The organism is Elusimicrobiota bacterium (assembly GCA_028718185.1).
GTDB lineage: Bacteria > Elusimicrobiota > UBA8919 > UBA8919 > UBA8919 > JAQUMH01.
The window spans coordinates 57,672-115,342 of sequence record JAQUMH010000008.1 but is presented as its reverse complement, the minus strand read 5'-3'; the positions used below and the strand labels follow the sequence as shown (position 1 = coordinate 115,342).

At 34.9% G+C, this 57,671-nt stretch carries 47 protein-coding genes (2 of these 47 cut by a window edge); 6 read left to right on the top strand and 41 right to left on the bottom strand.

Annotated elements, in window-relative coordinates:
* The 15 genes from PHE88_10075 to PHE88_10005 form a co-directional block, all read right to left on the bottom strand.
* Positions 1–463, bottom strand: the 5' portion of a protein-coding gene (locus tag PHE88_10075) for a LemA family protein (GenBank protein ID MDD5688163.1). Its footprint begins 113 nt before the window's first position; 463 of the gene's 576 nt are visible here — the first part of the coding sequence; it begins with the start codon at positions 461–463; the stop codon falls past the left edge of the window.
* 148 nt (positions 464–611) lie between these two features.
* Positions 612–1,922: a T9SS type A sorting domain-containing protein gene (locus tag PHE88_10070; protein MDD5688162.1), complete on the bottom strand. Its 1,311-nt coding sequence runs from the start codon at positions 1,920–1,922 to the stop codon at positions 612–614.
* A 99-nt stretch (positions 1,923–2,021) separates the two neighbouring features.
* Complete coding sequence (locus tag PHE88_10065; GenBank protein ID MDD5688161.1) at positions 2,022–3,044, bottom strand: GIDE domain-containing protein; 1,023 nt, start codon at positions 3,042–3,044, stop codon at positions 2,022–2,024.
* Positions 3,013–3,855: a fumarate hydratase gene (locus tag PHE88_10060; protein ID MDD5688160.1), complete on the bottom strand. Its 843-nt coding sequence runs from the start codon at positions 3,853–3,855 to the stop codon at positions 3,013–3,015. The genes PHE88_10065 and PHE88_10060 overlap by 32 nt, the downstream gene beginning before the upstream one ends.
* On the bottom strand, positions 3,848–5,353 hold the full coding sequence (locus tag PHE88_10055) for an FAD-binding oxidoreductase (GenBank protein MDD5688159.1): 1,506 nt from the start codon (positions 5,351–5,353) through the stop codon (positions 3,848–3,850). Before PHE88_10055 ends, PHE88_10060 begins: the two co-directional genes overlap by 8 nt.
* A gap of 188 nt (positions 5,354–5,541) precedes the next feature.
* Entirely contained in the window at positions 5,542–6,942 is a 1,401-nt protein-coding gene (locus tag PHE88_10050) for a lactate racemase domain-containing protein (GenBank protein ID MDD5688158.1), read from the bottom strand.
* 224 nt (positions 6,943–7,166) lie between these two features.
* The gene (locus PHE88_10045; protein MDD5688157.1) at positions 7,167–8,516 is read right to left on the bottom strand and encodes an NADP-dependent malic enzyme; all 1,350 of its coding nucleotides are present in this window, start codon (positions 8,514–8,516) and stop codon (positions 7,167–7,169) included.
* Between the two features lie 81 nt (positions 8,517–8,597).
* The gene (locus PHE88_10040; GenBank protein ID MDD5688156.1) at positions 8,598–8,951 is read right to left on the bottom strand and encodes an aspartate 1-decarboxylase; all 354 of its coding nucleotides are present in this window, start codon (positions 8,949–8,951) and stop codon (positions 8,598–8,600) included.
* A 165-nt stretch (positions 8,952–9,116) separates the two neighbouring features.
* Complete coding sequence (locus PHE88_10035; protein MDD5688155.1) at positions 9,117–11,024, bottom strand: beta-N-acetylhexosaminidase; 1,908 nt, start codon at positions 11,022–11,024, stop codon at positions 9,117–9,119.
* A gap of 141 nt (positions 11,025–11,165) precedes the next feature.
* Positions 11,166–11,471 carry a hypothetical protein gene (locus tag PHE88_10030; GenBank protein ID MDD5688154.1) on the bottom strand — a complete coding sequence of 102 codons (306 nt, stop codon included), beginning with the start codon at positions 11,469–11,471 and terminating at the stop codon, positions 11,166–11,168.
* The gene (locus PHE88_10025; protein ID MDD5688153.1) at positions 11,464–11,859 is read right to left on the bottom strand and encodes a response regulator; all 396 of its coding nucleotides are present in this window, start codon (positions 11,857–11,859) and stop codon (positions 11,464–11,466) included. Before PHE88_10025 ends, PHE88_10030 begins: the two co-directional genes overlap by 8 nt.
* Before the next feature lie 34 nt (positions 11,860–11,893).
* Entirely contained in the window at positions 11,894–12,265 is a 372-nt protein-coding gene (locus PHE88_10020) for a hypothetical protein (protein ID MDD5688152.1), read from the bottom strand.
* Between the two features lie 26 nt (positions 12,266–12,291).
* Positions 12,292–13,548: a hypothetical protein gene (locus PHE88_10015; protein MDD5688151.1), complete on the bottom strand. Its 1,257-nt coding sequence runs from the start codon at positions 13,546–13,548 to the stop codon at positions 12,292–12,294.
* Positions 13,511–15,679: a DUF2723 domain-containing protein gene (locus PHE88_10010; GenBank protein ID MDD5688150.1), complete on the bottom strand. Its 2,169-nt coding sequence runs from the start codon at positions 15,677–15,679 to the stop codon at positions 13,511–13,513. Before PHE88_10010 ends, PHE88_10015 begins: the two co-directional genes overlap by 38 nt.
* A 93-nt stretch (positions 15,680–15,772) precedes the next feature.
* Complete coding sequence (locus PHE88_10005; protein ID MDD5688149.1) at positions 15,773–15,988, bottom strand: hypothetical protein; 216 nt, start codon at positions 15,986–15,988, stop codon at positions 15,773–15,775.
* Positions 15,989–16,501: 513 nt separating this feature from the next.
* On the opposite strand from PHE88_10005, the gene PHE88_10000 reads away from it, so the two are divergent.
* Positions 16,502–17,551, top strand: a complete 1,050-nt coding sequence (locus PHE88_10000) for an IS110 family transposase (GenBank protein ID MDD5688148.1) — start codon at positions 16,502–16,504, stop codon at positions 17,549–17,551.
* Between the two features lie 603 nt (positions 17,552–18,154).
* On the opposite strand, the gene PHE88_09995 is transcribed toward PHE88_10000, so the two are convergent.
* Genes PHE88_09995 through PHE88_09985 form a run of 3 tightly spaced genes read right to left on the bottom strand, consistent with a single transcriptional unit; the run spans position 18,155 to position 19,124 of the window.
* Positions 18,155–18,511: a hypothetical protein gene (locus PHE88_09995; protein MDD5688147.1), complete on the bottom strand. Its 357-nt coding sequence runs from the start codon at positions 18,509–18,511 to the stop codon at positions 18,155–18,157.
* 8 nt (positions 18,512–18,519) lie between these two features.
* Positions 18,520–18,831: a hypothetical protein gene (locus tag PHE88_09990; GenBank protein MDD5688146.1), complete on the bottom strand. Its 312-nt coding sequence runs from the start codon at positions 18,829–18,831 to the stop codon at positions 18,520–18,522.
* Between the two features lie 14 nt (positions 18,832–18,845).
* A complete protein-coding gene (locus tag PHE88_09985) occupies positions 18,846–19,124 on the bottom strand; it encodes a hypothetical protein (protein MDD5688145.1) in 279 nt (92 codons plus the stop codon).
* Positions 19,125–19,373: 249 nt separating this feature from the next.
* Between PHE88_09985 and PHE88_09980 the strand changes: the two genes are divergently transcribed.
* Positions 19,374–19,721: a helix-turn-helix transcriptional regulator gene (locus tag PHE88_09980; GenBank protein MDD5688144.1), complete on the top strand. Its 348-nt coding sequence runs from the start codon at positions 19,374–19,376 to the stop codon at positions 19,719–19,721.
* A gap of 174 nt (positions 19,722–19,895) precedes the next feature.
* On the opposite strand, the gene PHE88_09975 is transcribed toward PHE88_09980, so the two are convergent.
* From PHE88_09975 to PHE88_09965, 3 genes are all read right to left on the bottom strand, one after another.
* Positions 19,896–21,026 (bottom strand): ATP-binding protein, encoded by a 1,131-nt coding sequence (locus PHE88_09975; GenBank protein MDD5688143.1) that lies wholly within the window; start codon positions 21,024–21,026, stop codon positions 19,896–19,898.
* Between the two features lie 186 nt (positions 21,027–21,212).
* The gene (locus PHE88_09970) at positions 21,213–22,079 is read right to left on the bottom strand and encodes a HEAT repeat domain-containing protein (GenBank protein ID MDD5688142.1); all 867 of its coding nucleotides are present in this window, start codon (positions 22,077–22,079) and stop codon (positions 21,213–21,215) included.
* A gap of 145 nt (positions 22,080–22,224) precedes the next feature.
* Positions 22,225–23,835, bottom strand: a complete 1,611-nt coding sequence (locus PHE88_09965) for a tetratricopeptide repeat protein (GenBank protein MDD5688141.1) — start codon at positions 23,833–23,835, stop codon at positions 22,225–22,227.
* Positions 23,836–24,158: 323 nt separating this feature from the next.
* Here PHE88_09965 and PHE88_09960 point away from each other — a divergent pair, with 323 nt between their 5' ends.
* From PHE88_09960 to pbpC, 3 genes are all read left to right on the top strand, one after another.
* Complete coding sequence (locus tag PHE88_09960) at positions 24,159–25,271, top strand: SpoIID/LytB domain-containing protein (protein ID MDD5688140.1); 1,113 nt, start codon at positions 24,159–24,161, stop codon at positions 25,269–25,271.
* Positions 25,255–31,632: an MG2 domain-containing protein gene (locus PHE88_09955; protein ID MDD5688139.1), complete on the top strand. Its 6,378-nt coding sequence runs from the start codon at positions 25,255–25,257 to the stop codon at positions 31,630–31,632. Before PHE88_09960 ends, PHE88_09955 begins: the two co-directional genes overlap by 17 nt.
* Positions 31,633–31,710: 78 nt before the next feature.
* Positions 31,711–34,047, top strand: coding sequence for a penicillin-binding protein 1C (gene pbpC / locus PHE88_09950; protein MDD5688138.1), 2,337 nt, complete (start codon positions 31,711–31,713; stop codon positions 34,045–34,047).
* Between the two features lie 5 nt (positions 34,048–34,052).
* Here pbpC and PHE88_09945 read toward each other — a convergent pair whose 3' ends face one another.
* From PHE88_09945 to PHE88_09935, 3 genes are read right to left on the bottom strand one after another with little or no spacing between them, the layout of a single operon-like run.
* Positions 34,053–34,631: a PH domain-containing protein gene (locus PHE88_09945; protein MDD5688137.1), complete on the bottom strand. Its 579-nt coding sequence runs from the start codon at positions 34,629–34,631 to the stop codon at positions 34,053–34,055.
* A gap of 11 nt (positions 34,632–34,642) precedes the next feature.
* Positions 34,643–37,912, bottom strand: coding sequence for a hypothetical protein (locus tag PHE88_09940; GenBank protein MDD5688136.1), 3,270 nt, complete (start codon positions 37,910–37,912; stop codon positions 34,643–34,645).
* The gene (locus tag PHE88_09935; GenBank protein MDD5688135.1) at positions 37,890–39,524 is read right to left on the bottom strand and encodes a hypothetical protein; all 1,635 of its coding nucleotides are present in this window, start codon (positions 39,522–39,524) and stop codon (positions 37,890–37,892) included. Before PHE88_09935 ends, PHE88_09940 begins: the two co-directional genes overlap by 23 nt.
* Positions 39,525–39,713: 189 nt before the next feature.
* On the opposite strand from PHE88_09935, the gene PHE88_09930 reads away from it, so the two are divergent.
* Positions 39,714–40,898, top strand: coding sequence for a hypothetical protein (locus PHE88_09930; protein ID MDD5688134.1), 1,185 nt, complete (start codon positions 39,714–39,716; stop codon positions 40,896–40,898).
* Between the two features lie 50 nt (positions 40,899–40,948).
* Here PHE88_09930 and PHE88_09925 read toward each other — a convergent pair whose 3' ends face one another.
* From PHE88_09925 to gyrA, 17 genes are all read right to left on the bottom strand, one after another.
* A complete protein-coding gene (locus PHE88_09925; GenBank protein ID MDD5688133.1) occupies positions 40,949–41,584 on the bottom strand; it encodes an SGNH/GDSL hydrolase family protein in 636 nt (211 codons plus the stop codon).
* 206 nt (positions 41,585–41,790) lie between these two features.
* A complete protein-coding gene (locus PHE88_09920; GenBank protein MDD5688132.1) occupies positions 41,791–42,474 on the bottom strand; it encodes a CHAP domain-containing protein in 684 nt (227 codons plus the stop codon).
* A 186-nt stretch (positions 42,475–42,660) separates the two neighbouring features.
* Positions 42,661–45,588 (bottom strand): intein-containing RctB family protein, encoded by a 2,928-nt coding sequence (locus PHE88_09915; GenBank protein MDD5688131.1) that lies wholly within the window; start codon positions 45,586–45,588, stop codon positions 42,661–42,663.
* 76 nt (positions 45,589–45,664) lie between these two features.
* Positions 45,665–46,366, bottom strand: coding sequence for a hypothetical protein (locus PHE88_09910; GenBank protein ID MDD5688130.1), 702 nt, complete (start codon positions 46,364–46,366; stop codon positions 45,665–45,667).
* A 245-nt stretch (positions 46,367–46,611) separates the two neighbouring features.
* Complete coding sequence (locus PHE88_09905; protein MDD5688129.1) at positions 46,612–47,523, bottom strand: rhomboid family intramembrane serine protease; 912 nt, start codon at positions 47,521–47,523, stop codon at positions 46,612–46,614.
* A gap of 158 nt (positions 47,524–47,681) precedes the next feature.
* Positions 47,682–48,167: a hypothetical protein gene (locus tag PHE88_09900; GenBank protein MDD5688128.1), complete on the bottom strand. Its 486-nt coding sequence runs from the start codon at positions 48,165–48,167 to the stop codon at positions 47,682–47,684.
* A gap of 44 nt (positions 48,168–48,211) precedes the next feature.
* Positions 48,212–48,700 (bottom strand): hypothetical protein, encoded by a 489-nt coding sequence (locus PHE88_09895; GenBank protein ID MDD5688127.1) that lies wholly within the window; start codon positions 48,698–48,700, stop codon positions 48,212–48,214.
* Between the two features lie 125 nt (positions 48,701–48,825).
* Positions 48,826–49,629, bottom strand: a complete 804-nt coding sequence (locus tag PHE88_09890) for an outer membrane beta-barrel protein (protein MDD5688126.1) — start codon at positions 49,627–49,629, stop codon at positions 48,826–48,828.
* A 112-nt stretch (positions 49,630–49,741) separates the two neighbouring features.
* Positions 49,742–50,506 carry an alpha/beta fold hydrolase gene (locus PHE88_09885; protein MDD5688125.1) on the bottom strand — a complete coding sequence of 255 codons (765 nt, stop codon included), beginning with the start codon at positions 50,504–50,506 and terminating at the stop codon, positions 49,742–49,744.
* A 26-nt stretch (positions 50,507–50,532) separates the two neighbouring features.
* A complete protein-coding gene (locus PHE88_09880) occupies positions 50,533–51,261 on the bottom strand; it encodes a hypothetical protein (protein ID MDD5688124.1) in 729 nt (242 codons plus the stop codon).
* A 109-nt stretch (positions 51,262–51,370) separates the two neighbouring features.
* On the bottom strand, positions 51,371–52,066 hold the full coding sequence (locus PHE88_09875) for a class I SAM-dependent methyltransferase (protein ID MDD5688123.1): 696 nt from the start codon (positions 52,064–52,066) through the stop codon (positions 51,371–51,373).
* A gap of 79 nt (positions 52,067–52,145) precedes the next feature.
* Positions 52,146–52,493, bottom strand: coding sequence for a hypothetical protein (locus PHE88_09870; GenBank protein MDD5688122.1), 348 nt, complete (start codon positions 52,491–52,493; stop codon positions 52,146–52,148).
* A 146-nt stretch (positions 52,494–52,639) separates the two neighbouring features.
* Entirely contained in the window at positions 52,640–53,248 is a 609-nt protein-coding gene (locus tag PHE88_09865) for a hypothetical protein (GenBank protein ID MDD5688121.1), read from the bottom strand.
* 141 nt (positions 53,249–53,389) lie between these two features.
* Entirely contained in the window at positions 53,390–54,382 is a 993-nt protein-coding gene (locus PHE88_09860; GenBank protein MDD5688120.1) for a Fic family protein, read from the bottom strand.
* A 455-nt stretch (positions 54,383–54,837) separates the two neighbouring features.
* On the bottom strand, positions 54,838–56,001 hold the full coding sequence (locus PHE88_09855) for an MFS transporter (protein ID MDD5688119.1): 1,164 nt from the start codon (positions 55,999–56,001) through the stop codon (positions 54,838–54,840).
* Between the two features lie 166 nt (positions 56,002–56,167).
* Entirely contained in the window at positions 56,168–56,617 is a 450-nt protein-coding gene (locus PHE88_09850) for an archease (GenBank protein ID MDD5688118.1), read from the bottom strand.
* A protein-coding gene (gene gyrA, locus PHE88_09845) for a DNA gyrase subunit A (GenBank protein MDD5688117.1) crosses the window boundary here: on the bottom strand, positions 56,571–57,671 show its end. Its footprint extends 1,365 nt past the window's final position; only the last 1,101 of its 2,466 coding nucleotides appear in the window; the start codon falls outside the window, past its right edge — the gene reads right to left on this strand; its stop codon occupies positions 56,571–56,573. Before gyrA ends, PHE88_09850 begins: the two co-directional genes overlap by 47 nt.

Genomic DNA, 57,671 nt, shown 5'->3' with positions numbered 1-57,671 from the left:
GCTTAATCCGCACATTAAAAATAGCCACGGAATCGTTGAAAAACTCACGCCTGTCGGCAATCTGACCTTCCAAATAACTGACCCTGCTTTGCAACTGTTTGAAATTTTCATTTGCTTTAAGTTCGGGATAGTTTTCTGAAACTGCAAAAAGCGTTTTCAGTGCGCCTGATAAATCAGAACCCGCTTGAGCCATTTGCGACGGGTTTTTTGCTTCTAAAAATTTTGTTCTTGCAGATATTATTTTTTCTAACGTGCCTTTTTCATACTGCATATACCCTTCGCAGACTTTTACCAATTTCGGTATTTCGTCATACCGCTGTTTTTCAAGAATTTCAATATTCGCCCAGGACTTATCAATATTTATCCTGATTTGTACAAGCTGGTTGTAAATACCGATAAAATAACTGATAAGCCAAACAACCGCCATAATAAGTAAAATCAAAATTAGAATTATAATACCCATAATACATACCTCCTTAATGTCTGCTGAAAAACTTAGTATTACTTCTGCGAATAAAAATCTATATAATTATAAAAGTGTAAGTTTTTTTCGATAATTTTATATAAATTTCGTGCACTTTTAATAATATTTATGCAGCTTTTTTCTATTCTCATTTTTCTACTGCAATTTTTACTTTTTTTACTCCTGTTGTATCTTTTATATACCCTATATATATTCCACTCGCTACTATTTTACCGTTACCATTCTTGCCATCCCATACTACACTTCCATCTCCATCACTCCCTTCTATCTCCCTTATCAATTCTCCACTTATCGTATATATTTTTACCTTCGCATTTGTTGTTAAACCTACTATTGTTAATCCTTGAACATTTTTTCGCGGATTGTACGGGTTCGGATAGACTATTATGGCCTGCACTGAAAGATTTTGTACTTCAGATGTTATAAGTCCGAAATTACCTTTATCTATACCGTCTATAGTGAAAAATCCCATAGTTCCGGGATACCCGTATGTATCCGAAGTGTCCTCATCAACTAAATCCATCATTGTTATCCATACAACTTTTCTTATCTTGAGATTTGCCCTCACGAATTCGTTTACCTTATCAACAAATTCTGCTTGTTGTTGTCTTGAACCACCCCACTTTGTATTGGTTGACCAACCTGTTTCTGTTACAAAAACATTCTTATAAGTAATATCAGAGACATTCCAATAATTTGCAGGAATATCTTGCGGAGATTTATACGTGTTCTTAGGATAGAGATTAAGAAAATCCATGGGGTAGCTTGTCATAGTGAAATATGGAACAATCTCTTTAAAGTCATCGAAGAGAAATTCCTGGTGTTTTGCTCTCATCGGTTCATATGCAAATGATGGAAATACCTTTGTGTTTGGTGAAACATTTTTCACTTCTTGGTAAGTAATCAGGATATCTCTGACAAACTGCTGATATTTTTCTTTTGGATTGTCATCGTAAACATAGTTTATCTCCTGACCCAGACACATATAATCAGGCTTATATTTTTTTGCTACTTCTACAGCTTCGTGTCTATATTCAACCGCATCCGGTATTTTGCCGAAGGTATTAATCTGTATAAAAGTTTCCATATCATATTTTTTTGCGAGAGGGACTTTAATATCACACAGCATAAACATGTCGTCCAAAGACATCTCACCGTGAGTAACTTCCAAATGTGCAATTTTTCCGACACGACTTCCCACTCTAAAAGCATCGTCCCAATCACTTATATTCGGATTTGTAAGACCATGTGACGGATAAACCCCAATACCCCATTCAATATTAGGTCTTGTAGTATTCGTCGTCGTCTTTTGTGTAATTTGCATTGTCTCTTTCTGTTTAGATTGCAATGCTTCCAGTGTTTTTTCAATACACTTGAGAAAAAATAAAATAAATATTGCGAAAATTAATAAATGCGTAGTTTTCTGCTTTATTACCATAACTCCATTCCTCTTAATTATAATCTTTGATACTTATTATTAACTGCTCTTGTCCGCTCTCCCCTCATCTTTAATCTTATACCCTGAGAGGAGATATATTTAACCTTTATAAATTTTATCCCACGGAATTACCAAATCTCTCGGCAAAATATGAGATCGGGCAAGCAAAGACGTTAAAATAATAATTATCAAAAGTGTACCACCTAATCCGAATAATATACTTTTTAAAAAAAGTTTTTGTGTCAGTTCTTTCTCGCTGCGGTCTGAAATAAAAAATGTGTTTTCAACATCGCCTTTCGCAACAACAACATCATCTTCTAATACTACCGGATTTTTAAGTTCTTCTTCTACCAGTTCCTGTTCTACGCTTTCTCTTGCTTTATCCCACTCTTCCGCATCTATATTACCGTCTTTATTAGTATCAAATCCTTTAAGTTTTTCCTTGTTTTCCTTTAATTGACGAAGCCGCTCGGTTAATTTTTCCCTCCGGTCGCCAACAGCATCTTTGAATTTTCTGACAGTCCCTAAAATATACAATTTATCACCCGGTTCTATATACCATTCGGTATAACGCAATTCTACAGGGGTTGAAGTTAATGTGCCTTGTGTTTCTACATACCTGTAATCAACCGGTAAAACTGCTTCCGCGTCCATCGGGTCAACAAGAATTTGTCCTGTTTCATCTTCTATATAAAAATAAATTGTTGACGTCTTTTCTTTAATAAGCTCCCACATCCACGTCCTTCTATTCTTTTTATTAACACTTTTTCTTTCAATTGTAAACCTGTAAAATACACACACAGCATTTGTGAGAGGACTTTTCAAATCAAATTTTTGTCTTGCTACACCAGATAGTTCAGAAAAACCCATGGGAACTGACCTGATTTTTGAAGTCGGAATACCTTCAATAAATTCTTTTCTACGCTGATACTTTAAACCATCAGCTAAAATAATAAAACCAATTAACAGCAGGGATATTTCATGTGTGTAACCAAATACGTTTTTTGCTGCACCAAAAGAAGCTTTGCTGATAAAATAGTATATAAGAGCCGCAAAAAACGCAATAATTGGAATCAGCCATATGGGCTTTTTATAAAATCCTGGTTTTATGTCGATTTGCATGACATTGAATGTTTATTGCTACAGGCAAAGATGTAATGTGCGACGGCGCGACTTCAATCAACACGGCAAGAGCGGTTGTTTTACCTCCTAAAGCCATCGGACCTATATTAGTTTTGTTCAAAGAATCGCATATTTCTTTTTCCAGTTTTTTATACCTTTCTTTAGGATTTGAAGAATTCAAATCTCTTAAAAGCGCTTTTTTAGCAAGCAACCCCACGGTATCAAATGTTCCACCTATACCGATACCGACAACTACAGGCGGGCAAGCGTTAGCATCTGCATTTTTCACAGTTTGTACTACAAAACTTTTTATATCTTCGGCAGTTGCGGACGGTAAAAACATTTTTATAACGGACATATTTTCTGCACCGCCGCCTTTGGGAAGAACTGATATTTTCAATTTATTACCTGGAACAATTTCCGTATGAATAATCGCAGGTGTATTATCGCCTGTATTTTTCCGTTCAAGCGGGTCCGAAACAATAGACTTCCTTAAATAGCCTTCTTTATACGCCTGCCGGACACCTTTATTTACTGCATCTGTCAAACTGCCGCCGGAAATATGTACATCCTGCCCGATTTCCAAAAAAACAACTGCTGTTCCTGTGTCCTGACAAATAGGAATTCTTTCACGGCGAGCAATTTTTTCATTTTCTAACAATTGATTTAAAATCTTCCTTGCCCTTTGATTATTTTCTTTTTTACCGGCAGTTTTTATTTTCAGTAATACATCTTCCGGCAAATAAAAATTCGCCTCAATAAAAAGATTCTTTACTGTTTCTATTATTTTACCGGCTGAAATATTACGCATTAAGGTACTCCTCAGAAAACATAACGCCTCTATTCAAAATACACTTGCAGTCAAATACTTTTTTAATATTTGCCATCTGCTTTACTCCGTCTTTACCATACATTATCTCTAAAAACTGGCGCTTGATTTTACCGATACCATGCTCGGCTGAAACGGTACCACCCAGTGCAACCGCTTTCTTAGCAAAATCGAGCTGAAGTTCTTTTGCAGCAACAAATTCTTTGTCGTCTTTTGGTAATATATTCATATGTAAATGGTTTTCGCCTATATGACCGAATATTGTGTATTGTAATTTTAGCGGTTTCAATTTTGATTTGTAATATGCAATCATATTTAAAAGCTTATCTCCGGGAACAGCGATATCCGCAGAAATTTTATGGATTGCAGGATATGTTTGTTTTCTTTTGGCAATTGTTTCGTTTATTGTCTCGGGAATCGAGTATCTTATCTGCCTGATTTTTTCAATATCTTTCTTTTCAAAACCGCCCCAGGTATCGTCCAATGTAGAATTATTCTTTTTAAGCAGTGCTTCTATTGTTGAGGAAATATCGGCAAGATTATCATTATTAAACTCCACTTCAAAAAAAACGGCATAATTTTTATCTTTGGGTAAATCGCTTATTTTCGGTCTTAACAGGTCAAACGCCCCGCTATCAAAATACTCAAAAACAATCGCGGATGTGAGTTTTTGCTTGCACTCAAAGAAAAAGTTTACCGCGTTCGGCTCGCTCTTAAAAAATGCAAGTAATGTCATTACATTTTCATGTCTTTTTGTCAATACAAGCTCTATTTCAGTAACAACACCAAGCGTTCCTTCACTGCCGATAAAAATATCAATCAAATCCATGTTTTCTTTAGCGTAATAACCTGCAGCATTTTTAACGGAAGGCATTTTATATTTAGGAACCGTTATTTTCAATACATTATTTTCAGAAACTGCTATTTTCATATTAAAACCGTCGGTGAATATTTTGCCGCGTTCAATATCTAATATATTTCCGTCCGCTAAAACGATTCTCAAAGAGTGAACCCAATTTCTGGTGGGACCATACTTAAAACTTCTTTCACCTGACGCATTTGTTGAAATCGTCCCGCCGATTCCTGCTGTCTGCTCGGTTACGTCTACGGGATACATGTACTTTTCGTTATCAAAACTTTCTGTTTCTAAATATTTGTTAAGTTCACTGAGTTTGACCCCGCTTTGCACCCGAATACAATATTCTTTGCCTATTTTTTTAACTCCGAGTATTTTGTTGAGTTTTTCAACCGACATTAAAGCGCCTTTTAACGGCACGGCGCCGCCAACAATACCGGTTTTGCCGCCGGAAATTGTAACAGGAATATTTTTTGACGAAGCGAATTTTAGAAAATCGCAAACATCTTTTTCATTTTCAGGAAAAGCAAGATATTCAATATCGCCGAACGAAAGTTTTGACTCGTCCTGTAAATATGTTAAGTACCCCGATAGAATATTTTCTTTGCCTTCAATTATTCTCATATAATGATATTGTAAACTGTTTCACAACCAACAACCTGTCATTGCGAGAGCCAATTTATTGGCTCGTGGCAATCCCGTCTTCGATGAATGACATTCTATGAGATCGCTTCCATGTCTACATTACACCTACATACCCCTCAACTCTTTCTTCTCCCCACAGGGGAGAAGATGAAAGATGAGGGGGATTATTATAATACTTTTATCAAATAATTCGGGTTATCTGTAACTATTATTGTTTTATCCTGTAGATATTTTTCCAGCCAGGACCTTAATCGCTCTTCAACGGGTTGTTTTTTGTCACCCCAAAACATAAACGGTAAAATATTATAATCTGTTTCAGGTATACCATCCTGAATTATATGAATGTTGCCCCAGCCGACGTAATAAAGTATCTGGAAAATATCAACCGGTTTCTGTTTCCCTATTCTATAATCACTTTTCACTTTATCTACAACAATCGCACTCGCTTTCCTGATTCCAATGTCCCTGTCTTTATACTTATTAAGTTCAGCCATACCTATTTTCATGAGATTCTTAAATTCTTCGTTACCCCAGCCATCGTTGCACGGTGCGACATTCAAAATAATCCCGCCATTTTTCACGGCATGATAAGCGCAATGCGTCGCTTTCCCCATCTGATATAAATTAATGCCCCAGTGGCCAGCACCGGATATAACAATATCAGCCCGTTCTTTAATGTTTACAGTCCATACACTTTTAAGCATCTTGGCTGCTGCCAGGTGACTCTCAAAAGTTTCACCACCTTTAAGATATACAAGGTCACCCTCAGGGTCAACAATAGAAGTTGTAGAATAAACTTCTCGCCCGTGTTTCCTTAACGACTCTATAACCACTTTCACTATTTTTTTCTTTGTTTCAAATACCGGGTTGTTGTTAATATTACCTAAATCCACGTTATGAGCGAACCCAAACTCGCCGAACATTTTTAAGTGCTCGTAAGTGATTGTCTCCATATCGCTGACCCCCGGGCAAAACGCCTTAGGTCCTCCAGATACACCCGTAAAATAATGATTATCTATATCTGTAAGTAAAATTGTTATATCGGAATTGAAAACTGCACTATCAATCCTTATTACTTGATTATCCACTTTCCCGACTTCAACATTATTTTCACGGCATTTGTGTACTACATAATTTACCTTCGGGAACATTTCTTCGCCTAATATCTTTTTTATTTCTTCTATTGAAGAAGGCCTGTGAGTACCGGTCGCTATTACTACTTTAATTTTTTCAGACGAGATTTTATGAACAGAAGTAAGTCTGTCAATTAAAATAGGCAGGAGTAATCTCGTGTGAATGTTAGGTCTTTCGTGGTCATCAACAATTATTGCAATATCGCCGTTTTTATAATTATCTTTTATAAGTTTACTTAACGATTTTTGGTCGCCGATAGGGTTTTCGAGTGCATCAACCAGTGCACCTTTTACATCTTTAATCACAGCCATCTTTTTCGGTAAAATCAAAGGGATAAATTTACCGCTCGTAACTGTTTCATGCGGAATAAAACCTGAAAGTAACTTGTCGCCATATGATAATGTGATATCTTTTTCATACTTGGTATTTGCCATAATTAGTTCTCCATTTTTAATAAGTTCTATCAAAAACTATATTATATTATTAAAAAATCTGGTTTTGAACGATTTAGATGTTTTTAGCTTAAAAAATCGTTAAGTCCACCATTGATTCAGTGGCGGATAGATTTTTCAAGCGTTAAAAAAACATCGTTTAGTGAAAAACCATATTTTTCATATAATTTTTTATATTACCTTGTAGCAGCGCTAACACTCTGCAGCTACTTTTTTGGCGGAGGCGGAATAAATCCTTTCTTCATCAACATCTGGGTTGATTCGCGCGCATTTTTAATCGCCTTTTCTGCTTTCTTGTATAATTCTTCACTGGAAATTTTAATTTGTGCCACGCCCTGTTCAATCGCTTTCATGCCTACTGCAACCGCCTCACGCGGAAAAATTTCCCAGTTATCCATTGTCGGTAAAATATGCTCTTCATCAAGTCCTTTATCCTGCTGAACTTTTGCAAGTTCATATGCCGCGGCGAGACACATCTCGTCAGTTATTGTTTTTGCTCTCACATCCAGCGTACCGCGAAATATTCCCGGAAAACCCAAAGAATTATTTACCTGGTTCGGGAAATCGCTCCGCCCTGTTGCAACAACTCTTGCACCTGCTTCTTTTGCGTCCCAGGGCCATATTTCCGGGATTGGGTTAGCACAAACAAAAACAATCGCGTCTTTCGCCATAGATTTTATCCATTCTTTTTTTATAACATCAGGACCCGGGGTTGAAAGCGCAATTAAGACATCGGCGCCTTTCATTGCATCTGCTTTATCGCCGATAATATTTTCTGAATTTGTTTTTTTGCATATCTCCCACTTTTCTTTGTGAGTTTTCTCTAATTCTGTTCTTCCCTTATGCAAAGTGCCTTTTGTATCGCACATTACTATATTCCCCGGTTCAGCCCCTGCCGACATTATTAATCTCGCTATGTTTATATTGGAAGCACCTGCCCCGTTCATTGCGATTTTTACTTTATTAATTTTTTTATTTACTATTTTAAGCGCATTAATTAATCCGGCGACCGTTACCGCCGCTGTTCCCTGCTGGTCGTCGTGCCAAACAGGAATATTACATTCTTTACGTAAAACTTCTAATATTTTAAAGCATTTCGGCTGACTTATATCTTCAAGATTAAATCCGCCGAACGACGGCTGAAGTTTTTTACATATATTTATAAATTCATCTTCATCTTTTGTATCAAGACATATCGGGACAGCGTCCACGCCGCCGAGATACTTAAAAAGTAACGCCTTCCCTTCCATAACCGGCATAGCTGCCTCGGGTCCGATATCGCCCAGGCCGAGAACCCGCGTCCCGTCACTAATAATAGCTATTGTATTTCCTTTCCAAGTATAATCGTAAGCAAGTTCTTTGTTTTTATTTATCGCCAAACAGGGTTCAGCGACACCGGGAGAATACCAGATAGCAAAATCATTAAAATCGGAAACGGTACACTTGGGAAGAGTTTGCATTTTCCCCTGATAAAACGGATGCAATATCATTGCATCTTCGCCCGGTTTCTTCGCCTTTGCCAGTAATTCCTCTTTAGAAACTTTTTTCTGTGCCATATATTTTCCCCTTTATAATAACGGGGACGGTTCTGGTTTATCCTCTCTCCAAAAACCAGAACCGTCCCCGATTTCTCAGATTTATCTTTTTTGCGGTTTGTTTTTTTTATTTAGAAAAACAAGTTTGGGTTTGTATCTTTTTGCCTTTTCTTCTTCAACGTATTCGTATGAAATAATTATTAACTCATCACTAACTTCACCTAATCTTGCGGCGCCGCCGTTTAATTCAATACAGCCGGAATTTTTCTTGCCTTCAAGAACATACGTTTCAAATCTTGCGCCTGTTGTTTTGTTAACAACAACTACTATCTCATACGGGTAAATATCCGCAAGGTCCATAAGTTTTCTGTCAATCCTGATTGAACCGAGATAGTTAAGATTTTTACCGGTAATTTTCGCAAGCTGGATTTTTGACTTCGCCATTTTTCTAAACATTTTTTTACTCCTCTATTGTGTCTGTTGAAAAAATCTTCAACAGCCACTGATTACACAGATGGCAACATCGCTGTCATTGCGAGGGACGAAGTCTCGTGGCAATCTTATTAGATTGCTTCGTCATTTCATTCCTCGCAATGACATTTCTGTGTAATCGCAGTTTAACTAAAGTATCGCACTTGGTGTTGCTATGCGTTTATATGAATAAACACGTGTTAAATGTTTTGATGATGTCCCATGAAATTTAATCAGTTTAGTTTCAAACTCCGGAATATTATCTATATCTCCTTTAATATACTGTCTAAGTCGGGTTATAAGACTCTCTGTTCTTGCCATTAATCCGCCGTATCTTATTTCTATTACTTCCAAACCAAACGGTTTATAAGTTGCAAGCCACATTTCCCTATGAATTTGCCAGAGTTTTTTTATTTCGCTTAATAAAGGGATGACCTCTGTTTTAATCAACATTTCCAGTTTCTTTTTATCTCCGGACTTATATGCAGCAACAAGATGTTTTCGGCAGTCGCATTTAATAGAAAGTGTTTTTGCTATTTGCATAGGAAAATTTAACCTTTTTGATGCTTCATCACTACCGACTTTTTGTTTTAACCCGTTCAATAAATCTAAATAGTGCTTTTTGAATGAAAGACCATTTTGTTGCGGTTCGCATAATCCTATTAGCAAATCATCCCATAAAAGCCATTTTGACAAGTTGCTTGTTCCCGGTTCCTTAGTACCAAACGGGTAATCTACTCTGCAAGCTAATTCATATGATTCAATATCAGCCTTGCAGGAACCGTAGAAATTTGTTTCAAGTTTTTTCCTATCAACATTACCGGAATATGCCATTTCAGCAAAAAACTGGGCAGCCGGAAGTGTTGAATATATGTCATTTTCCATACCGTCATCACCCCAGGTGGTTAAAAAAGTCTGCCGGATATTCTTTTCCCTGCAAGCTTTAACACATTGTTCAATCGTTAAATATGCAAACGGTAAATTACTCCAGAAACAATTCCAGTTCCATGCTCCCGGCGTAACAACAGGCTCTTTATTAAGCTTGCGATGCATATTTATAAATTTTTTATAAAACTCTGCTTCCTTATGATGATAATCCCAATAAACTAACTCAATATTCTTCGGTATATTATCAATAACATCCTGAGGAATTTTAGCATTTAAATCATAATAATCATTATCCTTTGAGCCTATGCGGAAAAACATATCGCTCCAAATCATGGGCTTCAATCCCAGATGCTTGCATATATTACAAACTTTTGTCAGATGTTCGTTCATAATATCAAATTTACGACGATAGCCGTTACGTTCAAGGTATATGCCGGTCCCCAAACCATGTGCTTCGTCCATTCCTATGTGTATCCGTTTTGATCTGTAAGGTGCACAAGCAGCAGAAATCATCTTTTCTAAAAGTTTATATGTCTTTTGTTCGCCAACTAATAAAATTTCATCCGTATCAGTCACATCTCTGTATGAATTATCCCATTGTAATATCTGCCGCAAATGTGCCAGCGCCTGAATACACGGGAACATTTCTATGCCAAGATTATACGCATAATCATCTAATGCTCGTAACTCTTTTTGAGTATATTTTCCGCGCAAATAACCGAAAAACGGTTCATCGGGTACTTCATATGTATCTTCTGTATATACTAACACGACGTTTATCCCCATAAGAGCAAAACGTCTTAAAAACGCTTTTACATTATCAACTGTCATAACGCCGTTTCTGGATGATTCCAGCATAATGCCTGTCATTTCAAATTGAGACTTCTCGCTAAAATCAGATTTTGAAGGATATTTTATCTCCCCGAAAAGCCGTCCTAACGCCCTGAATGCATCTGTTTTGCGGCTATAATTTACAGTTATTGTTTTGACAGATTTGCAAACCTTTATTTTACTTACCTGTCCAAAATTTCTGTATTTTGTAAAACATATCTCTTTTGCATCGGAACATTTTTCAAAACTTACAGGATATTCGCTACAAAGTTGTTTAACGCCCTGCTTCAATTCGTCAGGTAATGTTTTATAATCAATAAAATATTTCATATTTTTCATAAATTTAAAATTTATACTAGCTCAATTATTCAGTAACTTTTTAGTAACAAAACCAAGCTTGAAAAGGTAATTGTAGTTGTCGTAGGCCCTCGGCGTGCTTTATATATGCTTGCCAAGGGCAAGCTACTACAACTTAAGAGATTACTCCAACATGTAATCTTCAAACGGAATTTTCCTTTTCCGTAAATCTTCTTTCCATTTTTCCAGTGCTACCGGCATTTTTTCTTTTGACATTATAACCCATTTGGAATTCGGCGGTGAAAATTGTTCTACAGCGGTCTGGTACCATGTATATGCCATCTTCCAGTCGTTTTCTTTAGCTGCTTTTTCCGCTTTCATATATGAATCTTTTGCACGGAACCACACATCAACATAAATCATAATGTACATCACAATAACTGTTAAAATTACGACAATTGCAGTATGCACCCATTTCTTTTTAAACACTTTCCCCTCCTAAAACCTTTCTTACACCCAACATAAAACCAACAGGATCTATAGGTTTGGTATAAAAACCTCGGACATTCGGCTGTTGCTGCAAAAAATCAGATGTTGTACCATCAACGAATTTGCCGGAAACGACTATTACAGGTATAGATTTTGCAATTTCATCTTGTTGAAGTTCCTTTAAAAGATGAAACCCGCCTTTTTTGGGCATCATTAAATCAATAATCATTAAATCCGGTTTTATTTCCGGAATTTTTTTCATTACCTCTTCATCGTTATAAGCAACAGAAGTGTGAATATCGTCCACCTCAAGAATATGTTTGAATAACTCCATAACACTAACATCATCATCAATAATAAATACTTTAAATATTTTTCTGGTTATCATTTTATTTTATATATAAGTCAGGTGCAGTAATTTGTTACCAATTAATCGGTGGAAATAAATTGTGATAAAATAGACAAACAAAGTAAATATAATACAACCAATATAGGAAACTACTTATTACCACAATCAAATATATTACATTAATTTTTCTATTTTTCCACATTAATATGCTTCTTATAATACTTGTTATAAACGCAGTGATTATTAAAGGATGTAAAATTCCAAGGTCAACTCTTATGTTGTTACCTGTTGATAGCATAATATGTTCATATCGGATATAAAGTAGAAGTGATACTACCGGAACAAATAATTGCCATTTGGTTTTTGGGATTTTTGACGGTAGCGGTATTATGGTGATTATTTGAAGTCCCACTAATACAAAAAATAAAATTCCAATTAGGGTCATTTTTTCATTGCCTCGGTATTATTTTATCACTTCTTGTCCGTCTTGTCAATGACAAAAATCCTCAGAGATGGGCTTATTCCGATGTTTTCCCAGACATCGGTAGCACAAACTCGAATATAAAATCCGGTAGATGATTCTGGCTTCTTTTTATCAGTTGGCTGAACATTTTCATCCAGCAGTTTTTTAGGGTTTATTGACAACATATACGGTGCCGTATAAATAGTTAAACCGTGTTTCTTCCATTTTTTGTTACTAGCTGATGTTTCAAGCCAGACTTTTTCTATTTCATTACCAAGGACAGATGCATAAACTACCTTTTTTTCGGATATTTTTTCATCTGCTACAATATTCATAAGTCCCACAGTTATATTTTGCGCCAAATCCGGAACAAATTTTATGGCAATCGCTGGTTTAAATACGGTAAGAGCTGATTTTAATGTTGCTGTGCTATAAAACTGCGGCGGTTCTCCTTTTATTCCATCACTTAAAAAACTATCCGGTTCTTTTCCTCCCCAGGCAGCTGCAAGAATAGGGCTGTTTGATGAATCCGTTAAATAAACAGAGGTAGACCAGAGTACAATATAATTATCACTACCAAAACTTATTTCTTTAATAGGAATTTCTGTCCAAAACCACTGCGATTCTCCGACTTGTTCAACTGCCAGTTCGCCATCGCCCTCAAAAGGTATGTCTGCTGTAGTGGTAAGAAATTTCCAACTTGATTTTTTCCATGACGGGGTTGAGGATATCGCCATATAAAAATCGCCGGGAATGGCTTCTTTGTCAAGAGTAGCTTTCCCGTTTTTATAGACTTGTGTTGATTTCATCCTGCCGAGTTTGGTCCCGATAAACACTCTTTTATAACTTGAAAAACTTTCCGGAACAAAAATATCTTCAACCCAGAAACGATTATAACCTACATACCAAAACCCGTCCCAGCCCGACCCATTGGCAAAAAGCCGGTAATCGTTAGGGTTGTTTGCCGTGCAAACATAAATAGGATAAGAAATTGTCGTTTGAGTATTTTGAGAATAAAGGTAATTAAAGGATAAACAAGAAGTAATTAAAATAAAATATACCCATTTAATTAATCTTGAGATTGCCGCGCCCTTCGGGCTCGCAATGACAGCCTTTGTTAACTTGATGTCTATGAATTTGAAAGATGCAGGCAGAGCAAGCTCTGCCACTACAATGTTTATGTAGTTGCCGACCTTGGTCGGCATTAACTTATTTTCTACGTTTATATTAGTTTGTTGCAAGCCATTTTCTGATTGTTTCTGCATTTTTACCTCCTGGGTTTATTTCTAAATATTTTTCAAAAAACTGACGTACATTTTTATTATCATTTAACCGGCTATAAATCACACCGATATTGTAATAAATATCTACTTCAGAAGGTGTGTATTCCATCGCTTTTTTATATTCGTTAATCGCTTCGTTAAGTTTTTCACTCAAAAAATACTTGTATCCGTTATTCTGATAAATTTTTGAAATCTGGGAAAGAGAATCAGCGTCAGTTTTGTCATATTGATATGCTTTTTTGAAATATTCAATCGCTTTATCAGTCTCTTTTTTCTGTAAAAACAAAAGCCCTAAATTGTAATATGCCGGCGAATATGTAGAATCCAGATGAATTGTATTATTTAACGTTATACCCGCATCATCAAAATATTCATTCTGCCTGAAAATATTACCGACATTATTATTGAGCCAAATAAGGTCAGGTCCGGTTTCAAGTGATTCTTTTAATTTTAAAAACCCTTCTTTTTGTTTCCCGGACACCATCAAAAACTTACCGTAAAAATACGGGTATCTTGCAACAACTTCCTGTTCCCTGTAATTTTCAACTTTTTCCGGTATCCGTCCTGAATAAAAAACCCAAGGTGAACCCTCCGCTTTTTTATTAACTGTCCAAATTAGTCCACACAATACTAACGATTTCTTTATTTTATCAATATTTACTGTGGAATAATATTCTGCTGTTTTCTGTCCGGGGAACTTGGGCAAAAAAACATTATTATACGAATCGATAACTGTAACATCCTGTCTTTTTTTAAGAACATTTTTTACATAAGAAAGTGTAAAAATTGTCTCGTCAACTTCATCCTGCAAATATAATATACTTCTTTTAGGAACAGATTTCAATATATCAACCGGGTAATCATAAGCGATAAAATTATATCTATTATAATTTTTCTTAAAATTAGCAACAAGCTGTAAAACAAGCAATATTAAAATAAGCGACTTCGTCGCAAGATTAATTTTTGTGCCTTTTTCAACAAAAACTAATTTAAAAATACCAAAACCAATCCATATAGAAACAACAATCCAAGCAGGGAGATAATATGGAATAAAAGCATCTATATCCTGCGGAGTAAATTTGAAATTCAGTGCAATTATTAAACCGACTGTATTTGCCAAAAATATAAGAATTGTCAGAACGGCAAATTTAATATTTTCCTTAACCAGGATATAAAGTCCTATTATTGAAATAATTACAAATCCAATCCCAAAATTTTGTATACTTTGAACAAAAATATTTTTAACATAAAGAAGTTTTGTTGTCAAACTGACTTTTGCTGCCAATTCCATACCTTTATATTGAAACCGTCCTACATGTGCGATAAAATTCTTAAGATTTTCAGGATTCCCCCAGTCAATAGGTGGATTTATTAATGAGCGAATCGGTAAATAAATATATAACAACAATCCAAAAAGAGAAATTGCAATTAATAATATAATTATTTTCAGATTAAAATATTTTGGATTCTGCCATATTAAATATATAAAAAACACAGGAACAAAAAGAAACATTATGAAATGGTTTGCAACAGATATCCCGTAAATAAATGCAAAGAGGTAAATAATTGGGTGTTCCCCCCTAGTTTTGCTTTGCAAAACTGGCAGGGGGGTACTTTTTCCGTAGAAAAAGTAGATAACTAAGTAAATGAGTAAAACTACAAAAAAAGCATTAAGTGTATAGACTTCGGCAATTACCGATTGTGACCAGAAACTGTTGGAAAAAGCAAGAATTAGAGCTGGGAGGCATGTAAGCAGGTAAGCGGGTAAGCCCTCCACTGAATCTTTGGCGGGCAAGCGGGTAAGCGGGTAAGTATATGAATCACTTATCTGCTCATCTGTTAATCCGCTTATCTGCTTTGTAACCAAATATATTATACTGCAACTTAACGCTCCAAAGAAAGCTGACATTAAGTTTACGCGATATGCTATATTACCAAAAGGAATTATTATCGTGAATATTTTGCCAAGAATTGTCCAAAGAGGATAACCCGGAGGGTGCGGAATACCTAATGTATAAGCAGCTGTTATTAGTTCACCGCTATCTCCTACTGAAACAGTAGGATATAATGTAACTATATAAAAGAAAAATGAGACTAAAAAAACCAAACACATATTCAGGCATTACCATTATTTACTATTTTTAATAAACTTTTTCGTGAAGGGCGTTTTTTAAGTTGTCTAGAAAATTCCGGGAGGAAATACGGATTATAAATTGCTTAACTCCTTTATACTAAATAATTTAGAACTTTTACATAATTCAGTTTTTGCGCGGTTTATAGATTGCCGCAGTTCTTTACTGGATATAATTTTTAATGTTTCAACAATTCTTTTCCAGTCAGCAAAATTCAAAATTACAGATTTAGGTTTTCCTTTTACATTAGTGATAAAGTCAACTTTCGGTAATTCTAAAATATGTTGCATGTATTTTATCTCTAAAAAAAGTATAACAAAAAGGGTCAAAAAAGTCAACAAAAAAAATTATGAAAGGTTCTTCAGATTTTATTGTTGTAAAAGAGTTAACTAATCTTTTTCCATAATCTGGCATTATTGCATTACAATTATTGAACAACAATAATTATAGTAAAATAACGTTTTTGTCAAGGATTTATCGCCAAAATATATTTTAGTAGAATTTTATAGATGGAGATTTCCCGCAGAAGATTAAAAAGCCAGCACTAATAGATTTTTTTACAAGTATTGAATCTTGTTTTCGTCCAGCAAGTCTTAGTAAGATAATACTCTGATTAGGTTAACCTATTCATTGGTAGGAACAGATTTGATAAGAGAAGACATCCTTTTGATTTCAAATCTTTGTTTAAACGTAGGAAAATAATAAAATGTTAAAATGAAAGACCTGATATAATGTTAGGTGATTCCCCACAAAATTGTTATAATATTTGTGGAAAACAAATTTTAACAAAGGAGGAATCACCCATGAATTATGTTGGAATTGATCTACATAAAGAACAATCTTGGTTTTATGTAATGTCCGAAAACGGACAAAAGATTGATAGTAGAAGTATATCAAATTCTATTGAAAAATTAAAGGAATATTTTGAAACAATTCCTAAACCATTTACTATGGCAGTAGAATCTACATATAACTGGTATTTTCTTATAGATATGGCAGAGAAGTATGCAGAGAAAGTATATTTGGCAAATCCATATGAATTAAAAGCATTTGCTAAAAGAAATAAAAAGACTGATAAAATAGATGCTCGGTTAATAGCAGACGTATTGCGGAAAGGATATTTGCCATCTGTAAGTATACCGGATAAAGAAACCCGTAGTATAAAAGAAATATTAAAATACCGTATGGGTTTAGTACAAGATAGATCACGAAATATATACAGAGTAAAATCGATATTAGATAAACTTGGTGAAAATTCCTATGGCGATTTTACGACATATAAGCGGTTAAAAGAAATATCGGTAACTCATTTACCGGTTTTTTATCAAGAAGCTATTTCCGGATATATAGAAAGAATAGAATGTCTAAATAAGCGGTTGTTTGCTACTGGTAAATTCATACGTGAAGAAGTTCTTAAAGATGAAGATATTAAAAATCTCATTACTATGCCCGGTTTAGATTATTTTAGTGCAGCATTAATAAAAAGTGAGATATTTGACATTAATCGGTTTAAGTCGTTCAATCAATTGTGTTCTTATGCCGGATTGGCGCCGAGAGTATATCAAAGTGCAAATAAACTAATACATGGCTCTCTTAATGTAAACAGGAGAAAGAATTTGCAGTGGATATTAATAGAAGTTGTATATCATTTTATTAGAGCAATACCAGGAAAGACAAAAAAATATGAATTAATTGCAAAGAGAAAGTGTCCTAATACCGGGAAAGTAGCATTAGCAAGAGATATGCTAAAAATTATTTATCATATATTAAAAGAGAAACGAGAATTTTATCCTGATAAATCAGAAAATTATTCTATTAGAAATGCGACAATTCCTGCGTTCGCGAGGGTCTGAAGTGCTGAAAAGCAGCTTCCATAGACTTGATTAACGAGGGATTGCCGTCCCGATAATATCATGCAGATTTGCTTTGTCAAATGCTGCCAATGGGTGACTGAAAACTGAAGTTTCTAGGTTTTCTTAAGATAATTAAAGGGATTTGCGAATTTCGGATAGGTGTCATTTAAATTAGTTTTTGTTTAGCGTGAGGAATCACTACAAAATTATTTTGTTTGCTATTGACAACTACCTAAACAGGTGACCCCGTTACTGCTCTCTCCGCTCGCGAGCACGTTCTTCCCTTGCTTCTTGTTCTTGTCTTTTTTGTTGTTCTTCCTCTTCATTCTTACGCTCTTTTACCCGTTGCCATTTTGTATCCACACTTATGACATCCGTGTATTTCAGACCATTCCTATGGTCCGCTTAAATAATAAACAATTGGTTCACACCATAGTATTCATACTTCCACAAATAGGGCATTGAAATGCACTATTATTCTGAGGCAATTCTGCAAGAGATACAACAGTCACGGACAATATTAAGCAGAAAAATAAAAAATACTTTTTGACACAACAATCTTTCAAAATAATTTTAATCATTGAAATTATTTTAACTTATGTTTTAATATTTACCTCTTTTACTGAAAACTCCATGGTTTTTGTAATTTGCTTTTTTTAAAAAGACAAAAACATGACCAATAAATTTAAAATTACAGCCACCCTCTTTTACGCAAAGTTTCATATTTTTATTAAACCATTGCCGAGTAAAAATTTTGTTAGTTTTTATCTGCTGATATGCTTGTTGCCATTCTGGTTTAGTAATACCCTTTTCATAAGGTTTATTGGGATTATTATTATTGGGGATAAGATAGATTAAAGCGCATTTGCCTCTCCTTTTACCACATCCCTTAACTATAAATGTTGTTCCTGGTATTTTAAGTCCTGAATGTAATTTTTCATTAACCATTTTAGTAATCATACCTTCTCCTAAAACACATTACCGCATTTTGAGCATTTATTTTTCCAACTGATACTTTTAGCACCAAATAATTGTGCGCCTGTTACTTCTTTAGTAAGAACTTGGCTACTTTGCTTATACTCTATATAGTAAAGCAACTCAAATTCTTTCATTTTGCTTTCAAAACCACATTTGGAACATTTAATTACCGTATCTTTTTTTGAATCGTAATCATCTTTTACATTTTTCACCTCTTCTACTCTCTTACCTTTACCAGCAAAGGCAGAATACAAGACTATTACGATAGTCAGAACACATAATATCAGCAATACCATAATCATATGCGTAATCCCCCTTAAACAGAAATTTTTTCTTGGCTTGACTTATACAGCAAATACCCACCAAGTCCAGTTCCAATTGCTCCAATCCATATTAAAAAAGTTGCCATATTATGTTTTTGAAGAATTTGTTTATAAATATAAGGTCCAGCATCTACACATCTTTTTAAATCATCCCATGTGGCATTACTGTTAAAATAATTAAGCGCTTCACTTGCAACAGAATTTTGCCACACTTCGATACAAAAAATAATAATACCTATTACTAATATTATAGTCGCATTCTTTGATTTCACACTATCACTCCCTTTGTTCTTCCATAAAATATTTTTAGTTTTATATTTTTTAAAATAAGTATAACATACATTGCTCTATATGTCAAGTATGTATGATTTATTGACTATTGTCTAATTTTAAGGTTATAAATATGATATTGCTAAACTAAGTTTTAGCAGAGCTTTGCTCTGCGGCTACAATTTTAATGTTATATCGCAATATTGACCTTCAGAGAGTGTTTTTTAATAAAATTAGATTAGGAGTAATGAATGGACAATCTGCAGAAAATTATTGGGTCAAGGATTAAAGAATTTCGGAGACAAAGAGAACTTATTCAGGAAGAATTAGCGGATAAATCGGGGCTTCATCCTACTTTTATTGCACATATTGAAGGCGGTAGAAAGGTATGTAGTATTAAGTCGCTTCAGAAAATTGCTTCTGCACTTAATGTTCCTGTTGATTCTTTACTTCGCCAGAAAGAAGAAAAAACTAAAAATTTATATGATTTGCATACGGAAAAGTTAATACAACTTATACGAGATAAAACTGACGGGCAAAAAACACTTCTATATTCACTTGCTACCTCTCTTTTCTCAAAAAATAAAAGAAAGAAATAAAACTCTATAATAAAGAATAAAAAAAGCAGAGCTAACGCTCTGCAGCTACATAAACATACTGGGTGTATTTATCATTCAAAGATTGCTTATTCCATATTCTGCAATAGAACACTAAATACGTCATCCCTAAAAGTTATTATTGGGAATCTTTGGTCAACAAAAAACTATAACTAATTATCCTATAATATCAAAATAATTATCCTGGTTTATAATTGTGAATTTAGAATCTTTGTATGTTTCAATGAAATCTTTTGGTGGCTTAACATTTTTTACTTTCCATTTGCATTCAAAACCCCAGAGCCGTCCTCCTCTTTCTTCCACTAAATCAATTTCTTTCTGGTCGTAAGTTCTCCAAAAATATTTATTGCAATGAATGTTTTTGTAATTTAATTTTTTTATTCTTTCTGAAATACAATAATTTTCCCATAATTTTCCTATGTCATCCCGCATAGTAATACCATTATAATTTGAAATAATAGCATTACGAACACCGTTGTCCCAAAAATAATAGCGCGGTGTTTTTGTATATTCTTTTCTTAAATTCCTGCTAAACCCGCATAGAGAAAATATCACAAATGATTTTTCAAGTAATTCAAGATATCTCATTACTGTCTTTTTATTTGCATTTAAGTTGTTGGCGAGTTCAGAATATGAAATATCATTACCAATCTGGAATGCTATGAGACGCAATAAATTAAATATGAACAAGGAGTTTTTAAGATTATCTAATTGCAGTATATCCCTCAATAAGTATCCGTCTCTTATTGATTCAAGCAGTTCTTTTTTACCTTTCAAAGTTTTGTCCATTAGAACCTGCGGATACATTCCGTATATTAATCTGTCCTCCAAGTTTTCCTTGTTTTTAAGAAAATTCTGATAATTGTTTAATTCTAGTTGTGCTATGGGATAGAAATAATAGAATTTACTTCTCCCCACCAGCGGTTCTCCTATTTTGTTTTTTAAGTCAAAAGCGGATGAGCCGGAAACGAAAATTGAAATCCCAGGAATATTGTCAACAATAAGTTTTAGATTGAGTCCGATATTAGGTATTTTCTGGGCTTCATCTATAAAAAGATATTTATACCCGGATACAAACTTTTCAAGAATGCTTAATCTCTGACTTGCTAATATTTCTATCACATCTAAATTTTCACCATTTACCATTAGAACCGGCTTATTTTTTAATTTTTCTTTTACCATATTCATCAATACGGTTTTACCGGTTCTTCTGGCACCAAAAAGTCCAATGACTTTGCCTGGTTTGAGAGATGACAGTATCTGATTTTCAATAAATCTGGGTATCATAGTATCCGTATTTTAATAAATATATGCAATTTTGTCAAGGGAAAAATGTTTTCAAAAAACAAAAGGGAAAAATAAAACTCTATAGCAAATAATAAAAAAAGCAGAGCTAACGCTCTGCGGCTACACAAATATATAAGGCATATCAACCACTTAAAGTTTACCTATTCTGTAAAAGTAATTACCAAACTATTTCTGCTTTTTTTCACTTGTTTGTATTTTTGAAATTGCATCTTTTACTGCAGAGACAATATCAGGATTTTTATCATCTAATAACTTTTTTAATGGGTCAATTGCTGATTTGTCTCCGATTTCAGCAAGAGCTTTTATAGATTCGGTTTTTATAGTTACATTCATATCTGATAGATTTTTTATTATATTCGGAACTGCAGATTTGAGTTTTAGCGTTGCTGCCTGCTGAGTAGCCAAAATACGGATGCCTTCTGCTTCATCACCAAGTCGTTCAACTATTATTGTCCGAACTTCCGGAACATCAAAAGATATTAATGCCCTTAAAGAAGCAGTCCTTACTATTGAACGCCCATCAAGAAGGATTTTTTTAAGTCCTTCGATTGCAGAAGGGTCTTGTAATTTGCCAAGCGAGTTAGCAGTATCAATAATCATTCCACCGTCAGGATCGCTAAGTGCTTTTATCAAAAAGGGAACTGCCTGTTTATCGCCAATATCACCAAGCGCCACGGCAGAACAGCGGCGGACTTCAATATTTTTATCTTTAAGCAAATCTATAAGTGGAAGAACTGCTTTCTTGTTTTTTTCGGTTCCCAAGCTTATTGCTGCATTTCTTCTTACCATCCAATTTTCATCTTTTAGTTTTTGAACGTTGGTTCTTGTATCAGCTTTCGGTTTTGCTTCTGCAGGGGTCATTTTAACGGTATTTTCAGGAACGCTTGTCGATTTTTTAACTTCCTCTTTAGGCGAGCCTTTAGTTACAACATCTTTTTTAACTTCCGCAAATAAATAAATAGAAAAAGATATGAATAAAAAGCTGGAAATTAACAACCATCTCAAATCTTTATTTCGCTTACTGTTTATCATTTTAACCTCCCGATTTATACTTTACTTTTTTTGAAACATGCTTCGCGTAATTTATTGAAATTTGTTGAAATTTATTGTTACTTCCTTATTTCTATTAATTTCTACTTATTTCCTAATTTCCATAAATTTCAATCTTTTATATTTTTTACTTTTTACTCAATTCTTGTAATCTTTCTTCTGATTTTTTCGCCCAGTCGGTATCGGCATATTTTTTCTTAACAATTTCGTAATTTTCTTTTGCTTCTTTTATATAACCAATCTCTTCAGAAGCACGGGCTGACATATAATGCGCTTCCGGAACAAGTTCCGAATCGCTGAATAAATAAACCACTTTTAAATATTCACGGGACGCTTCTTTAAACTTTTTCTGCATAAAATAACAATCTGCCGCTTTCTTTTGTGCTAACGCTCCGACTTCTTCTTCCAAGTTATTACTTAATGAATCGCTTTTTTGTATGTTTTTATTTTTTGCTATCGTTGCGGCAAGCTCATAATTCTCAACTGCAGCAAAATAATCACCGCTTCTTTCTAAATCGACACCCCGTTTCAGGTACATCTTTGCTGCGGCAATTGATTTTGGATAACGATAAAGAATTTCGCTGAAACATTTTTCTGCTTCTATAAGATTACCTACTTTTTCGTAAGCTTGCCCGCAATTATATCTCATCATAGCGGATATTTCACTTTCAGCCGGCTCACCTTTTAACCCTTTCTCATAATATTCAATCGCTTTTTGATAATCTGCTGCATCAAGATAACAATTACCTAAGTAAAGCAACGCTTCAGCACAATTTTTACTTAACGGATATTTCTCTAAAAATTTACTAAACGAATTTATGGCTTCCGTTCTGGCTCCATTTTTATAATATATCTTAGAACGGATGAACTGTGCATTTTCTGCTAAATCATTATCAGGAAAATTTGTAAAAAGCATTTCAAAATATTTTGCAGATTTATCGTAATCCTTTTTCTTGTAAAAATACTCTCCGATCTGGCTTAAAATCTCAGGCGAAATTTGTGATTTTGGATATTTTTCAGCAAACTGGACATAAATAGCAATATAATCTGATATGGAACCTTCTGCCTCGTAGGTTCTTCCTATGTTGTAAAGTGCAAACTCGGCTTGGGGGCTGTCTGAATATTTTGTTAAAATACTTCTATAGGAATTTCTGGCGGATTTATATTTCTTTAATTCATAATAGCAGTCACCAAGACGGAGCCAGCCTTCGGCAGCATAATTAGATTTAGGATAATTCTGGACAAGTGCGGTAAAGGAAACAGCAGCCTTTTTAAAGTTTTTATTCTTAAAGTGCAGCATACCAAGCCAGTACTGTGCGTCATCCACTATTTTAGTCCCGCCATATCTTTTTACAAAATTTATAAAATATTCCCGGGTCCTGTCATAATCGTTCTTTTTATAATACACAAGCCCAATGCCTAATCTCGCTTTCAGTGATTCATTTGTATTGGGAAACTTTTCCGTTATTAACCCATATTCTTTCAATGCTGAATCTAAATCTAATATCTCTAACAATGAATCTGCCTTAGAAAGATGTGCTTTTGCACATAAATCCTTATCTTTTTTTGTTGCAGTTGAAATTACCAAATCAAACGACGTTATCGCAGACTTATAATCGCCGTCTTGAAATTGCTTCATGCCGGCATTATAAGTATCTTCTATATAAGTCTGCCCAAAAAGACTGCCAGACAGTAAACCACAAAAGATAAAAAATGTAATTAATAATATTCTTCTCATAAATACTGGAACCTCACTACTCTTAGTTGGCGAATTATGCTCCCCAACACATAAACCGATTGGCAGGCATTGTACACAAACAATCGTGAATTATCCCGATGTAACATAGGGATTACCCCTCTACATTTATCCACCAACTAAAGTTGGCGACATTCTTTGCAGGTGAGTAAAATTATATAAAAAGATGGACGATATGTCAACTTTCAGGTTTTTCAATTTCTTGACTTCTATGAAAATTATGATAAAATAACTTTAACATGCATTTTTTGTTTTTAATATCGCTATTCCTTTTATCATGCAATATTCAAGCAGAAAATACCATAATGATTGGGCTTACCCGATTGAAAGAAACCCCGCTTCTTGCCATGGACGTTCCTGACGGTGGAGAAATTAATATTGACGGTAAAATCGTATTAAGAACCAAAACAAGTATAAATCTTACCGCAGAGAATGTTTCTAATGATTTAAAAGTCACTTTAACAACAAATGGAAAAACAGATGTAATTAAAGCAAAAAAATTAATAATCATTCCAAATACTTTTTTAACGATTAAAAATATTGAAAAAGAAGTTACGAAAAAGTATGAAGAAGAAATAATTATAAGGGGTAGGGATGGAATTCTACTTGCAATTAATAAAATTGGATTTAATAAATATCTGACGGCAGTAGTTGCAAAAGAAATTGGTCCGGAATCAGATATAGAAGCTTTAAAAGCACAAGCACTTGTTTCCAGAAGTTATGCAATTTTTAATTTAAGAAAACATAAAAAAAATGGATTTAATGTTTGTGATTCCCGTTTTGCCTGTTGCCAGGCGTACGACGGAACATACAAGACGTTCAATCAAAAAGTTTATGATGCAGTTTTAGAAACAGAAAAAGAAATATTAACTTTTCAGGGAAAATGTATGGAAGCAGTCTTTCATTCCTGTTGTGGCGGGAGAACTTGTATCCCGTCAGATGTCTGGCCAAATACTGATGAAAATAAACAGTTTATCAGCGTAAAAGATATTGACAATGCAGGAAATGCGTATTGTAAAAACAGCCCCAGATTCAAATGGGAAACCAAACTTTCTAAAAATATTATAATCCAATGTTTTGATTTACATGAGAGTAAAGAAAAGGTTCTTTTGATAAAAAACAACTCAGGTGATATAACATATATTTGTATGGGTGATAAAAAAATGACTGTTATGGACTTTAGACGAAAACTCGCCCAACTTGGTTATAAAGGAATTGACAGCAATTTTTTTAACATTATTGCTGAAAGAAACGATTCTTATGTTTTTTCAGGATATGGTTTCGGTCATCGCATAGGCATGTGTCAAAGTGGTGCAAAAGAAATGGCAAAGAGAGGTTTTAATTACAAGGAAATAATAAATCATTATTATCCGAATTGTGATATTTCAAATTGGAGGTCGTATGAAAAAGATTTTTGAAATGTTGAGAAAACCGGTGTTTGTTGTATTAATGCACTTTTTAATTTTTGCATTAGTTATCAAATTTGCAAGTTGGAGCACCTCTGTTACAATTTTACAACTATTTGAAAAATACTGGTGGGTTTTTATTTTAGGATTCTCAATTTTTGATTCTTTAATCAGATTGATTTTATTGAAAAAGAAACCATACTGGATAACAATCGCCTCTATATTTTTAATCTCGTACCTGCTGCTTTTTCAATCAAAGATAATTGCTTTTGGAAAACCAACGCTTTACTATGTTATGGTTTTTTGGATTTTAATGAGTCTATTTGTTTGCATCATTATTTTAGATGGATTTATCACCTTAATGAAAATATTATTGGGACTCCCGGTTTTGCGTATTTTTAAGAAACCCGCAGTTTTTTTGATTTTAAGCTTATCCGCGCTTGTTTATTTATCTCATATTTTGTATCCAAATATTACATACCAGTTTGTACAGTTTTTTAACACACACTGGATAGCTATTGCAATTATTATTCCTGTAATATCTGCTTACTTGCGAAAAAATAATTACACCAAGCAAGCAGAATATTTAAAAGGAATAGCCATATTTTTCCTAAGTTATTGTTTATGTAATATCATACCAATAAATCGTATTTTAGCCAATTGGATTATGTCTATTTGGATTAAAATATTTGGACCCAATTCAATAACAACATTATTCGCCATGAAAGCGGCGTCCAAATTTGGCGCATCAGCATTACTCAGCTTATACACATTTTTACAGTCATTTACCCGTGCACTAAATTCAGGTTTTACAAATATTTCCTGGATTTTATTTACTTCCTGCTGGATACATATTTACCTGGAAGAAATAAAACTATCTCTTTTAAGCGTTTTTACCAAATCTCCAAAAAATCAAACTGAGAAAAAAGGAATACTATTTAAAACAGCATTATTTGTAGGCAAAAATGTCGACTTAATTGGTAAAGGTATTGTAAAATTGACTGTCCGAACAACATCAAAATTGAAATTGTATATAAAACCAATAATTAAAGTTGCAGTTATTATTGCTTTAATATTGTTGGGAAGATGGTTAGGAATAAAAATATATGAACGCTATGTAGTAACTGTAACAGAATTTTCTCCTGAAGGGCAAATACCGCAAAAAAGTATTATCAGAGTTACTTTTTCTGATGCTATTAAACCAAAAATAGACGATTTAAGCCAGTTAAACTGTTTTATCATAGAACCTCCCATAACCGGAGATTATAATGTAGAAAGTGACAGAACTATCGTTTTTGTTCCACGCGAGCCGTTAAAACCTTCAACAAAGTATGATGTCCGGCTGGATTCAAAAAATCTTCAATCGTTAAAGATGAAACGGGTACAATCAGGAAAGAAAATAAAATTTAATACTGAAATGTTTAAAGTAACAAATGTTAATCTGTTTTATTTATATGATTTAGCAAAAAATGTCGAGAAACAGGTAATGGGAGAGATTAATTTTAATTATCCCGTAAATATGGAAACTTTGATAACAAAAATGAAATTTTTCCAGGATTCAAAACCTGTAACATTTGAACTTGAAAAATCCAATCTTCAAACCCGGTTTTATTTCAAAACAGGAATTATTCAAAGAGAAGATAAAGAACAGGAAGTTAAACTCGTAATTGAAAAAGGCCTCTCCTGTACCGGCGGCACCGTACCTATAGAAGAAGATTTTATTCGAAACATGAAACTTCCCGAGAAAGAAAAATTCAACGTTTCACAAATTAAACTCTGGCATGAGCCGGGGAATACGTTTATTACCGTTCTTTTCAATATGCCTGTTTCAAAACAGCAGATAGAAAAAAGTATTTCTGTAAGCCCGCCAGTAACTTATAATATTGAAACGGAATATTGTTACGCGGTACTGAAAGGTGATTTCAAACCGAATGTTGGCTATAAAATAGAGGTTTCAGCAGGTGCAATCTCAAAAACAGGTGAAATTCTTGCTAAAACAAGCAAAGAATATATTACAATAAGTGATTTGCCTTCAAGTGCAAAATTTTCTCATGAAGGGAAGATCCTGCCTTTAGACGGTGAAATGAACATTGAAGTCAAAACGATAAATCTTGACCATGTAAATGTATCCGTCCAGAAAATATTCCGCAATAACCTGATTCAATTTTTGAACAATGAATATTATACACCTATGTCAACTCATGTTTATTCCGGGAGTTATGCTGTTGAAGGCGGAATGATAAATGAAGAGGTCACTCAATACATAAATTTAAGAAAACTCCATAACGCTCCTTATAAGGGATTTTTTAAGATAGATATTAATGACACTAAAAATTACTGGAACAGAGATACCAGATGGTTTTTGTGCACTGATTTGGGAATCATCGCAAAGCGATCGGGTGATGATTTGATAGTCTACGTTTTATCAATCAAAAATCTCAAACCGATAATTGATGCTAAACTTCAACTTATAAGCAGTACAAATCAGGTTATGGAAGAAAAACGGACTTCCGAGAGCGGTAAAGTTGTCTTTGAAAACTGGTCAAAGAATCCAAATGGTTTTTACCCGTATTTTATTATTGTTGAAAAAGGCGATGACTGGTCATTTATGAAATTTGACGATACACAAATGAACCAGCATCAATTCCAGATTGCAGGCGAACCTTATACGAAGGAAGGAATGGAGGCGTTTGTTACACCTGAACGGGATCTTTACAGACCCGGAGAAAAAGCATATATTACAGCTATTGTAAGAAACAAGGATTTTTCAACCCCGCCGGAATTGCCGGTCCGCCTGATTGTAACTGATCCCCAAGGTTCAGAATTTAACCGTATTGAAAAGCGATGGAATCAAAACGGTATGGTTTCGTTTGAAGTTGAATTCCCGGTTTCTGCACTAACAGGTCATTATTCAGCAAACCTTTTCCGGATTGATAAGAACGAATCTATCGGTTCAACCTCATTCAAAGTTGAAGAATTTCTACCGGATAAACTAAAAGTAGAAATTGTTCCGGATAAAACAGCTATTGAATCCGGTGCAATGCTGGTGTTTTCTGTTTTTGGTAAACAAATGTTCGGTCCTCCTGCACCTGGCAATAAACTTGTAACTTCTGTACGGTTTATTCCCCGCGTGTTTTCCCACGCATCTTTTACCGGCTATATATTTTCTGATAATTCCAGGCGATTTACCGAAGAAACACAGAAATTGGGCGAATCAAATTTAGACGAAAATGGGACTAAAAAATATGAAATAGAGGTCCCACCTATAAGACCTCCCTCGGCATTAACCGCTTATATCTATACTGAGGTATTCGATTCCGGCGGCCGTCCAGTGAGTGCTGCAATACAGGTCCCGGTAAATAGTTATCCTTATTATCTCGGTGCAAAAACGGAAAAGAAACCGGTCCATTTAGTAAAGGAAGATATAAAAGTTGACTATGTGGCGATTGATTCTTCCGGAAAATTACAGAATTTAAAAAACATACAGATTTTAGTCAAACGTAAATTGTGGTATTCTATTTTCCGTTTCAGTAGTTGGGGGCGGGGCGAGTATCAGAGTTCCACATATGAAGAGGTGGTTTTGCAAAAAGTCGTTGATATCGATGGTAAGGGAAGTTTCTCATTCACTCCGGATGTAGTGGGTGAGTATTATATTTATATAGGTAATGAAGACAGTATGTGTACCGGTTTTTCGGTAAATGTAGTTGGAACAGGATATCAGGCATGGGGTATGGAGACGCCGGAGAAACTGGATATCAGTGTTGATAAAGCAACATATAATACCGGCGAACAGGCAGTTGTAAATATTCGTGCACCTTTTAACGGCAAACTTTTCTTAACTGTTGAAAGAGAAAAAGTACTTTACACGCAAATTGTAAATATTACGGATAACAAGGCACAAGTTTCAATACCGGTCAATGTAGAATATCTGCCGAATGTTTATATTGTCGGCTTACTTGTAAGAACACCCGATGAAAAAAATAAGACATTACCCATGGTTTCTTTTGGCATTATTCCGCTGAATATCAGCAAAGTATCCAAAACAATAACGCTTGACTGGGATTGTAAAACTGAAGTTGAATCAAAAGACGGCATAGACGTAAAAATAAAAGTCTCCGGCGAGCCGGGAAAAACTAACGTTGTCCTGGCAGCTGTTGACCAGGGTATTCTCCAGATTACCAATTTCAAAACACCCGACCCATTGGAATATTTTTACAGGAAAAAGTCGCTTACGACACAATCATATTCCTTATTTGACATGATTCTTCCGGATGTAAAAGCGAACAAATTAGCGGTTGGCGGCGATGGTGTAGAATTCTCAAGGAGACACTTGAATCCCATTGTAGCAAAAAAACCGAAATCATTTGCCGAATATTCAGGGATACTGACCCCGGATGAAAACGGCGAAGTAAAGCATCATTTTGTGACAAAGGGCTTCAACGGTGAAGTCAGGGTAATGGTAATGGCTGTGAACGGAAACAAGTACTGTTCTTCTGATAAAAATATTACGGTTGCCGACTCTATAGTTTTACTTGCTAATTTCCCGAGATTTATAGCACCTTCGGACCAGTTCCAGATTCCCATCCAGATATATAACAAGACAGGTAAATCAGGAAATTTCAAAACAACAATAAAAGCAGAAGGACCTGTTGAACTAACGGCAGGAAGTGAAAATACGGTTTTTTTGAACAACAAACAAGAAAAGAAAATCGTATTTATGGCCCGTGCTAAAAATAATGCAGGGCTTGCAAAATTTTCAGTAACCACAACCGGAGCAGATTGCTCTGCCAATTATGAAACAGAATTGAGCGTCAGACCGTTTGCTCACCTTGAGACAGTTGTCAAGCAGGGAAAATTGAAGCCCGGACAAAATACCGAAATAAAAGTTCCGGCTGATTTTATCAGTTATGGCCAACGTCTGCGGCTTACATTTTCATCAAACCCGCTTATACAGTATTTAAGATGCCTGGATTATCTTATCGGTTATCCTTACGGTTGCACGGAACAGATAACTTCGCAAATGTTCCCGCTTCTTTATTTCAAGGAGCTCGGACTTGCAACAGGCAGGTTTGCAAAACAGGCTAATTCTGTTGATATGTATGTCCAGGAAGGAATTAAAAAGTTAGAAAAAGCTCAATTATCGGACGGCAGCTTTACAATGTGGCAAGGCGGCTCTTCATACAGTTTGTGGCTTTCCCTGTATGCAAGCCACTTTTTAATAGAAGCAAACCGCCTGGGCTATAAAGTTAACCCGACCGTAATCGGCAGGATATATTCATTTATCAACAGGTTAAACGTAGTACCGCAGAATGAGGGCCGTCTTGATAGAAGACAATTCAATGTTGACCAGGAAATAAATGTTTATATGCTGTATCTGAAAACTCTAACCCGGAGCCCGGATAGAGAGTCAATGTCATTTCTATTGAATAATCGTATCAAAACTTTGGACGAGGTTGACCGCTCTTTGCTTTCTTTGAGTTATTCCGAAATCGGGGACAGGAATACTGCGAGCAGGATACTTGTTCCGGATTTTAAAAGTATATTTTTATACCGCGAGCAGTTCGGTTCTTTTAATTCCCCGATAAGAAATACAGCGATGTATCTTTCGGCAATCGCTCAAGCAGACCCGCAATCACCTAAAGTAAATGATATTATAAGATACCTGGGTGAAAATATGAAAAACGGCCATTTTGGCAATACACAGGAAGATGCCTGGGTATTTATATCATTAGGTAAAGCGTTTCAATCGCTTGATTACGATATACAGACGCAAATTCTGGTAAACGGGGCACAGTATAAAATTATTGAAGGCAAAACAGATACCGTTAACGATAATTCACTGTCCGGCAAAAATATAACATTAAAAAATATTTGTGCAAAAGACAGTTATTACCATTTCATCGCCGAAGGAACACCTTTGAAGAAAAGTGAAAAAGACAGTTTTAACGGGCTTGAAGTAAACAGGAAATACTACGATAAAAGCGGCAAAGAAATAAATCTTTCAAATGTCGTGCAGGGCGAACTTGTCGTCATTTCTCTGTCGGTTAAGCCGAAAGAAACAGTACATAACCTTGTAATAGTAGATTTACTACCTGCAGGGTTTGAAATAGAAAATTCACGGCTTCAATCCCATGGCGATTTGGATTTTGAACCGGAATTAAGCCTGTCTCCTGCCTGCCAGGATATAAGAGATGACAGAATTTTGATTTTTGCGGATGAAATTTCCGGTAAACAAACTTTTTCATATACCGTAAGAGCGGTTACGCCCGGCAGGTTCACAATCCCGAATATTTATGCAGAAGCGATGTACGACCCTGATATAAACGGTGAAGAATATCAAAAAGATTATCTTGTCATCGTTCCGAACAATTAAGTGTTTGTTTTTCAATGGCGGGTGACGTGCTCTTTAAAAAATACCTGTGGAATCATTTAAGTATGTTTTGGAAAAGAAATGAAACCAAAAAAAATAATTAAACCGGTATTAATAATATTAACCTGCTATTTCTTTTTATTGTTATTGATTTCTGCTTCACTTGTAATATTTCCCCTTCCCGCAGATATTCTTGAAAATGATTATTCTACCGTCCATTTGGCAAATAACGGGGAACTTTTAAGAATATTACTTTCGCCTTCACAAAAATATAGAATCAAACTGAAGTCAGAAGAAATATCGGAATATTTAAAAAATGGTTTCTTGCTATACGAAGACCGGTTTTTTTATAAACATTATGGTTTTAATCCCATATCTTTATTTAAAGCATTTGTCCTAAATATACGGCATAAGAAAATTATTTCAGGTGCTTCAACAGTAACAATGCAGATAGTAAAAATGGCTGAAAAAAGACCCAGGACATTAAAATCCAAAATTATTGAGATTTTAAGAGCAATACAGCTGGAAAGAAAATATTCAAAAAAAGAACTTCTTGCAATATATCTGAATATGGTGCCAATGGGCGGGAACATAGAAGGAGTAGGTGCTGCATCATATCTTTATTTCGGTAAACCGGCGAAAAACTTAACCTTAAGCGAAAGCGCCCTGCTTATCGCCATCCCGAAATCACCTAATACATACCGTCCAGACAAATACCTAAAAAATGCTATGGTACAAAGAAATAAAGTTCTTGCCCGTATCGGAGAACAACTTGAAAGCTCGCGCGAAGTTCTACAAACGGCAATGACCGAAAAACTTCCCAAAAAAAGATTTCAAAATCCTTACCAAATCCCAAATCTTATAGTTAGAACAGCCCAAATAGGTCCAAAATATACTAAACAGTATACAATTAATATGCAATTACAGAGGTATTGTGAGGATATAATCGGCAAAACCGTAAACAGATTACAAAAATACGGTTGTTACAACAGCGCGATGATATTAGTTAATAATAAAACAATGGAGGTTCTTGCCTATGTAGGTTCAAGTGATTTTAACGATTTAAAACACGGCGGCCAGATAAATTGTGCGAATATTAAACGCTCTCCCGGGTCTGCACTTAAACCATTTTTATATTCTGTGGGCGTTGAAAAAGGCATCATCACTCCACAAAAAATTGTGTTTGATATTGAAAGAAATTACGACGGTTACAACCCGGTTAACTTTGATAAGAAGTTCATAGGACCTATTACTGCCGAAGATGCACTTATTAACTCGCTGAATGTACCTGCCGTAAATTTAGAGTATGAATTAGGAAAAGACGGGTTATCTGGTTTTCTTTGTAAAGCACATATTGTTGATGAAAAAAAGCAGTGCAGGGAGACGGGCTTATCATTAGTCCTTGGGGCTTTCCCTGTTACTCTTGAAGAATTAGTTAAACTTTACTGCTGTCTTGCAAATGATGGAAGATTAAGAGAATTAAAATTTTTCCAGGAAGATACTTCTATAAATAAAGGGTTCCCGCTTCTGTCACCGGAGACCTGTTTTATTATTTCGACAATGCTATCAAAAGTTGAAAGGACCGACCTTCCGCAATCATGGGAATTCAGCCCTACAAGAGGAAGAATTGCGTTTAAGACGGGTACGTCATTCGGGTTAAGAGATGCATGGTGTGTAGGATATAATCCCGATTACACAGCCGGTGTATGGCTGGGGAATGTTGATTGCAAGGGTTCCAGCGAACTTATAGGGATAAAAGTAGCGGCACCGGTAGTGATTGAAATATTCAATTACCTAACAAGATACAGTGATTCCTGGTTTAAAAAACCGGGAAATGTACAGGAAAGAAAAGTTTGTGCAACAAGCGGTGAAATAGCCGGACCTTATTGTAAAAATACTGTAACAGATTGTTATATCCCCGGGATAAGCAGTAATTATACCTGTTCCGTTCATCGCCAGATTTTTATCAGGAAATCTGACGGTTTGGAAGTTTGCAGATATTGCATGAAAGAATTACCGGGCGAATACAAAACCCGGATAGTTGAAATCTGGCCGCCCGATGTTGCAAGTTATTTAAGAACACACGGAAAGAAACCGGATAATATTCCGCGCCATAATTCTAATTGTTATGCAGTGGACAACAGAAACAGCCTGAAAATAAAAAGCCCTATTTCTAACGGCTATTACAGTATAAGCGATTCTTTATCTGCCGGATTTCAAAAAATATTATTTAAAGTTCAAAGCGAAACTTCTTCCGAAAAAGTCTATTGGTTTATGGACGATAAATTACTCGCCCTGGGTTCTGTTGATGAGGAACTCTTATTTAACGTAGGTAAAGGCGACCATATAATTACCGTAATGAACACCCGCGGACAATACGATACGGTTAAGGTAAAGGTTAAAAATAGTAGCAACTGATTCCGCTATTTTATGTCTTTGACAAGTTTTGCTGCTATAAGGATATTTTTGAGTTTGCGATGTGGTAAAGAGACATTATCGAGAAAAATCAATCCTACAGAACCATCGACATCAACCAAAATGGTTCCATATAATAAAATCCTTCCCAATAAACTTGAACGACAAACCACTGTTCGTATCTGTTTTAGTGGAATGTGAATTACAAACCTATGAATCAGTCCTGTAAAAATAACCAATTCATCGGAAGTTAAGTAATATATCGTAGTTAGCATTCGCAAATTATAAATAACGGCAATCAAAATAAAAATCCAGCCGGCAGCATACAAAATATGGGTTAAATTTGTTTGATACCATTCCGGCCGTGTTCCCTTAAATAAAACGGCAATTTGTTTCGCTATCCATGGAGATACAGAAGAAGCCGTAAATCTACAAATAAACCAACCAGTGATTGCCATAACATAATCTAACAACCAAACAACAATACTAGGTTTAAATTTCAAAATTATTTTTTCCAAAGGTATTTGATGTTTCCAAGACCATAATGACAATATACTGCGAATTTTTTCAGCCATTTTCTGACGCATATTTTATCCTCCTATTGATTTTTTAAATAATTACCGTTTATTAAAGAAATAATTAATGGTTTCAAATCCTTAAGATTAAGTGTTGTTTTAATAAAAAGACCTTTTTCCGTAGAAGTGAAAATTAAAGCAGCGTCTTTTGGGCGGTTCTTGATTAAAACAGGTGACTTAAAAGACCCGCTAGGTCTTAATCCCGTGGATGCTGAACCTATAATTACGTCTTGTGGGAATCCGAGACGTTGCGCAAGCGATGGCACTATCTTGGTTTTCCGTTGCATTAAAATAGTATTCAAATCGGTTACCATAACTATCAATTTGTTTTCATGTATCCATTCCGGAGATACAGTATATGTTTGTTCTTGTTTCTTTTTTATAACATCCTGCCAACCTGACTGATATTTCACTTTTAATAAACCCGTTGTTTTGATAATATAATTTTCTTTTGAGTTTAAATTCCAAGTTATTATTATACCTGATTTTTCTTTATTAATGGATACTGGTTTTAGTTCTTTTGATGAATATACTTTTTTAGGATTAACTGCTATTGCATGTCCGGATTTGCCAGTATGTGACCATTTGCCGTTAATAAATGATTTCAACCAAGGTAAATTTACTTCTGTTCCCATGCGTGCAGACGGGGGCGACATAACAATAATAATTCCGCCTTCTTTTAAGAAAGCAGTCAAAGAATTACGTAAAACAGAGCTATTCCAAAAATCCTGTCCTTTCCATGTCGTGGGACCAATACTGAATGCTCCCGGACCAAAAATCAATAAACGTGTTTTGGATAATTTTTTCTCGACATCATAAAAACTATTAACCAACTCTTCCGGTGATAGCGGCATTTCAATGTCAATAAATGTCGTAGTCCCAAATTGCACAAGCCAATTATAACTTTCTGCGTCTCCGGCAGCAACCCATACTATATCTGAACCAGAGAATATTGATATATGTGGAGGATTGGTAAATGATGTTGGTTGAGAGATTGCCGGTTCACAAGGCTGATATTCAGATTTAACTATCCACGTTTTTTGTGTTTCTAACTTATTAGATAAAACTTCGGTAGGTTTCACTTGTATGGCATTTTTTCCATCGTTTGAAATAAAAATGTATTGAGTTGTCGGTAAGCATAATTTTAAATTTATATTTGTTGTTTCCCCCGCAATTTGCTGTATTTCATATATTCGTTCCCCGATGTGGTCTTCTTTTACAGACAGAATATACTGATTGTTACCCATTTTAAACGGTCCAAAACGCATGGAATTAACACCTTTTGGTAATTGAGGGGATAGTGTTAAGGTTTTGTTAATTGCATCAGGTTGTATACCAGTCAGATATTCTAAAATTGCATCTGCAATTATCCCGCCGTCCCATGGTTTTGCTCTCCCATATGTACCTATACCCCAGGATGGCAAACTCCACGGTTTGCCGTTCATATCATGAAATTCTCCAAATTCACCGGCCGGCGATGAAGCATCTTTAATTGCTTGTAAAGCTGATTCTGCCTGGTTATCTGACATCCGTGCGAGATCGGATAACAACAATCCCATTGTAATCCCTGTAAAGTATGGTAGTTCCGGACTTGTATTCAAATACATTTTTTTATTTGATAAGAATTTTAATACTGCTTCAATACTGTGTTTAGCATGAGGTTCATCCGGCAATAAATAGCCAGACCATATCGAATTGAGTAAAATAGTACTATGAGGGAAATTGTATAATTTTCCGGATGGCGATAAAGCAGGAGCATAATATTTTAAATCTTCTAGCCAGTAAGTTTGCTCGCTTTTTGCTCTTATTTCTTTTGCCTGTTGAAGTAACTGTAAAGAATCTTTTTTGTATCCTAATTGTTTTCCTATTTCGGATAACGCTTCTTCAGCGGCAACATAGGTAAAAGCTGAGTCAGGAGAATAAGAATGTAACCCCAAGAAGTTATGTACCGGAATTTGGTCAAATAACCGACTTTGCAATGCCCAAAAATATCCTTCATCAGTATTAAACGGGAGCAGATATTCCTTGCTAATAGGCTGACCCAGCAAACACTGTTTTAAATAATAAAAACGCGGTCTCAAATATTCCAAATCCCCAGTGTATTGGTAATACCAATAATGTTGAAGTACAATCCATGAAGGATATTCTGCTGAATCAATGCTTAAGGTTGACCAATCAATTTGAGACGGCCATTTTGGCAATGAATAAGCTGCTCTTGTAGATGTTGGTAAAAAGCTTGTCCTACCTGTAAATTGATAAAACCAGTCTAAATTTTCTTTTGCTTCTTGAAATTTTCCGATTCTCAGGAAAAACCTCACAGGACCATTCATATCTCGTACCCAAATATTACTATAGCCAGCCATCGGAGAAGAGCCGCCTACATTAGATTGTTGCGTTTTTAGAAAAATTGTTTGAGCGTCAAAAATACGTTTTATTACAGGGTCGTTTATTTCAAGTACAGCAGTATCATCTATCCATTTCTTCCAATGGTCATATGTTTGCTGGAGGAAATCGGTATTGTTATCTGATATCTGTTTTGAAACTGGTTGCAGTTGTTTCTCTTGGTCTGCTGCAATGATTATATGCGAACCTTGCCATGTCTGTTCCGTTGGTATTGAAGCGATAGTATAAGATACCTTTCCTTTGCCTACGTTTGGTTTGAGTCCGATGGTTTGTAATCCGTACCATCTAATATTTTTTCTATTTGGAATCCGTATGCGAACTTCAGGTTCTGAGTTTTTTGTAAATTTCCAGCTCTTTTTTTTATTCAATTTACTGATATGAAACTGCAGTCCTATATTGGTTAATTTATTAGAACTTTTATTTGTAATTTGTATAATACGAAAAATTACAGGTAATTCCGGGGGGACAAAATCAACCACTGTTAATTCTACTGTTTGATTGCTAAGGCGGCTGACTACAATATCTGCATCCTTAATACGGTATATTTGTTGTTTTTCCCACTGTAATGTTTTTCCGCCGATTGAGACATATAAAATCTCCTGTCCTAAATAAGGTTCATCGTAAACAGGTCCACATATAAAAGAAAGCGTGCATATTGGACTAAACATTCCAACGGTTGCAAACATTTTCCCATTACCAATTTGATAAGCACCGGCAGAAGGAGCATAAATTTTATCTTCGGAATAATTGTAATGCTCAATGTCATTTGCAGGTTGTCCTAAAAATGTGTACTTTTCAAAAATATCAATTTCTGCATAAATCTTTGTTATGCTTATAAAAAGTATGGCTATTAAGATAATGATTGATTTATTGAATTTCTTGAAATACATTTGTATCTTTTAACTGTTTGGATTGGTAATTGGAAAGAAAATTCTTCAGCAATTCATTGCTTACGTTCGGGAAATCCATCATAATCAGATTCCACCGACTGCCCTGAATAATTCCATTGTTTATAAAAATTCGATGTCCTTGTTTTTTAAATTGCTGAATCTGATTTGAAATTTTATTTTGTGCTTTTTGTTGGCTGCCAAAAGCCCAAGCAAGTTCGTCGTAAAAAGAAATAAAATGCAAATTTGGGAATTCTGCTTCAATCCGCTGTTCATCTATCGACCGTCCCATAAACAAAATCGCATCTCCCTGTCTGGTTATATTCATAATTGCTTGGGACTCAGCAGTGGGTATAGTTTTACCTCCGTGAGATTCCGGAAAAATATTGGTTTGCCAGTTAATCCAGGCAAAATATACTGATAGACACAACCACGAGACAGAAATTAAATACTGCAAGGGTTTTCTATAGGGTAGTTTATAAAATTTATCTGAAATATCTGAAATTGAAAGACAAATTAATAATACTGTTGGAGGTAAAGTGGAAGCCCAAAAAGCACCTGTGCCCGGTTCCCATGCGGTAAAAAATATTGCAAAAGGTAGTAGCCAAATCCACGATAAAAGCCAAAAAACACCATAACGAAAGAAAAAACCAAAACCTGCTATTATGGGGTAAAGCAATAATGCAAGACCCAAATATTTTAAAAAATGTTTCTGCACTGTTGCATCCTTTAATGATAATTGCGGGCCAGACCTCGACAATGGTCCAAACCATACATAAAAAACTTCTTTGCTTGCGTCAGTTATATTAGTAGGTCTCCATACACCCCATTTTTGTACGTGGGCATAAGTAGTGAACCATCGCGAAAAGCTTTTAGGATTTCGCTTTTCTTGTTTAGAATACCCAACATAGAAATATGGAGGCACTATTGTTAAAATCGAGAAAAAAATTGCAATTATAATTCCAATTATTCGCTGATCCCAAGGATCTTTGCGAAAGAATAAGCTTGTTCCGACAAAAAAACTTGCCAAAACATTAGTTTGGTGAACCAGTATTGTTAATGCTTGCAAAAATCCTATAATGGCGAACCAAAAATATCTTTTCAGAATATCTTTAGAGAGAATTGTTTTGGTGGGACCAGTAGCAAAAGAAATCCAACGAGAACCAAGTATAGGTTGACTGTTTACAATATCAGTACACACAACTTTATATAAAAGAAGTAAAGAAAATGCAACCAGCACATAAAACCCGCCGAAAGTGCTTATATACCAGTATTGATAACAACTGGCAAGTATAATTGATGCTCCCAAAGCAACAATTATTTTTTGTGTACAGAAATATGCTGTACTGAAAAGTAGAATAACTCCCAGAGCACCAAAAAAGCTGTTGAATACTTGGTGAACAGGTAATGCTCTCCCTTGATATCCGATTGATTTTAACCCTTCATAAAAATATGCTATCCATCTAATAGGCAATAGATGATGCGGGTTGAAAATCTGGTATTCATACAGGGGACGTTTTTCAACGCAAAGGGCATAATTGTAAGAATCGTAATCAAATGCTTGTGTCGGGAAGTTAAGATACAAAATGAACGTTGTTAGGAAGAGGACACTCATACTAAATATTACGAGGGTGGGTGATTTTTGTTTATAAATGGTTCTATTTCGTAATATTTCAGTATCCATATTGGAATTTACACGTATAATACCAAATTTTAAAAAATAGTCAAGATTGATATTTGTCATTTTTTTGGTATAATAAAAACAATTAATTTCATAAAAGTATAACAGTGGAATTAGACAAACATGAAAAAAGTTTATTATCTTATATTATTTATGTTCTGTTTAACTTTTGTTAATGCAGTTGAATTAACTAAAATCTTTCTTGTTTCATCCGTAAATGACAACATCGCTACACAATTACCAAAATATGTTTTAAAAAATGAAAAGATAAATTTATACTGCATTGTAGAAATAAATTCTAATCAGAAAATAACTTATTTTACATCAGCAAAAAACATAAAAATTGATGAAAAAACAATCTCATTATCAGACATAAAAAAGTGGGATGAAAATGAGTTAGGCAAAATTGAAATTCAATGGTATAAAGTTGAACCGTATATGATACATAACAAATTAGGCAGTAACGACCCTGAAATCCCGCAATTTGATTATTATGCTAATGCACATTTACCGTTTTGCTCTAAAAATAGAGGTTGGATTGGCTATGATACGATTGAATACAAAGAGACGGAGTTAGTTAAATTCAAAAATCAATGGCAGATAAATGTAGATGCGCATCCGACAGCTAAAGAATATGACATAAATGACGGTATGGGTGTTATGCGCTACAAAGTGTCAATTAAATATTTTGATGAAACCAATAAAGAAAAAATTATTTCAACACCAGGAAAAGAAAGTACGAATTATTACGGGATAAAACCAGATGTGCATAAAATCTTCTTCAGATATGATAACAGCTATTTGGGATGGATGAGTTCATATTTTAATGTTCCGGGAGTATTCGGTTCAACTGAGATTCAAGTTAAAGAATATACCGGTATTGATTGTGCCGACCTTGTTGTTGCTTCTTATAATAAATCTACCGATAAAAATATCCCTCTCACAAATGTTAGTGGTTTAACGGGTTTACTTAAAAAAGTTGTCGGCAATATTTATTTATTCCCTGATGGGAATTTATATGATTCAACAGGTGAAAATAAAAAACCCGTAAAAATTGACTTTGGAGGAAAAATTAAACCTGGAGATGTTATATTTTTTGATTATCCGGAAGGTGATAATATGTATGGTTATTGGGATCATGTGGGAGTGATTTATAAAGATTCCGGTGAGAATGGTATTCCTGATAATATATTAAATAACTATGATCTAATAATGCATGCAGGCTTTGCTGAGCCGCACTTAAGCTTATTAAATGACCAAGGTTTTGTTGCAGATAATCCAACCAAAGTAATGATTATGCGATGGTAGTATCTGTGTAACCACCTTTTACAATCTGTGTAATCATGCGACGAAGTCGCTTATTTTAAGCCTGAATATTTCATCCAGGATTGTGCGATTAATGCGTGTCCTGCCAGTGTTGGGTGTACTCCGTCTCCTGCCCAGTAGTTTGGAGATTGCAACTTGCACGCTTTCTGAAAAATCTTGTCCAATGGTATTAATATTGCGTTGTATTCCTTAGCAAGTTTGCGGACTATTTTTATTTTAGGATTTAAATCTTCCCGCCATAATTTCAGATCATCAGTACAATGCAGGACAAACGGTTCGCACATAATTAATTTTACGCTTAATTTTGCTAAAACATTATCCAGTAAAATACGATATTCTTTTTCAAACTGCTCAGCAGATGTCGGATCGTTTTCTGAATACCGTCTCCATGTATCATTGATACCTATTAAAATGGAGAGCCAGTCGGGTTTTAAATCTATGCAATCCTTATCCCAGCGGTCAACTAAATCTTTTGTTCTATGCCCGCTTATTCCGCGATTTATAAATTTTAAATTATACTGCGGATATTTTGCCATTAACCACGCTGAAGTAAACATTGCATACCCGCCACCCAGACTGCTGCCATTCTCCTTATTCCTGCTACAATCTGTAATACTGTCACCCTGAAAAAGAATTGTCTCGTTCTCCTTAAAAAATACTTTTTCCATAACTTTACCTCCTTTTTTATTTTCACAAGTTAAGCAAAGCTTCGCTTTGCAGCTACAAACCAATTGATATTGTAGCCGCAGAACGTTAGCTCTGCTAAACATTGAAATTCCTATACATCAAGTTAATGCCGACCAAGGTCGGCAACTACATATAAATTGTAGTGGCAGAGCTTGCTCTGCCTAATTCTTTATTTTGTCAATCTATTTTATTTTGACGGTACCTTAAATATTGTTCCAAAAGAATTTATTAACCCGCCGGAATAATATTTTGTTCCTTTTGGGTCTTTATTTGTTTCCTTTCTTAATTGCATATTTATTTTTTCTTTGTTTGAATAATGCGGGTTGGCAAGTGAAAAGATTACGCCTCTTTTAGTTGAACTATGTATAAATGTTATAGTTCCTTTACCATCCACTTTTTCAACAATTCCTACATGGGTAAGAGTATCGTCAACTTTTCCATTGCCGTTTCTATCATAAGTATTATCAAAAAACACTAAGTCACCTTTGTTCGGTTTTACATTTTTATTATATATTCTATTTTGTGCTTTTAATACATGCCAAATTCTGACAACATTACTTGCTCCTGAAATTTTCGATATTCTTTCTTCAAGTTCTGTAATCCCCGCCATTGTATAGGCTGCGCGGACAAAACCTGAACAGTCTATTATATAAGGAATTTTTTCATCTTTTACCGGGTCGTAAATTTTCATTTTTTCTTCATATGAAGGGTCTTTACTTTTTATTTTGTATGCACATCTCAATATTTCTTTTCTCGCAAATCCTTCTTCTTTTCTATACCAAAATTTATCTTTACTATAATTAATAGAAGCACACCCCAAAAAGAAATTAATAAAAAATATAAAATAAAAATATTTTGAAATGTTTTTCATATATCCTTAAACCAACTCAACTTTCCCCGACTGAAAAATCTGGTTTTGAGCGATTTAGATGTTTTTAGCTTAAAAAATCGTTAGAAAATTGCTATGTTTGACGAGCAAAGCGAGGAGTTTAGCAATTTTAGATTTTTTAAGCGTTAAGAAAACATCGTCTAGCGAAAAACCAGTTTTTCAATAACTTTACCCTTTTACCACACCCAATGGTTTCATTTTTGCAACTTTTTTTGAGATTCCTGCCTTATGGCAAACATCAACAACTAAATTTACATCTTTATATGCAGTTGGCGCTTCTTCTGCAAGCGTTTTCCACTCTTTTGCCTGGACCACAATTCCTTCACCTTCAAGTTGTTTGGCAAGTTCGTTCCCGCGAAGACCTCTTAACGCCTGTGTTCTTGACATTACCCTGCCGGCACCGTGACAGGTGCTTCCCCAGGTTTCTTTTAGTGCCTGTTCAGTCCCGACAAGAACATAGCTTGCAGTTCCCATAGTCCCCGGAATTAAAACAGGTATGCCCGGAAATGAGCAAGTCGCTCCCTTTCTATGAATAAATATTTTTTTACCAAAGTGTTCTTCAAATTTTCCTATATTATGGGCGACGTCATAGACAGTTTCAAGTCCTAAATCATTCGGCGATTTTGAAAGGATTTTCATAAATGTTTCTCTAATCCAGTGAGTAATTATCTGCCTGTTTGCAAATGCGTAATTTGCCGCAGACGCCATTGCAGAAAAATATTTTTTGCCTTCATCTGACAGAACAGGAGCGCAGGCAAGCTGTTTGTCCGGAAGGTTTATCCCGTATTTTCTCGCTGCACTAAGCATTACCTTAATATAATCATCGCAAACCTGGTAACCCAGACCACGGCTGCCCGTGTGAATCATAATTGTAATCTGCCCCAAGAAAATCCCGAGTTTTTGGGAGATACTTTCATCATAAACTTCAACAACTTCCTGAATTTCCAGAAAATGGTTCCCCGCACCAAGTGTTCCAAGCTGTTCCTGTCCCCTTTCTATCGCACGTTTAGAAACATTGGAAGAATCCGCGCCATTAAGCATTCCTTTTTCTTCAATGCTTTCCAAATCACTCTTTTCACCAAACCCTTTATCAGTCGCCCACTTAGCACCTTTCTCCAAAACACTTTTAACTTCCTGTGTTGATAAATTCAACTTACCCGTTGAACCAACACCTGACGGAATATTTGTAAAAAACCCAGCCACCAGATTTTTTATATGTTTACTAATATCTTTTTTAGAAAGGTTTGTCCGCAGTAACCTGACGCCGCAATTTGAAACTACAAAATTGTTTGCTATAAAATTATGGTGATGGTGAGAAACCGTAAAGTCATAAACATAATCGTTAAATTTTATTTCTTCTTTACTCATAATTTTATCCCAAACCATGCCGGATGTTCCTAACCCTGAAGTTTTCTGTTTAACAAATTCATCAAATTCGTAAAATTTGAAAGCAACTCTCGGACTGCCTTTTCTACCTTCGTAAACTGATCTTTCAATAAACCTAAAATTGACAAATTCTCTGTCATTTTGCTCAAGCATATCATAAATGTTCCCGGCACTTAAACCCTGTTTTTTTAAACTTAAAGCATATTGTGCTATCTTTTCACGCTTAATAACAAGTTTTTCTTTTTCCTGTAAATAATTTACGGCAACATTTGCTAAAAACTGTCTTTTTTGATTATACTCAAACCCAATTTTACTATAAAGATTTATTAAAGTTTTATATTGGTTTGATAACTGTAACCTAAATCTATGGGATTTTTTCTTTTCTTTGCCTATGTATTCCATCCTACAAGAAATTGTATTAGTTTCAACATCAAATTCGTTAAGTAGTTCAGCAATTTGTTCTAAAAATGTCCTTCCACTATCAAGATAATTCTCATTTTTATTCATTGAAACCGTAGGCAAATAAAAATTATAACCATGTTTAGTCAGTGTTTTTGGACTCGACATTTCAGCGCCAAAAAATGCTGCCAAAAAAAGTCTTTTTTGCCATAAAGTCGCTTTAAATATCCACTCAGGCACCGAATAATTTTGTAATGTCTTATTCCCAACCGGTGTACCAAGAAGAATTAAAAGAATAGCCAGACTGCTTGACCTTGACATACAGCAACTTTCTATTGTTTGAAAACTATATTCTTTATAGAGCGTTTTAATTTTGTGGTTCCTCTGCCTCTGGTAAACTTTTGAACATTCATACCCAAAAACAAAAATATCATCTCTGATTTTTTCAAGATTTTCCTTTTCACCATAGAAAGATGTTACACCTTTACCAGTTTTTCCAACAAAATGGATGTTACCATCACCAAAAACATAACCCATAATCTTTAAAAGATATGGAAGTTGCGGCGAATTATATTTTAATGGCAATAAATTCCGCTTTTTCAATTGGTTCATTACCTGTTTTATTGTATTTCCACGCACTTTGCAAAGTTCTAACAGTTTTCTTTCTACATCTTTTTCATCAACAATTATATCGTCTGAAGGTTTTTCGTAAGTAACACCTTTAAAATTGTAAACTGCTACTTCTTTATCCTCTTTAAGATTAGAGACAGGAATCATTCCGTCTTCGGTATAAAATGGATGATCTTCCGTTGCAATTATTTCCAAACCTGATTTGGTTTTTATTTTATAAACTCTGTTTTTTGGTTTGAATTTTAGGAATTTTTCAATATTCGTCGTTAAAGAAGTGTCTTTATTGAAATCTATACAAACAATTTTTTCTTTCTGCCATATCTGCTCATAATCCTTGATTCTTAATGTAAAACCCAACTCATGTAAAACTTTTGTATCACCCGAAAGACAATTTATGTCGTAACCAATCCCACCAGGAGAAATTACACCATCATTGAGACTAAACGCTGCAACACCGCCGATAGGGAAACCATAACCCCAGTGGATATCAGGCATAGCAAGTGATTTTCCAAGTATTCCCGGTAGTGCAGCAACATTCGCAACCTGCTGGGTAGCATTGTCATTACAAATGTTAGAAACCATTTTCTCAGAAGCAAAAATAAGCCCCTCGGTATTCATGGCCCCTGTTTTCTCAATCTTCCACCTGTAATCATCAACCTTTTTTAAAGGACACTGTGTCATAGATATGTTTTTACTCTTACAATATTAAAACAAACCGTCTACGTTTTTTCCGTTCTTACTTTTTCATAATAAATTATTATTCCAACAATTTAAAAGTAGTAATTATTTTACTAAACACTTCTTGTTCTTTTTCTTGTGAAATAACTCCAGGTAATTTTAGATATTCTTCATGATTACCACATATAGATTTAACTTCGGGGATCATTTGTCTTTTAATATGTAAAGTATTTTTTGAATTCAAAATAAAATAATAATTATAAGTTCCACAACCTTCACATTGAGATGTTATCTGGTAACCTTTTAATGAGCCAATACTAATATCATCAATAAAACCTGGTTCATTATATAACATATCATCTTTAAAGTATTTTGCGACAAATTGCAATTCTTTTTCAGAAACTGCTTCTTTTAAATTTTTATGAACGACTTCAATAGTAACATCAAAATCCGTGAACTCATTTACCATTGGCTGATCATCGCTTTCGTCACAAAAATCATAATGTTTATAAGGAATTGCGTGAATTAATTTTATTTTTGTGCCATCTTCTATAAGTTTTATAATTTTATCGGGATATTTTAATTCAATTCTATTTTTTTTATTTTTATAACTTTCCCAATTTACTAAAACATTGTCGTCGTTCTTTATTTTGTCTTTGGTAGTAGATGCTTTATATTGTTTTTTAGTTTTTTGATATTTACTTTCTCCAAATGTTAAGGTAGATATACTTAACGTAAAAAACATTCCTAAACTTAATATTACAATTGTTATTTTTTTCATATATTATTCAAGACTTGTTAAGATAAAATGGCAAAATTATTTCATGTTTTTAGTGTAAGATTATTATTGAAAACTGGAGAAGCCCGAATACCAGAATAGTCCCCATATTATCTAATTATCTATGTCCCTTATTCCCGCCCCCGTTTTCTCAATCTCTCACCTGTAATCATCAACCTTTTTTAAAGGACACTGTGTCATAGATATAATTTACGCTAACTATATTAAACCAGAACCATTCCTGTTTTTTAAATACCTTTTTCCTCGAATCCTTGAACTTTCATATTAAGAAATCGCTTTAGACATACGTCAGGGGTTGCGACAATTACATTCTCAATCTCTTCGTTAATCTCTTTAGCCTTTTTTTTATCCCCTGCTATATTAAATAATTGCGAAGCCTTCTTAAAATGTTTGAAACAATTATCTGCATCCCCAATAATTTGGAAATAGCGTGCCTGCCAAAGCGCAATCAATGGATCAGCAGGTAAAAGAGTATTTGCTTTATCCAGCAACTCTCCTGCTGTCCACCAGTCACCTGCTAAAAATTTACGCCGGGCAAGGGTTTTATAGTATTCTCCTTTCCCTTTAGGTGAGAATCTAATTAAAAATGCTAAAATTATACCTCCAATCCAACCGCCCATGTGAGCATAAATACCAACCTTATTATTTAGTAATTCTGATTTTGTAAGACTAGTGGCTACCATAACATTTATAATAAACATTTGAAAAAGCATGATTAAAAAAGAAAGATGCCATTCAAAAGGAATGGTTTGTTTGCCAGTACTTAATGACGCCCAAGTTGAAAATCTAAAAAATATTATTGGTTTTTCAAAACCATAAAGTTGATATGTCGAGGAACATAAAACTATTGCCAGACCACCTAATCCGGAAATTGCGCCTGAAGCGCCTAATGCATATTCTTCAACTCCGCGAGCAGCAATATAATGATAAATCACTTCACTATAAGCGCCAATAACACCGAAAATTATGTATGCTTCCACATAATTTACCGGCTTAAATCTTTTTTCAACCACAGATCCTATTACATACAAAGCCAACATATTACTTAGCAAGTGTTCTATATTAGCATGCAAAAAGATAGAGGAAATTATAGATAGAATTGATGGGTTATTGAGGTTAACAGCAAAACCTTTAATCAAATATATGGATAAATTTGATGTTAATAAATAAATTACCACATTTACACAAATAATCAAAATAGTTATAATAGGCATGATGAAATTGAAAATTGTAATTGAATTATGACTCTACCAAGTTGTTTTTATATTAAATATTATGAGAATAAAATCCTTATTTTTTATTTTATCTGGGCGAAAAGTACTACGTAATTTTTACCGTATGCTTTGGCACATTTCGGGCAAGTGGTGTATGAAAAATACAGTTTTTTTAATTCTTTTCCTTTGGCTTTGACTTGTTCCGTCATTTCTTTTGCCCACTTACCGGCATTCTGGTACGGTCCCTCAAAGACTTTTGTTAGAAATGTTCCCGAAAGTGCTGCCATCTTCGCACCGGGAACTTCTTTGTTAACATCAATATAAATATCCGCACCCCAAAGAGATTTTTCATCAGTTAACATTAACTGGTGCGGCGCTTTGGCATTTGCTTTGTCAATCAGTCCAAGATTTTTGACGATTTTATTTCCCATATTCAGGGGAATATGCAGAAAACTGGTAACATGGTCTTTTACAAAAACTTTATCTTTCCATGTGATTTCTTTGTCCTGCCACGGTTCAGGATTAAACGGCTCACAGCATCCGGTTGGTTTTACTGTCTGGCTGTTCATATTTTCCTCCTTTTTCGGGTAAAAAACTAAGGACGTCCCCGTTTTTATTTTATTACGAATTCGTTTGAATAAATTGAATGTTTTTCACAACTTTTTTGCAGGGTAGTGTAATGACAATCCGTCCAGTAAATAAATTTAATTCTGTATCGCCCTTTGCCTGTAAAAACCCGCCAGGAACGATGGTTTTTAACTAATATTGTCTGGTCCCAGTCAAAATATTTCCTTTCTTTAGGTTGAAAGTACATCATGAACGAATCAATTTTTACATTCATCCTTTTGCTGACCAGTAATGGTTCCCATGAGTTACCTGAAACATTCTTTTTCTCAATAAATACGCTGTCCCAACCCAGCCAAGGGTAGAAAGTCATTTCTTTTTTGAGTTCATTGGATACAATAATATTAATAGTTTCTTCTTGTCTGTAATACACCTTATCCGTTTTAATTATCGGGTTATCCTCCGCTTTCTTTTTGGATTTACACCCACCCACGCAAATTACACTTAAAACCAGTAATAATATTATTCTTCGTTTCATATTTTCACCCTAAAGTTTGAAAAGAAAATCTTGTATTATCATTTCAAAAATACTTCTATAAAAATTGTTCGAAAATGAGGGAACCAAATTTACGCCACCATAACCAGAACCATTCCCGATGTCCCTTACCAATTAACACTAACCTGTGCTGACAATATAGCAAAATATGTATTGTTGTATTTATTTTTAACGCGTAACAAATACTGGTAATCTAATCCAAATTGAAATGTTCTAAGAGCATAAATGTTGAAACCAATATTGGTAGTTGGAACAAATCCACTATAAGTCTTAGAATTACTACCGACAATTAAATCATTTATTTTATCTGTTGTAGCAATTGTTATTTCATTGTAAGTTATTCCTAACCCAACATATGGTGAAAAATTTGTATCATTAAAAAAATGATATTTACATAATATTGGATAAGAATAAAATATTTTTTCAGAATATTGATTACTCCATCCGCCATTTGTATCTTCAAAGTAACCCAATCCAACTCTAAAACCTAATCCAGATATTCCTTTATACTCATAATAACCTGCTCCTCCTTCACCACCTGCACTACCACCTGCCAAACTAAACATTGAGCCACCTGGAAATCCATACAATAAACCAGTTCCACCTATTTCACATGTTTTCATTCTATTCCCAGTATATTTTAACACATCATCTTTACTTGGTATTTTTTTGTTATACCTTCTCATTATTTTTCCAACCGAAGTAGTTTGCGAAACAGCTGTTATCGCGATTTTTGCAATTTTTTCATTCTCTTTATTATATACGTTGTACAACTGTCTGCTTCTAATACCATCTTCTTTTCCTTTATCTAAAGTTACCTCTTTACTATAATAACTATAATTTTGAACTTTTGCTATTTCATTAGGAGTTTCTTTTGCAAAATACGAACTAATACCAGAATAAAAAATCATAATCAATACTAACATTCCTATCATATCATTATTTTTCCAAAAATATTATTAAAACTAAAGAAGTCAAAGCGGTAGAATTGTTCTCATTATATTTTTTACTTTTTTTTTCTTATTATTTTTGTTGATCTATCCAGTCAAGAAGTTTATTTTCAAACTTACCGTCAAACATCTGGACACCGTGCTGGCTATTTTTACCTTCTAAAAAGGCATATTTTATATTGTTTCCATTGGCAATTTCTACCAATCTGCCGGAACTCTCATAAGCATACTTATCCAATGGGGACGCCGCAAACAAAATAGGTCTTTTTCCATATTCTTTCATAGCAAGTGCAGTCAATAATTCGGCATAATTCAATCCTGGTGATAGCAGGACTACAAACGGGATAAACTTATGGTTCGCTGAATATATAAGTGCGGCATTCGCTCCCAAACTTGCACCTATTAAAGCGATTGAGTCCTTTTTAATATTTCTTTTTTTGGTTAAATAATTTACTGCAACATCTACATCACCGATTATCTTGCTCCACTGAGAATCGGGACCGGGCATACCGAAATTTTGATAACTGATTTCCCCGCCGGATTCTGTTTTGGTGCTTTCACCGTGACCGCGAATATCAACTGCTAAATATCCATACCCGCGTTTAGATAATTTATCTGCAAAACCAAACCACTCGGACTTGCCGCTTCCAAGCCCATGTAAAAGTATAAATGTGAGTTTATTCCGGTCACCCGGTGAAACAAATTTCCCAACAAGCACAACCCCGTCTTTAGTTATCATCTCCGATTTCGGCTCGGAATCAGAAATTGGTTTTGAACAAGAAACAAGGGAAACAAAAAGAAAAGTTATTATAAAACCACCTTCAGTTTTAAATTTCATTTTTATAAACTCCTATTTACAGCAATTCAGAATTCAACCTCAAATGCAAGGCGACCGAAATCTTCGTAATTATTATCGAGTCCTGCAGAGTAACCTACTTTCGCTGTAACACCTTTTTGAAGTGCAAACCATACCTGTGGGATTAGCGATCCGGCATGGTCCTGTGTATCGTAGTGTAACTCCGTTCCAATTCGGACTAGTTCTGTCCAGTTATATCGTATACCGGCGGCAATGAGAAAGGCCGGAGTGCCAACATTGAAGCGAAGCTCCTCTGACATATTTAAAGTAAAATTGAGTTTTTCGCGAAAATCCTTAGAAAGTACTACCCGTGGCTCAATACCTGAGGTTATGTCTCCGGTCTTGTTTCGCTCCCAATTCAGCTCTCCAGATATTGCAATGTCTACGGGAAGAGCATTCTCTTCCGCGAAACGGTAGCGTGATTCGATTCTGCCTCCATCGAATGTCGTCGCATCTCCGATTGCACTCTTAATAGTACCCCTGCCATCTACCATCCAGTGGTCAGTGATTCCCCACTCAACCGCTGCGTGGTGACGAAGAAAGTTGTTTGCGTTTTGACGGTTATTACCGTAGTCAAACCAGTATTCGGTCTCCACCTCAGCTCTCTCAAGGGTTAGATATACAAGTGTCTCATCCAGATAGTCGTCTCGATGGGCATATGCCTTGTCAACTGATAATATTAATAATAAGAGAACAACTCCACGCACCCATCTTGGCTTACAGGATACATTCCACATGATATTAGCTCCTCATATTCGTTTCTTTTCAATTTATATATTAAATTACTCATTCCTCTTAAAACCAATAATAATATTATCGCTCATTCAAAAATATAAAAAAGAGATTTTACTTTTGTCCGCCGTATACTGCAAAATTAAATTGTTTCCAAATGGCATCAACATCTTTAAAACCTGTTTTGTTTAACAGTTCAAGTTCAGTAATCAGCTTGCATGGTCTATCTTCCTGTTTATGTTTTAAAAATATAGCTTTAATTTGCTGCTCATTCCAATTGCGGCGTAAGAATTCTTCCCATCTGGACAAATACATTTTTTGCAGATGCGGATTTGAGCCGAGTACAAAGTCTGCAGTATAAAAAACTCCATTTTGTTTAAGCGAATTATAAATTTTCTTGTAAAATTTATATTTATCTTTTTCTTCAATGTGATGTAAAACAAGCGATGAAATTATAACGTCATATTTTGGAGAATAATCAAACTTCGTGATATCTACGCACCAATATTTCACATTTTTATATTTTTTTAGCTTGTTTTTAGCCATTTCGAGCATACTCTTGGCAATATCTACACAAGTAACATTAGCATTAGGGTATCTTTTTAACAGTGCTTTCGTAATATTTCCGGTCCCGCAACCCAAGTCTACAACATTTATTCTGCTATTTTTCTCAAAAGGAATCGCGGACACTAATATATCTACGACATCTATATAATGAGGTGCAACCTTAAAGAACATCTTATCAAATTCCTTTGCCTCTTTCTCAAAATGTTCTTTTATCTGTTTTATTCTTGTTCCTGAGTTTGCCATTGTCATGCCTCTATATATGTAATATTCGTGTCACTATTTACTGTTTGTTATTGTGTGCGTGGTTTTTAAACGCCTATCGTTAAATTTTCTTGCCTCTTCTTTCACCTAAAATAAAAACCCATACGATAATCAAGGGAAGTAAGAGAGGCAACAAAAACGGAAACAAAACAACGGAAAGAATGACACCGACCAACACGATGAAACCTAAAAACAATAGACTTGCCCCAGCCAAGACAAATGTCAGCAAAATCGCCACACAAAATAGAACCACTATGGCAACAAGAAGACCCCAGGCACTTACAACTGCTTTCATTGGACTAGAAAGCTCTTGCCCGTTCACCACTACTGAGACATTACTCGATTGGATGAGTCCCCAAACCAGCAAGCCAAACAATAAAATACAGAGTACCATTACAACTTTCTTCATTTGTCCCCCTTTCATTAGAATATTTACGACACGACCTTAATAAACTGGCTTGGGAAGATAACATTTGTTTTTTATTCCCAATTCCCATTAAAGATTTTTGTTGAATTATATAGAAATTAAAATATCAGAACTGTCCCAGTTACATTTTATTTATTGGAATAGAATGAAATAATTAATACCAATACAACAAGGAAACTATATGAAATAAGGTTTGTTCGCAATGTAGCGTTTCTAATAAGTGATTTTTCAAAATCCTTCATCATTTGTTTTGCTACGGTATATTTTAAAAACCATGAAGCGAAAAAACATTGAATAAGTGAAACAAGGACAGTGATAGGAACTATCCCACAAGAAGAAAACTGTTCAGGTTCAAGCGTCGCAGTTCCAAAAGTGAAAAAAAATATCTTACTCAAAAAATTTGATGAATTTAAGTTTATGTGAAGCATTTCTAATGGAACGGCAATCAAAATTGCAAGTCCAAGTAAGATTATAAAAACGATAGGAATACTAAGAAGCGCTGAAACAAGATTTGCAAGACTCATTATTTTTAGCGAACGCCAAAATAAAATATTGATAAAGTGACGAAATGCCCAAGATTCAATAAAAATTATCGGTATTAAACTTAAAATCATGCTAGGCATTATAATGGTTATCATTGGAATCCCATCACTAGCTGATGCCGAGGCAGTAAAATTAAAAACTATACTGGAAGTTAGGAAAGAAACATATAAAAGAGTGGTCTTATTTATTTTCATATTTTAAAGTGTTGTTTCCTGCTCAAATGGAGTAATCACACAACATCTAAAAATGCAAGATTTATTACAAAAGTCTTTACTTTAAGTTGATTATAGCAAATTGTAAAAGATATTTAAATAATTGGGTGCTATCTTTTACAATCAAATTGTAATTGAATATTGTCTGTTGCGTCTGGTACCAATGCGTATGATTCTTTTTGTTTTTAGTAACGGATTTAACATCTTGTAAACACCCTGACGGGTAATACGAAGTTCTGTTGTAAGTTGTTTCATTGTTTTTGGACCATCTTGTGCCAACATTACAAGCAATTTATTTTGTGTTTCTGAAAGTGAAGGTAGTTTTTTTGCCGTCACCTGTGCCGATATAAGACGATTATACGCCCGCTCAAGCCCTTCGGCTGTAATATCGCATATATATTCCAGCCAGTTAGCTAAACCACCGGGTTTTCTTGCGTTGTTTAATTGTTGATAGTAGAATTGTCTGTTTTCCAATAAAATATCGTCAAGTGTAAAAACGTGCAAAGTATCAAATCCGCGGCGATATAATTCCCAACTGGCTAATGCTCTGGCTACTCTGCCGTTGCCGTCACGGAACGGGTGTATGGTTGCAATTTCAAAATGGGCAATCGCTGAACATAAGACTGGATGGTATTGGTGGCTTTTGTTATTTAACCATTCTAAAAACTCTTTCATTAAATACGGCACTTTTTCAGATGATGGTGGTGTATGGTCCCCGACATATACTTGAACTTTCCTGTATTTACCTACAGGACCGCCGGCAACTGCTTTTTCACCGATAATTTTGTGCAAGGTAAAAATGTTGTTTTCTGTAATAACTTTTGTATTTTCTTTTTCTCTTATCCATCGAACAACATCCAGATAATTTTTAACCATTTGTATATGAAGTTCCGGTTTTCGTGGTCTTTCACCATCAGATACTTGCTTGACTTCTTGCGGTGTTAATGTGCTTCCTTCAATTGTTGTTGAAGCATATGCCATTATTATAGCCGATTCTTTCTGGACTACGGGAACGAATATTCCTTTTGCTGAACTACCTGCGATTTTTCCTTGCAGATAATCAATCTCCGATAATGTTTTCATTACTCTTGGTCTAATTTCAATATTATTTAACATGTTGATTGATTCTCCTTATGACAACCAGATGACAACTATAGTTTACATATAGTTTTGAAGAAAGTCAAGTACTTTTTGATTTGGTTGGAGATTGTTTATATTAGTCAAGCAATCTCGACAACTACATAACATCAGATAAACAACTTCAGAGATTCCCGTTTTCCAGACTGTGTCATAACCCACGATTTGTCATTGCGAGAGCCAATTTATTGGCTCGTGGCAATCCCTTCTTCTACGAGATACATTTTATGAGATTGCTTCGCTAACGCTCGCAATGACATTGCGACACAGTCTGTTCACAGGAATGACAGACTTTCTAATAATTAGGGTCTGCGAATACATTAAATGCATTTAGATTCCCGATGTAAGCGTTCGGGAATGACAAAATCAGCTTTTGACTGAATCTTTGGCAGATAATTATAAAGGATATTTACTCGTTTTGCGATTAAAGTGAATTATGTTTTTATTTTCAGGGTGAAAAACAGGTTTGTTAAGGCAATGAGTGCGCCTAATAAAAAGATGTATTCGTATCCGTATAATTTCCAGATAATGCCGCCGGTAAGTGCTACTGTTATTGAAAATATATGGTCAATTGATACACCCATGGTCAGCGTTGATGTTAATTCCTGCGGGTCAACAATTATTTTTTTAAGATACGTGGCTCTCGCCATGGTTACGGACATTAAAAGCTGGTCGGCTACATAACATGCGGATGTTATTATCAATGCAATATTTACCGAAAACATCTTTTTAGAAAACCCGTATCCTAAACATACAAAAATCAGTACAATGGCTTCGCCTGCAAGTATTGTTTTTTCTCCGTATTTATCTATTGCATGCCCTAGTAACGGCTTGAATATTATTCCGATAATTCCCCCGATTGTCAGAAGCGTTGCAATTGCCTGAGTTTTTTGCATGAAAATAGTAATAAGAACCCAAGGTGCAAAAGTAAGAAAAAGTTGTTTTCTTGTTCCATAAAGTATGGATAGTATATAAAAAAGTTTATATTCTTTTCTGAATTTGAATTTTGTCTTAAGCGGGACCGGTTTATTTTTTCTCATTGAATATATAAACAACGCTCCCGCAAGAAAACAGAGTGCCGATATTATAAATGCTATGGTAAAATTGAGCCTAAAATATTTAAATCCGACAAATATGAAAAAACTTCCTGCAATTGCTGCAAAATTTCCTGCTCCCTGGAGCTGGCCCAGTCTTCTTCCTGTTTTGCCTTCACCGGCAAGTTCCATTCCTACGTCGGAAACAAGCGGCAGGAAAAGATGTTGTCCTAAACTGTATATAAACAGCCAGACAAGCATTATTGAATAATTGAATGCCAAAAGTCCTATAAAGAAAACTCCTAAAGCTGCAAGAAATTGTGATAGTGCGGCGAGTGTTCTGTTACACATAAAGAAAAAAAGAGCAGAGACGAAAATAACTATCAGTCCCGGTATTTCTCTGGGTAATTCAAGGAAAGTTCTTTGCCAGCTTGTTATGTGAAATCGCTCGTTAAGAAAATTGTTGAAGGTGGAATCAACTATACTCTGTGCAAATCCAATACAGATGACTGCAAATATAAAAAGCAGGAAATCGCGCGGGATTGATTTTAAAATGGTTTTCATAGTAGATAACTAATACTAGCTAAGAACGCAGAGCTTTGCTCTGCAGCTACGAAATATGGACGTTTCACAACAAATATATAACATCAGCAGACCAAGGGTCTGCGACTACAGAACACCAGGGAACAAAAGCGGCACCGCAAGGCGGTGCGGCTACGGAAAACATTGCCTAAACGTCAAAAATTATTTGGGTTTGGAAACCAATTAGCGTTTTATCTATTTTCAAGTTGTGGTATGTGGCGGCTTTGATGTCGTGTAGAATTTCATGTTTGGAAATTTTTTCACCTGAAACATTCGCATTTAGATGGGTTTTGGTTATTTTGGAGATTTTAAAATCTTTGAAAAGTAATTTCTTAACAGCGTAATAATACTGGAGTTCGTTTAGAAAAGCTACCAGAAGTTCTTCGTAATTATTTGACTTAATTGAAACGGATATTGAAATTTTCTTCTGTACTTTTTTAAGAGGGGTAATCAACGAAAACATCCCAAAAGCAGCATTCTCAAAAAGTTTCTTTATTGTTTTCCCGGTTACAATAATGCCAACGTCTGCTGTATGATTGATAATTTTAAATCTATTTATCTTTACCTTTTTCTTTTTCTTTATCGTTATCGGTGTCATCTTCTTTTGCTGCATATGTAATGGATGCCAGCTTATCGCCTTCACCAAGACGGATGAGCCGTACGCCCTGCGTATTTCGTCCTATAACGGAAATACCTTTGACCGCCATTCTTATCATTATACCTTGCTGTGTCATCAGCATAATGTCGTTATCATCTTTAACATTTTTTATACCGATTACATTTCCGTTTCTATCCGTTGTTTTTATATTAATAACGCCTTTACCGCCGCGGGATTGTACGCGATAGTCGTCAATTTCTGTTCTTTTCCCATAACCGTTTTCTGTCGCGATTAAGACCGTGTCTTTCGGCATGACTGTTTCCATACCTATAACATCGTCACCTTTATTCAGACGAATTCCACGCACGCCTTTGCCGCTCCTGCCGATACATCTCACATCATCTTCGTTGAACCTGATAGCAAGCCCTTCTTTTGTCGCAATAACTATCTCGCTTTTGCCTTCAGTATGTTTTACATCAATCAGGGAATCGCCATCCTCAAGATTTATGGCAATAATACCTGACTTCCTGATGTTTGAGTATTCTGAAAGTTCTGTTTTCTTGATTGTCCCGTTTTTTGTCGCCATTAAAAGATAAGTCGCCTTTTCTTTTTCAAACGATTTTATCGGGATTGATGCCGTAATTTTTTCTTCAGCAGTAGAAAGCTGGACAAGATTAATTATCGCTTTGCCTTTGGAAGTTCTGGTCGCTTCCGGAATTTCGTAAACTCTTATCCAGTAAACACGCCCTCTGTTAGTGAAAAGGAGCATATAAGAATGTGTTGAAGTGACGAACATATCTTCAACAAAATCCTCATCGCGTGTAGTCATACCGGTAACGCCTCTGCCGCCACGGTTTTGTGTCTTATATGTCGTTGTCGGCATTCGTTTAATATAACCGGCATGCGAAATCGATACAACAACGTCTTCTTCCTGTATTAAATCATCCATGTCTAAGTCAACGGCGTTTGCTAATATTTTCGTTCTTCTATCGTCTCCGTATTTTTCCTTTAATTCTGCAAGTTCCTGTTTAATTATTGTAAGGACTTTCTTCGG

What these genes read in the sequence shown, in the direction of transcription:
- PHE88_10070 (MDD5688162.1), bottom strand. Translation starts at nt 1,922, where the DNA reads ATGGTAATAAAGCAGAAAACTACGCATTTATTAATTTTCGCAATATTT.
- PHE88_10065 (MDD5688161.1), bottom strand. Translation starts at nt 3,044, where the DNA reads ATGCAAATCGACATAAAACCAGGATTTTATAAAAAGCCCATATGGCTG.
- PHE88_10060 (MDD5688160.1), bottom strand. Translation starts at nt 3,855, where the DNA reads ATGCGTAATATTTCAGCCGGTAAAATAATAGAAACAGTAAAGAATCTT.
- PHE88_10055 (MDD5688159.1), bottom strand. Translation starts at nt 5,353, where the DNA reads ATGAGAATAATTGAAGGCAAAGAAAATATTCTATCGGGGTACTTAACA.
- PHE88_10050 (MDD5688158.1), bottom strand. Translation starts at nt 6,942, where the DNA reads ATGGCAAATACCAAGTATGAAAAAGATATCACATTATCATATGGCGAC.
- PHE88_10045 (MDD5688157.1), bottom strand. Translation starts at nt 8,516, where the DNA reads ATGGCACAGAAAAAAGTTTCTAAAGAGGAATTACTGGCAAAGGCGAAG.
- PHE88_10040 (MDD5688156.1), bottom strand. Translation starts at nt 8,951, where the DNA reads ATGTTTAGAAAAATGGCGAAGTCAAAAATCCAGCTTGCGAAAATTACC.
- PHE88_10035 (MDD5688155.1), bottom strand. Translation starts at nt 11,024, where the DNA reads ATGAAAAATATGAAATATTTTATTGATTATAAAACATTACCTGACGAA.
- PHE88_10025 (MDD5688153.1), bottom strand. Translation starts at nt 11,859, where the DNA reads ATGATAACCAGAAAAATATTTAAAGTATTTATTATTGATGATGATGTT.
- PHE88_10020 (MDD5688152.1), bottom strand. Translation starts at nt 12,265, where the DNA reads ATGACCCTAATTGGAATTTTATTTTTTGTATTAGTGGGACTTCAAATA.
- PHE88_10015 (MDD5688151.1), bottom strand. Translation starts at nt 13,548, where the DNA reads ATGCAGAAACAATCAGAAAATGGCTTGCAACAAACTAATATAAACGTA.
- PHE88_10010 (MDD5688150.1), bottom strand. Translation starts at nt 15,679, where the DNA reads ATGTGTTTGGTTTTTTTAGTCTCATTTTTCTTTTATATAGTTACATTA.
- PHE88_10005 (MDD5688149.1), bottom strand. Translation starts at nt 15,988, where the DNA reads ATGCAACATATTTTAGAATTACCGAAAGTTGACTTTATCACTAATGTA.
- PHE88_10000 (MDD5688148.1), top strand. Translation starts at nt 16,502, where the DNA reads ATGAATTATGTTGGAATTGATCTACATAAAGAACAATCTTGGTTTTAT.
- PHE88_09995 (MDD5688147.1), bottom strand. Translation starts at nt 18,511, where the DNA reads ATGATTACTAAAATGGTTAATGAAAAATTACATTCAGGACTTAAAATA.
- PHE88_09990 (MDD5688146.1), bottom strand. Translation starts at nt 18,831, where the DNA reads ATGATTATGGTATTGCTGATATTATGTGTTCTGACTATCGTAATAGTC.
- PHE88_09980 (MDD5688144.1), top strand. Translation starts at nt 19,374, where the DNA reads ATGGACAATCTGCAGAAAATTATTGGGTCAAGGATTAAAGAATTTCGG.
- PHE88_09975 (MDD5688143.1), bottom strand. Translation starts at nt 21,026, where the DNA reads ATGATACCCAGATTTATTGAAAATCAGATACTGTCATCTCTCAAACCA.
- PHE88_09970 (MDD5688142.1), bottom strand. Translation starts at nt 22,079, where the DNA reads ATGATAAACAGTAAGCGAAATAAAGATTTGAGATGGTTGTTAATTTCC.
- PHE88_09965 (MDD5688141.1), bottom strand. Translation starts at nt 23,835, where the DNA reads ATGAGAAGAATATTATTAATTACATTTTTTATCTTTTGTGGTTTACTG.
- PHE88_09960 (MDD5688140.1), top strand. Translation starts at nt 24,159, where the DNA reads ATGATTGGGCTTACCCGATTGAAAGAAACCCCGCTTCTTGCCATGGAC.
- PHE88_09955 (MDD5688139.1), top strand. Translation starts at nt 25,255, where the DNA reads ATGAAAAAGATTTTTGAAATGTTGAGAAAACCGGTGTTTGTTGTATTA.
- pbpC (MDD5688138.1), top strand. Translation starts at nt 31,711, where the DNA reads ATGAAACCAAAAAAAATAATTAAACCGGTATTAATAATATTAACCTGC.
- PHE88_09945 (MDD5688137.1), bottom strand. Translation starts at nt 34,631, where the DNA reads ATGCGTCAGAAAATGGCTGAAAAAATTCGCAGTATATTGTCATTATGG.
- PHE88_09940 (MDD5688136.1), bottom strand. Translation starts at nt 37,912, where the DNA reads ATGTATTTCAAGAAATTCAATAAATCAATCATTATCTTAATAGCCATA.
- PHE88_09935 (MDD5688135.1), bottom strand. Translation starts at nt 39,524, where the DNA reads ATGAGTGTCCTCTTCCTAACAACGTTCATTTTGTATCTTAACTTCCCG.
- PHE88_09930 (MDD5688134.1), top strand. Translation starts at nt 39,714, where the DNA reads ATGAAAAAAGTTTATTATCTTATATTATTTATGTTCTGTTTAACTTTT.
- PHE88_09925 (MDD5688133.1), bottom strand. Translation starts at nt 41,584, where the DNA reads ATGGAAAAAGTATTTTTTAAGGAGAACGAGACAATTCTTTTTCAGGGT.
- PHE88_09920 (MDD5688132.1), bottom strand. Translation starts at nt 42,474, where the DNA reads ATGAAAAACATTTCAAAATATTTTTATTTTATATTTTTTATTAATTTC.
- PHE88_09915 (MDD5688131.1), bottom strand. Translation starts at nt 45,588, where the DNA reads ATGACACAGTGTCCTTTAAAAAAGGTTGATGATTACAGGTGGAAGATT.
- PHE88_09910 (MDD5688130.1), bottom strand. Translation starts at nt 46,366, where the DNA reads ATGAAAAAAATAACAATTGTAATATTAAGTTTAGGAATGTTTTTTACG.
- PHE88_09900 (MDD5688128.1), bottom strand. Translation starts at nt 48,167, where the DNA reads ATGAACAGCCAGACAGTAAAACCAACCGGATGCTGTGAGCCGTTTAAT.
- PHE88_09895 (MDD5688127.1), bottom strand. Translation starts at nt 48,700, where the DNA reads ATGAAACGAAGAATAATATTATTACTGGTTTTAAGTGTAATTTGCGTG.
- PHE88_09890 (MDD5688126.1), bottom strand. Translation starts at nt 49,629, where the DNA reads ATGATTTTTTATTCTGGTATTAGTTCGTATTTTGCAAAAGAAACTCCT.
- PHE88_09885 (MDD5688125.1), bottom strand. Translation starts at nt 50,506, where the DNA reads ATGAAATTTAAAACTGAAGGTGGTTTTATAATAACTTTTCTTTTTGTT.
- PHE88_09880 (MDD5688124.1), bottom strand. Translation starts at nt 51,261, where the DNA reads ATGTGGAATGTATCCTGTAAGCCAAGATGGGTGCGTGGAGTTGTTCTC.
- PHE88_09875 (MDD5688123.1), bottom strand. Translation starts at nt 52,066, where the DNA reads ATGGCAAACTCAGGAACAAGAATAAAACAGATAAAAGAACATTTTGAG.
- PHE88_09870 (MDD5688122.1), bottom strand. Translation starts at nt 52,493, where the DNA reads ATGAAGAAAGTTGTAATGGTACTCTGTATTTTATTGTTTGGCTTGCTG.
- PHE88_09865 (MDD5688121.1), bottom strand. Translation starts at nt 53,248, where the DNA reads ATGAAAATAAATAAGACCACTCTTTTATATGTTTCTTTCCTAACTTCC.
- PHE88_09860 (MDD5688120.1), bottom strand. Translation starts at nt 54,382, where the DNA reads ATGTTAAATAATATTGAAATTAGACCAAGAGTAATGAAAACATTATCG.
- PHE88_09855 (MDD5688119.1), bottom strand. Translation starts at nt 56,001, where the DNA reads ATGAAAACCATTTTAAAATCAATCCCGCGCGATTTCCTGCTTTTTATA.
- PHE88_09850 (MDD5688118.1), bottom strand. Translation starts at nt 56,617, where the DNA reads ATGACACCGATAACGATAAAGAAAAAGAAAAAGGTAAAGATAAATAGA.